Annotated in this window: 52 protein-coding genes and 3 tRNA genes (1 of these 55 cut by a window edge); 20 read left to right on the forward strand and 35 right to left on the reverse strand. The window is 70.3% G+C overall.

Going from position 1 to position 56,359, the window contains the following annotated elements; all coding sequences use genetic code 11:
• Positions 1 to 403, reverse strand: the 5' portion of a protein-coding gene (locus tag AC3RJ7_RS15395) for an RNA polymerase sigma factor (RefSeq protein ID WP_491456726.1). Its footprint begins 170 nt before the window's first position; the window shows 403 of its 573 coding nt (coding positions 1-403); its start codon is at positions 401 to 403; its stop codon lies off the left edge, out of view.
• A gap of 77 nt (positions 404 to 480) precedes the next feature.
• Between AC3RJ7_RS15395 and AC3RJ7_RS15400 the strand changes: the two genes are divergently transcribed.
• Entirely contained in the window at positions 481 to 858 is a 378-nt protein-coding gene (locus AC3RJ7_RS15400) for a YybH family protein (RefSeq protein ID WP_491456727.1), read from the forward strand.
• Positions 859 to 901: 43 nt separating this feature from the next.
• Here the strand turns inward: AC3RJ7_RS15400 and AC3RJ7_RS15405 are convergent, their stop codons facing one another.
• From AC3RJ7_RS15405 to AC3RJ7_RS15415, 3 genes are read right to left on the reverse strand one after another with little or no spacing between them, the layout of a single operon-like run.
• Positions 902 to 1,387 carry a DUF3237 domain-containing protein gene (locus AC3RJ7_RS15405; RefSeq protein ID WP_491456728.1) on the reverse strand — a complete coding sequence of 162 codons (486 nt, stop codon included), beginning with the start codon at positions 1,385 to 1,387 and terminating at the stop codon, positions 902 to 904.
• Entirely contained in the window at positions 1,384 to 1,854 is a 471-nt protein-coding gene (locus AC3RJ7_RS15410; RefSeq protein ID WP_491456729.1) for a MarR family winged helix-turn-helix transcriptional regulator, read from the reverse strand. Before AC3RJ7_RS15410 ends, AC3RJ7_RS15405 begins: the two co-directional genes overlap by 4 nt.
• A gap of 4 nt (positions 1,855 to 1,858) precedes the next feature.
• The gene (locus AC3RJ7_RS15415; protein WP_491456730.1) at positions 1,859 to 3,235 is read right to left on the reverse strand and encodes a flavin-dependent oxidoreductase; all 1,377 of its coding nucleotides are present in this window, start codon (positions 3,233 to 3,235) and stop codon (positions 1,859 to 1,861) included.
• A 125-nt stretch (positions 3,236 to 3,360) separates the two neighbouring features.
• On the opposite strand from AC3RJ7_RS15415, the gene AC3RJ7_RS15420 reads away from it, so the two are divergent.
• Positions 3,361 to 4,137 carry an SOS response-associated peptidase gene (locus AC3RJ7_RS15420; protein ID WP_491456731.1) on the forward strand — a complete coding sequence of 259 codons (777 nt, stop codon included), beginning with the start codon at positions 3,361 to 3,363 and terminating at the stop codon, positions 4,135 to 4,137.
• A gap of 181 nt (positions 4,138 to 4,318) precedes the next feature.
• On the opposite strand, the gene AC3RJ7_RS15425 is transcribed toward AC3RJ7_RS15420, so the two are convergent.
• From AC3RJ7_RS15425 to AC3RJ7_RS15440, 4 genes are read right to left on the reverse strand one after another with little or no spacing between them, the layout of a single operon-like run.
• Positions 4,319 to 5,641 carry a cytosine permease gene (locus AC3RJ7_RS15425; protein ID WP_491456732.1) on the reverse strand — a complete coding sequence of 441 codons (1,323 nt, stop codon included), beginning with the start codon at positions 5,639 to 5,641 and terminating at the stop codon, positions 4,319 to 4,321.
• Positions 5,642 to 5,656: 15 nt separating this feature from the next.
• Positions 5,657 to 7,087 carry a YlbE family protein gene (locus AC3RJ7_RS15430; protein ID WP_491456733.1) on the reverse strand — a complete coding sequence of 477 codons (1,431 nt, stop codon included), beginning with the start codon at positions 7,085 to 7,087 and terminating at the stop codon, positions 5,657 to 5,659.
• Positions 7,084 to 8,631 (reverse strand): acyl-CoA synthetase FdrA, encoded by a 1,548-nt coding sequence (gene fdrA / locus AC3RJ7_RS15435; RefSeq protein WP_491456734.1) that lies wholly within the window; start codon positions 8,629 to 8,631, stop codon positions 7,084 to 7,086. The genes AC3RJ7_RS15430 and fdrA overlap by 4 nt, the downstream gene beginning before the upstream one ends.
• 11 nt (positions 8,632 to 8,642) lie before the next feature.
• Positions 8,643 to 9,659: an oxamate carbamoyltransferase subunit AllH family protein gene (locus AC3RJ7_RS15440; protein WP_491456735.1), complete on the reverse strand. Its 1,017-nt coding sequence runs from the start codon at positions 9,657 to 9,659 to the stop codon at positions 8,643 to 8,645.
• Positions 9,660 to 9,773: 114 nt separating this feature from the next.
• Between AC3RJ7_RS15440 and AC3RJ7_RS15445 the strand changes: the two genes are divergently transcribed.
• Positions 9,774 to 10,703, forward strand: a complete 930-nt coding sequence (locus AC3RJ7_RS15445) for a carbamate kinase (RefSeq protein ID WP_491456736.1) — start codon at positions 9,774 to 9,776, stop codon at positions 10,701 to 10,703.
• A gap of 28 nt (positions 10,704 to 10,731) precedes the next feature.
• Here AC3RJ7_RS15445 and AC3RJ7_RS15450 read toward each other — a convergent pair whose 3' ends face one another.
• Positions 10,732 to 11,406: a GntR family transcriptional regulator gene (locus tag AC3RJ7_RS15450; protein ID WP_491456737.1), complete on the reverse strand. Its 675-nt coding sequence runs from the start codon at positions 11,404 to 11,406 to the stop codon at positions 10,732 to 10,734.
• 91 nt (positions 11,407 to 11,497) lie between these two features.
• Positions 11,498 to 12,007 carry a nucleoside deaminase gene (locus AC3RJ7_RS15455; RefSeq protein ID WP_491456738.1) on the reverse strand — a complete coding sequence of 170 codons (510 nt, stop codon included), beginning with the start codon at positions 12,005 to 12,007 and terminating at the stop codon, positions 11,498 to 11,500.
• 244 nt (positions 12,008 to 12,251) lie between these two features.
• On the opposite strand from AC3RJ7_RS15455, the gene AC3RJ7_RS15460 reads away from it, so the two are divergent.
• Positions 12,252 to 12,848, forward strand: a complete 597-nt coding sequence (locus tag AC3RJ7_RS15460) for a GNAT family N-acetyltransferase (protein ID WP_491456739.1) — start codon at positions 12,252 to 12,254, stop codon at positions 12,846 to 12,848.
• Positions 12,849 to 12,947: 99 nt separating this feature from the next.
• On the opposite strand, the gene AC3RJ7_RS15465 is transcribed toward AC3RJ7_RS15460, so the two are convergent.
• Positions 12,948 to 14,438 carry an SPFH domain-containing protein gene (locus AC3RJ7_RS15465; RefSeq protein ID WP_491456740.1) on the reverse strand — a complete coding sequence of 497 codons (1,491 nt, stop codon included), beginning with the start codon at positions 14,436 to 14,438 and terminating at the stop codon, positions 12,948 to 12,950.
• Between the two features lie 142 nt (positions 14,439 to 14,580).
• The gene (locus AC3RJ7_RS15470; protein WP_491456741.1) at positions 14,581 to 15,090 is read right to left on the reverse strand and encodes a CGNR zinc finger domain-containing protein; all 510 of its coding nucleotides are present in this window, start codon (positions 15,088 to 15,090) and stop codon (positions 14,581 to 14,583) included.
• A gap of 143 nt (positions 15,091 to 15,233) precedes the next feature.
• Here AC3RJ7_RS15470 and AC3RJ7_RS15475 point away from each other — a divergent pair, with 143 nt between their 5' ends.
• Positions 15,234 to 16,067, forward strand: coding sequence for an alpha/beta fold hydrolase (locus AC3RJ7_RS15475; RefSeq protein ID WP_491456742.1), 834 nt, complete (start codon positions 15,234 to 15,236; stop codon positions 16,065 to 16,067).
• A 91-nt stretch (positions 16,068 to 16,158) separates the two neighbouring features.
• Here AC3RJ7_RS15475 and AC3RJ7_RS15480 read toward each other — a convergent pair whose 3' ends face one another.
• Positions 16,159 to 17,265 (reverse strand): hypothetical protein, encoded by a 1,107-nt coding sequence (locus AC3RJ7_RS15480; RefSeq protein ID WP_491456743.1) that lies wholly within the window; start codon positions 17,263 to 17,265, stop codon positions 16,159 to 16,161.
• 137 nt (positions 17,266 to 17,402) lie between these two features.
• Positions 17,403 to 17,489: transfer RNA gene (locus AC3RJ7_RS15485), tRNA-Leu, on the reverse strand.
• A 333-nt stretch (positions 17,490 to 17,822) separates the two neighbouring features.
• Here AC3RJ7_RS15485 and AC3RJ7_RS15490 point away from each other — a divergent pair.
• The 9 genes from AC3RJ7_RS15490 (at position 17,823) to pknB (ending at position 30,074) form a co-directional block, all read left to right on the forward strand.
• Positions 17,823 to 18,608, forward strand: coding sequence for an HAD family hydrolase (locus AC3RJ7_RS15490; RefSeq protein WP_491456744.1), 786 nt, complete (start codon positions 17,823 to 17,825; stop codon positions 18,606 to 18,608).
• Positions 18,605 to 21,124, forward strand: coding sequence for a glycoside hydrolase family 65 protein (locus AC3RJ7_RS15495; RefSeq protein ID WP_491456745.1), 2,520 nt, complete (start codon positions 18,605 to 18,607; stop codon positions 21,122 to 21,124). The genes AC3RJ7_RS15490 and AC3RJ7_RS15495 overlap by 4 nt, the downstream gene beginning before the upstream one ends.
• Before the next feature lie 65 nt (positions 21,125 to 21,189).
• Positions 21,190 to 21,924 carry an FHA domain-containing protein gene (locus AC3RJ7_RS15500; RefSeq protein ID WP_491456746.1) on the forward strand — a complete coding sequence of 245 codons (735 nt, stop codon included), beginning with the start codon at positions 21,190 to 21,192 and terminating at the stop codon, positions 21,922 to 21,924.
• Entirely contained in the window at positions 21,921 to 22,469 is a 549-nt protein-coding gene (locus AC3RJ7_RS15505) for an FHA domain-containing protein FhaB/FipA (protein WP_491456747.1), read from the forward strand. Before AC3RJ7_RS15500 ends, AC3RJ7_RS15505 begins: the two co-directional genes overlap by 4 nt.
• Before the next feature lie 3 nt (positions 22,470 to 22,472).
• Entirely contained in the window at positions 22,473 to 23,705 is a 1,233-nt protein-coding gene (locus tag AC3RJ7_RS15510) for a PP2C family protein-serine/threonine phosphatase (RefSeq protein ID WP_491456748.1), read from the forward strand.
• Positions 23,706 to 23,802: 97 nt separating this feature from the next.
• Complete coding sequence (locus tag AC3RJ7_RS15515; protein WP_491456973.1) at positions 23,803 to 25,134, forward strand: FtsW/RodA/SpoVE family cell cycle protein; 1,332 nt, start codon at positions 23,803 to 23,805, stop codon at positions 25,132 to 25,134.
• Positions 25,134 to 26,588, forward strand: coding sequence for a peptidoglycan D,D-transpeptidase FtsI family protein (locus tag AC3RJ7_RS15520; protein ID WP_491456749.1), 1,455 nt, complete (start codon positions 25,134 to 25,136; stop codon positions 26,586 to 26,588). The genes AC3RJ7_RS15515 and AC3RJ7_RS15520 overlap by 1 nt, the downstream gene beginning before the upstream one ends.
• Entirely contained in the window at positions 26,585 to 28,312 is a 1,728-nt protein-coding gene (locus tag AC3RJ7_RS15525) for a protein kinase domain-containing protein (protein WP_491456750.1), read from the forward strand. The genes AC3RJ7_RS15520 and AC3RJ7_RS15525 overlap by 4 nt, the downstream gene beginning before the upstream one ends.
• A gap of 67 nt (positions 28,313 to 28,379) precedes the next feature.
• Positions 28,380 to 30,074 carry a Stk1 family PASTA domain-containing Ser/Thr kinase gene (gene pknB, locus AC3RJ7_RS15530; protein WP_491456751.1) on the forward strand — a complete coding sequence of 565 codons (1,695 nt, stop codon included), beginning with the start codon at positions 28,380 to 28,382 and terminating at the stop codon, positions 30,072 to 30,074.
• Between the two features lie 63 nt (positions 30,075 to 30,137).
• On the opposite strand, the gene AC3RJ7_RS15535 is transcribed toward pknB, so the two are convergent.
• From AC3RJ7_RS15535 to AC3RJ7_RS15545, 3 genes are read right to left on the reverse strand one after another with little or no spacing between them, the layout of a single operon-like run.
• Positions 30,138 to 30,779, reverse strand: a complete 642-nt coding sequence (locus tag AC3RJ7_RS15535; protein WP_491456752.1) for an anthranilate synthase component II — start codon at positions 30,777 to 30,779, stop codon at positions 30,138 to 30,140.
• On the reverse strand, positions 30,776 to 30,949 hold the full coding sequence (locus AC3RJ7_RS15540) for a hypothetical protein (RefSeq protein ID WP_491456979.1): 174 nt from the start codon (positions 30,947 to 30,949) through the stop codon (positions 30,776 to 30,778). The genes AC3RJ7_RS15535 and AC3RJ7_RS15540 overlap by 4 nt, the downstream gene beginning before the upstream one ends.
• Positions 30,937 to 31,740 carry a class E sortase gene (locus AC3RJ7_RS15545; protein ID WP_491456753.1) on the reverse strand — a complete coding sequence of 268 codons (804 nt, stop codon included), beginning with the start codon at positions 31,738 to 31,740 and terminating at the stop codon, positions 30,937 to 30,939. The genes AC3RJ7_RS15540 and AC3RJ7_RS15545 overlap by 13 nt, the downstream gene beginning before the upstream one ends.
• A 71-nt stretch (positions 31,741 to 31,811) precedes the next feature.
• Here AC3RJ7_RS15545 and AC3RJ7_RS15550 point away from each other — a divergent pair, with 71 nt between their 5' ends.
• Entirely contained in the window at positions 31,812 to 32,054 is a 243-nt protein-coding gene (locus AC3RJ7_RS15550) for a cell division protein CrgA (protein WP_491425019.1), read from the forward strand.
• Positions 32,055 to 32,299: 245 nt separating this feature from the next.
• On the opposite strand, the gene AC3RJ7_RS15555 is transcribed toward AC3RJ7_RS15550, so the two are convergent.
• Together AC3RJ7_RS15555 and AC3RJ7_RS15560 are read right to left on the reverse strand one after the other, a co-directional pair.
• Positions 32,300 to 33,157, reverse strand: a complete 858-nt coding sequence (locus tag AC3RJ7_RS15555; protein WP_491456754.1) for a rhomboid family intramembrane serine protease — start codon at positions 33,155 to 33,157, stop codon at positions 32,300 to 32,302.
• A gap of 7 nt (positions 33,158 to 33,164) precedes the next feature.
• Positions 33,165 to 33,710, reverse strand: a complete 546-nt coding sequence (locus tag AC3RJ7_RS15560) for a peptidylprolyl isomerase (protein WP_491456755.1) — start codon at positions 33,708 to 33,710, stop codon at positions 33,165 to 33,167.
• 134 nt (positions 33,711 to 33,844) lie between these two features.
• Between AC3RJ7_RS15560 and AC3RJ7_RS15565 the strand changes: the two genes are divergently transcribed.
• Entirely contained in the window at positions 33,845 to 34,357 is a 513-nt protein-coding gene (locus tag AC3RJ7_RS15565; RefSeq protein WP_491456756.1) for a hypothetical protein, read from the forward strand.
• Between the two features lie 94 nt (positions 34,358 to 34,451).
• On the opposite strand, the gene AC3RJ7_RS15570 is transcribed toward AC3RJ7_RS15565, so the two are convergent.
• Genes AC3RJ7_RS15570 through AC3RJ7_RS15590 form a run of 5 tightly spaced genes read right to left on the reverse strand, consistent with a single transcriptional unit; the run spans position 34,452 to position 41,435 of the window.
• Positions 34,452 to 36,158 (reverse strand): dipeptide ABC transporter ATP-binding protein, encoded by a 1,707-nt coding sequence (locus AC3RJ7_RS15570; protein ID WP_491456757.1) that lies wholly within the window; start codon positions 36,156 to 36,158, stop codon positions 34,452 to 34,454.
• On the reverse strand, positions 36,155 to 37,021 hold the full coding sequence (locus AC3RJ7_RS15575; RefSeq protein ID WP_491456758.1) for an ABC transporter permease: 867 nt from the start codon (positions 37,019 to 37,021) through the stop codon (positions 36,155 to 36,157). Before AC3RJ7_RS15575 ends, AC3RJ7_RS15570 begins: the two co-directional genes overlap by 4 nt.
• A complete protein-coding gene (locus AC3RJ7_RS15580) occupies positions 37,018 to 38,052 on the reverse strand; it encodes an ABC transporter permease (RefSeq protein WP_491456759.1) in 1,035 nt (344 codons plus the stop codon). The genes AC3RJ7_RS15575 and AC3RJ7_RS15580 overlap by 4 nt, the downstream gene beginning before the upstream one ends.
• On the reverse strand, positions 38,039 to 39,706 hold the full coding sequence (locus tag AC3RJ7_RS15585) for an ABC transporter substrate-binding protein (RefSeq protein ID WP_491456760.1): 1,668 nt from the start codon (positions 39,704 to 39,706) through the stop codon (positions 38,039 to 38,041). Before AC3RJ7_RS15585 ends, AC3RJ7_RS15580 begins: the two co-directional genes overlap by 14 nt.
• Positions 39,707 to 39,725: 19 nt before the next feature.
• On the reverse strand, positions 39,726 to 41,435 hold the full coding sequence (locus AC3RJ7_RS15590; RefSeq protein WP_491456761.1) for an amidohydrolase: 1,710 nt from the start codon (positions 41,433 to 41,435) through the stop codon (positions 39,726 to 39,728).
• 194 nt (positions 41,436 to 41,629) lie between these two features.
• On the opposite strand from AC3RJ7_RS15590, the gene AC3RJ7_RS15595 reads away from it, so the two are divergent.
• From AC3RJ7_RS15595 to AC3RJ7_RS15610, 4 genes are all read left to right on the forward strand, one after another.
• Positions 41,630 to 42,331 (forward strand): TetR/AcrR family transcriptional regulator, encoded by a 702-nt coding sequence (locus AC3RJ7_RS15595; protein ID WP_491456762.1) that lies wholly within the window; start codon positions 41,630 to 41,632, stop codon positions 42,329 to 42,331.
• 496 nt (positions 42,332 to 42,827) lie between these two features.
• Positions 42,828 to 43,073 carry a hypothetical protein gene (locus AC3RJ7_RS15600; protein WP_491456763.1) on the forward strand — a complete coding sequence of 82 codons (246 nt, stop codon included), beginning with the start codon at positions 42,828 to 42,830 and terminating at the stop codon, positions 43,071 to 43,073.
• A gap of 13 nt (positions 43,074 to 43,086) precedes the next feature.
• On the forward strand, positions 43,087 to 43,272 hold the full coding sequence (locus AC3RJ7_RS15605; RefSeq protein ID WP_491456764.1) for a hypothetical protein: 186 nt from the start codon (positions 43,087 to 43,089) through the stop codon (positions 43,270 to 43,272).
• Positions 43,273 to 43,379: 107 nt separating this feature from the next.
• Positions 43,380 to 44,735 carry a carboxylesterase family protein gene (locus AC3RJ7_RS15610; protein WP_491456765.1) on the forward strand — a complete coding sequence of 452 codons (1,356 nt, stop codon included), beginning with the start codon at positions 43,380 to 43,382 and terminating at the stop codon, positions 44,733 to 44,735.
• Between the two features lie 31 nt (positions 44,736 to 44,766).
• On the opposite strand, the gene AC3RJ7_RS15615 is transcribed toward AC3RJ7_RS15610, so the two are convergent.
• The 11 genes from AC3RJ7_RS15615 to dnaA all read right to left on the reverse strand — a co-directional run bounded on the left by AC3RJ7_RS15615 (position 44,767) and on the right by dnaA (position 56,327).
• Positions 44,767 to 45,210 (reverse strand): NUDIX hydrolase, encoded by a 444-nt coding sequence (locus tag AC3RJ7_RS15615; RefSeq protein WP_491456766.1) that lies wholly within the window; start codon positions 45,208 to 45,210, stop codon positions 44,767 to 44,769.
• 39 nt (positions 45,211 to 45,249) lie between these two features.
• Entirely contained in the window at positions 45,250 to 45,639 is a 390-nt protein-coding gene (locus tag AC3RJ7_RS15620) for a hypothetical protein (RefSeq protein ID WP_491456767.1), read from the reverse strand.
• Positions 45,640 to 45,760: 121 nt separating this feature from the next.
• A tRNA-Ala gene (locus AC3RJ7_RS15625) sits at positions 45,761 to 45,833 on the reverse strand.
• Between the two features lie 42 nt (positions 45,834 to 45,875).
• A tRNA-Ile gene (locus AC3RJ7_RS15630) sits at positions 45,876 to 45,949 on the reverse strand.
• Between the two features lie 64 nt (positions 45,950 to 46,013).
• Positions 46,014 to 46,418, reverse strand: a complete 405-nt coding sequence (locus AC3RJ7_RS15635) for a DUF3566 domain-containing protein (protein WP_491456768.1) — start codon at positions 46,416 to 46,418, stop codon at positions 46,014 to 46,016.
• A gap of 6 nt (positions 46,419 to 46,424) precedes the next feature.
• Positions 46,425 to 49,019, reverse strand: a complete 2,595-nt coding sequence (gene gyrA, locus AC3RJ7_RS15640; RefSeq protein ID WP_491456769.1) for a DNA gyrase subunit A — start codon at positions 49,017 to 49,019, stop codon at positions 46,425 to 46,427.
• A gap of 1 nt (position 49,020) precedes the next feature.
• Positions 49,021 to 51,039, reverse strand: a complete 2,019-nt coding sequence (gene gyrB / locus AC3RJ7_RS15645; protein WP_491456770.1) for a DNA topoisomerase (ATP-hydrolyzing) subunit B — start codon at positions 51,037 to 51,039, stop codon at positions 49,021 to 49,023.
• A gap of 123 nt (positions 51,040 to 51,162) precedes the next feature.
• Positions 51,163 to 51,651 carry a DciA family protein gene (locus AC3RJ7_RS15650; protein WP_491456771.1) on the reverse strand — a complete coding sequence of 163 codons (489 nt, stop codon included), beginning with the start codon at positions 51,649 to 51,651 and terminating at the stop codon, positions 51,163 to 51,165.
• Complete coding sequence (recF, locus tag AC3RJ7_RS15655; protein WP_491456772.1) at positions 51,644 to 52,912, reverse strand: DNA replication/repair protein RecF; 1,269 nt, start codon at positions 52,910 to 52,912, stop codon at positions 51,644 to 51,646. The genes AC3RJ7_RS15650 and recF overlap by 8 nt, the downstream gene beginning before the upstream one ends.
• Positions 52,913 to 53,142: 230 nt before the next feature.
• Positions 53,143 to 54,297, reverse strand: a complete 1,155-nt coding sequence (dnaN, locus tag AC3RJ7_RS15660; protein WP_491456773.1) for a DNA polymerase III subunit beta — start codon at positions 54,295 to 54,297, stop codon at positions 53,143 to 53,145.
• Between the two features lie 608 nt (positions 54,298 to 54,905).
• On the reverse strand, positions 54,906 to 56,327 hold the full coding sequence (gene dnaA, locus AC3RJ7_RS15665; RefSeq protein ID WP_491456774.1) for a chromosomal replication initiator protein DnaA: 1,422 nt from the start codon (positions 56,325 to 56,327) through the stop codon (positions 54,906 to 54,908).
• Positions 56,328 to 56,359 lie beyond the last annotated feature (32 nt).

A 56,359-nucleotide genomic window follows, 5' to 3' on the forward strand; every position in this document is an offset into this window, starting at 1 on the left:
AGCGGTCCTCGAGCGCCGCGAGCACGAGCGGAGTCCGAAGGGCCTCCGGCAGCTCGCCGATCGCCCGGAGGGTCACCCGAAGGTCGGTCCGCACCTCGAGCCGTTCGTCGGCCGCGGGCGCGACGGCCTGCGGCTCGTCCTCGAGCCGGTCGTCCGGCCGCCGCCCGCGAAGGTGGTCGACGGCGGTGTTGCGCGCGATCGCGTCGACCCACGCGCAAACCGTGCCCGCACCCGGATCGCGCACGCCGTCGATCGCCTTCCAGGCGCGCAGCAGCACGGTCTGCGCGAGGTCGTCGGCGTCGTCCGGGCGAACGCCGAGGCTGATCGCGCGACGTCGAAGCCGCTCGGGCTCATCGGCGATGAGCTCCAGCAGCGTGCTCGCCTGCGGGGCGGATGAGGGCATCTGTCACATCTCTCGCTCGTCGACGTCTTTCTCGATGACCCGACTCCCGGGTCACCTACTCGAAGAACGGAGCCCCCATGTCTATTCCCGTCGCCACCCTCGACGCGCTGCCCCTCGCATTCGCCGAGCGCTTCAACGCCCAGGACCTCGACGGCCTGCTCGACCTCAACGCACCCGGCGCGGTCTTCGTGCCCGCACCCGGCCAGCCCGTCGAGGGCGACGCGGTGCGGCCCGCGCTCGAGCAGTTCCTCGCGCTGCGGCTGCCCATCGCGATGCGCACGAAGCACGCGTTCATCAGCGGCGACACGGGCCTCGTGATGGCCGAGTGGTCGATCGCGGGCGTCGGCCCCGACGGCTCGGAGGTCTCGCTCTGGGGCGTCACCGCCGATGTCGCCCGTCACGACGAGCAGCACGGCTGGCGCTACGTCATCGACAACCCGTTCGGCACCGTCTGAAGCCTTCCGAAGCCTTCCGAGCCGCGGCCTCGCCGGGCGTCGCTCAGCGCACGAGGAACACGCGAATGCACACGTGGCCCGGTTCGGGCCGGGCGAGCCCGACGAACTGGTGCTCGGCGAGCCACCGGTACGCCGGTGCGTCGGTCTGGAACACCGGGGCGGTGCGGTAGTAGAGCTCCTGCTCGCTCACGCGCTCCCCGGCATCGAGCCGTGCGACGAGGCCCTCGTCGGCGCGATGGTAGCCCCGGTTCACGACGTCGATGACGGCCCCGTCACCGGTGCGCAGCAGGTAGCGGGCGTCGAGCTGGGTCGTGGCCCCGCGGCACACCCACCAGTCGCCGCCGCCGGGCAGCACCTCGCCCTCGAGCCCGGGGCCCGAGACCGTGCCGCCGGTGATCGGGGTGAAGCCGAGCTCCTCGCCGGGACCTCGGCCGATGTGCTGCTCGTCGCCGACCGCGACGCGCAGCTCGAAGACGAACTCCAGCTCGGGCTGCATCGGTCGGGATGCCTCGGTGCCGGTCGCGTTCACGAGCGCCCTCCGTGCGCGACATCCTGCACGACGTCTCGCAGCCGCTCGAGGGCGGGCAGCGCCGCGGCGAGCGCGGCACGGTCGGCCTCGTCGAGCGCGTCGAGCGCGTCGACGAGGATCGCCTCGCTCGCGCGGTCGAAACGGTCGAACAGCGAGAGGGCCCGGGTCGAGGCGCTCACCTCGACCCGGCGCCGGTCGCCGGCCGCGGCCGAGCGCGTGACGAGCCCGGCCGCCTCCATCGTCCTCAGCAGGTTGCTGACGGTGGGGCGACTGAGCCCGAGCTCGGACGCGAGCTCGCCCGGCGCGCGCACGACCCCGCGCGGCAGCGCGCGCAGCACCTCGATCTGCGCGTCGGGCAGGTCGGGCAGGTGCTCGGCCGATCGCGCGGCCTTCAGCAGGCCGCGCCGCAACGGCGAGACGATCGAGCCCAGCCGTGCGAGCTCTTGTGCGGGCGCTCGGTCGGTCATCCGGTCAGTCTCCCATCGGCGGCGCCGACTCGGGGGTGAGCGAGGCCCGCTCGTTGAGCGCGGCCGGGTGGAACCCGGCGGTCCGCTTGTAGCCGTCGGCGATCTCCTGCAGCTCCTCGGCCGCGATGACGTCATGGATGTCGGCGAACCCCTCGGGCGCGCGGTCGTACGCGAGCTGCATGACCTTCTCGGGCCCGAGCTGGCGGGTCATCTCGAGCAGGCGGGCGGTCGCGGGGCGGCGGTCGGCCTCGTACGCCTCGAGCGCGCGGCGCACGGCCGCGGCACGGTCGGCGTCGGCATGGGCGGATGCCTCGGCCGAGGCATCCGCACCGGCCGCCTCGTTCGCCAGGTGGAAGGCGAGGGTCCGCCCGTCGATGATCGCCTGGGAGGCGCCGTTCGACCCGTTCGGGTACATCGCGTGCGCGGCGTCGCCGATGAGGGTCGACCCGCCGAAGGTCCACCGCGGGAGGGCGTCGCGGTCGACCATCGGGTACTCGAGGATCTCGTCGGCGGCGGCGATGACTGCAGGTACGTCGAGCCAGTCGAAGCTCCAGTCGGCGAAGAGCTGCTCGATGGGCCCCGGGTCGACCGCGTGGTTCCAGTCGGCGGTCTCGTCGACGCCCTCGGGGGCGCGACGCTCGGCGATGAAGTTGAGCCGGGTGTCGCCCGCCTCGCCACCGGGGGCGACGAGCGGGTAGGAGACGAACTTCTGCTCGCCGTCGCCCGCCATGATCATCGTGCGGCCGTCGAGGTACGTGGGCACGGTCGCCGTGCCGCGCCAGAGGATGAGGCCGTTCCACACCGGCCCGCCCTCGTCGGGGTAGGCCTGGGCGCGCATCGCCGAGTGGATGCCGTCGGCGCCGATCACGACGTCGGCGGCGACCTCGAACTCCTCGGGCGCACCGTCGGCGCCCTCGCGCACGAACCGCGCGAACTCGGCCCGGCCGGCCACGCGGGCGACGGGCGAGTCGGGGTCGAGGTGCTCGACGCCGACGAGCTTGCAGCCGAGGCGGATGGTGTCGGGCCCGAGCCGGCGCTCGACCTCGCGGGCGAGCAGCAGCTGGAACTCGCCGCGGTGCACCGAGAGCTGCGGCCAGCGGTAACCGGCGTCGAGGCCGCGCGGCTCCGACCAGATCGGCTGCCCGAACCGGTTGTAGTACGAGAGGCGGCTCGGCGGCACGCCGATCGAGGCGACCTCGTCGGCGAGGCCGAGCTCGGTGAGCTCGCGCACGGCGTGCGGCAGCAGGTTGATGCCGACGCCGAGGGGCTTGAGCTCGCGCACGCGCTCGTAGACGGTGATGTCGCGGAAGCCCGCGCGGTGCAGGCTCAGGGCTGCGACGAGCCCGCCGATGCCGGCTCCGGCGATGACGATCTTCAACATGGCCTCCTTGTCATGGGCGCGCCTCGGTCGCAGGGGTGCGGTCTCGTCGGGAGCGTGCGGATAGTTTTGCAACAAAACTCTTTGGACGCAAGCCCCTGCGCGTGTCGGCGGTCGGTGGCAGGCTGGTGGAGAACCCGGGCACCGACGTGATCGGCAACGACCAGGAGGCATCCATGTGCGGCAGATTCGTGGTCTCGCAGAAGGTCGACGACCTCACGGCGGTGTTCGACGCCGAGAACGACTTCGACGACTGGCAGCCGAGCTTCAGCCTCGCCCCGACCGACACGGTGCCGATCGTGCGCGAGCGCGCCGACCGCGAGACCGGCGAGTTCGTGCGCCGGCTCGAGCCCGCCGTGTGGAACTTCCACCCGTCGTTCATGAAAGACGCCAAGCGTCCGCAGTTCAACACCCGCATCGAGACGGTCGCCACCAACGGACTGTGGAAGGGCGCGTTCGCCCAGGGTCGCTGCATCGTTCCGATGCGCGGCTACTTCGAATGGACGGGCGAGCCGGGCAAGAAGCGCGCGCACTACCTGCACGGCGAGGGCGACGTGCTCGCCGCGGCCGGCATCTCGACGGCGCGCAAGCTGCCCGACGGCGAATGGCAGGTCTCGACCTCGATCATCACGAGAGAGGCGAGGGATGCCTCGGGCGAGATCCACGACCGCATGCCCGTGTACCTCCCGCTCGACGAGATCGAGCGCTACCTCGACCCGGCCAAGCTCGACGCGGGCGGCATGCAGGCGATGGTCGACTTCCTCATCGAGGCGTCCGACCGCGTCGCGCCGACGATCACCGAGTACGAGGTCGACCCGCGCGTCAACAACCACCGCGCGATCGACCCGGGCGACCCCACGCTCATCGAACCGCTGAAGGGCGGGACTCCCCCGCTGGTCGAGTAGCGCGCGACGCAGGAGCCTCCCCGCCGGTCGAGTAGCGCGCGACGCAGGAGCCTCCCCGCCGGTCGAGTAGCGCGCGACGCAGGAGCACGCGTATCGAGACCAACCCCGTGAACGCCGAGGGCCCGGGCACCTCGCTTCCACGAGGTGCCCGGGCCCCGAGGCATCCGGTTCGAATCGACGGTCAGGCCGCCGGCACCGCCTGTCGCGCACGCGACATCTCGATCACGAGGTACGCCGCGATGCCGACGACGAGGCCGACGACCGCGTCCGACAGGTACGGGGCCCAGACGTGCGACGCAACCGCGGCGGCCGCGCCGATGCCCCATGCGACGAACGCGGTGCCGCGCACCTTCGTCTCCAGGCGGCCGGCGAGCCGCTTGCCGAGGATGATCTGGTCGGCGATGAGCACGCCGCCGAGCGGTGGCACCAGCACGCCGAGGAACGCGAGCCAGTTCACGAAGTAGTGCCACGCGCCGAGCAGCGCCACGACGACGCCGATCACGCCGAGGATGAGCGTCAGCACGCGCATCTTCGAGCGGGTCAGGTGCGACCAGCCGAGGGCGCCGTTGTAGAGGCAGTGCGTGCAGACCGATCCGAGGTTGATCACGACGAACACGACGACGAGCGCGTTGAGCAGCGGGCTGTTCGCCCCCGTGAGGATGGGCGTGAAGTCGCCGCCGACGACCTCGGCCGAGGCGATCGCGCCGGCCGCGACGAGGATGCCGCCGCTCAGCTGCGCGATGAGGCTCGCGACCGGGAACGCGGTGACCGTGGCGAGCACCGCCTCCTTGCCGTTCTTCGACCAGCGGGTGAAGTCGGCCGTCATCGTGCCCGAGTCGGCGAACGTCGCCATGATCGCGGTGACGGCGACGCCGAACGTCATCGCTCCCCCGCCGACGCCCGCGAAGCTCGTGATCTGCGAGAAGTCGGTCGTCTGCGAGGCGATCGCGATCGCGACGATCACGGCGATGATGAACAGCGGCGCCGCGATCGCGCCGAGCCACGAGAGCGCCTTGATGCCGAGGTAGGTCACCGCGATGAACGCGGCGCCCGCGCTCGCGGCGACGAGGGTCTCGTTCCAGCCGAACGCCTGGTTGAGGCTCGCCCCCGTCGCGCCCGTGTTGAACGCGAACCAGCCGACGACGACCGTGGCGAGGAACCCCGAGGCGATGGCGTACCCGGCGGTGCCGAACGTCTCGGTGGCCTGCAGCGCGAAGCTCTTGCCGGTCTGGCCGGCGCGGTAGCTCAGCAGGCTCACGTAGACGAACATGATGAGGTTCGCCACGAGGATCGCGGCGACGCCCTGCCAGAATCCGAGCAGGGCGACGACGAGGCCGCCCGGGATCGCGTTCGTGAGGATCATCGGGAAGCCGAACCAGACGGCCGAGACCGTCAGCAACGACTTGCGGTGCGACTGCGGCACGGGCGTGTGCTCGAACTCCGACTCGAGCTCGATACCGGTGTGCTGCTCTTCGGTGGTGCCGGTGGTGCCAGGTGTGGTCATCGTCGACGCTTCCGGTCAGTGCTCGCCGTAGCGGGCGGCGAGCGCGGTGATCGCCCGGTCGAAGGCCTCGACCGGCGGGTGGGTGATGCCGGCGCCGATCATGCCGATGCCGGGCTCCTTGTGCGCGATCGCGGTGTTGATCACGGGCAGGATGCCGGTCGCCGCGACCTTGCGCACGTCGATGCCCGTCGGCAGGCCCTGGAAGCCGAGCGACGGGATCGTGACGTTGGGGTTCTGGGTCGTGGTGATCTCGCCCATCTCCCGGGTGTAGGCCACCGCCTCCTCGACCGTGCCGCCGACGAGCGCGACGATCGCGGGCGCCGCGGCCATGGCGAAGCCGCCGAAGCCGAACGTCTCGGTGATCGCGCTGTCGCCGATGTCGAGGCCCGAGTCCTCGGGCTTGTAGCCCGCGAACATGGGGCCGACGACCTGCTGCGCCGGGCCGACGAACCACTCGCCGGGCAGGCCCGCCACGCGGATGCCGTGCTCGACGCCGTTGCGCGCCATGGTCACGACGACCGTCGAGTACTCGACGCCGATCGCCGCGTCGAGGGCGGCCTTCGCGGTCGCCATCCAGGTCGGGCCCGAGAAGTAGTCGGAGCTCGCGATGAAGTCGAAGACCTCCTTCTTCTGCAGGGCCGTGAAGCTCGTCTGCAGGAGGGCGGGCGCGAGCGCCTGGAAGAGCAGCACGGTGCCCGCGTTGTTGCGGTTGTGCGCCTCGTCGCCCATGTGGAGGGCCTGCGCGAGCATGAGGCGCAGGTCGATCGGGCCGCCGATCTCCATGGCCTCCTTCAGCATGGGGCCGAGCACGTCGCGCATCCAGTTGAGGCGGTCGATGACCGACTGGTCGTTCGCCCCCATGCGCAGGATCTTCGCCATCTGCTCGGAGAGGTTCGTGTAGGCGTAGTTGCCGTGCGTCTCGTTGTGCACGATGTGCACGTACATCGACGCCGACGTGACACCGGCCATCGAGCCGACCGACTGGTGCTCGTGGCACGGCGAGAAGGTGATCGCCCCGGATGCCGCGACCGAGGCGGCCTCCTCGAGGTCCTTCGCGAGGCCCTCGAACACGAGCGCACCGGTGACGGCGCCCTTCATCGGGCCCGACATGCGCTCCCACGTGATGGGCGGTCCGGCGTGCAGGATCGTCGTCGGGGTCATGCCGGGCACGACGTCGAGCGCGCGCCCGTAGCCGACGAGCATGGGCTTGGCGTCCTTGATGCGCTGCACCGCCTCGGCGTTCGCGGCCTCGATGCGCTCGGCGATCTCCGCCGGCTCGAGGGCGTCGAGCGCGGCGATGATCTCGGGGCGGCCGCCCCCCGGCGGGGTCCAGTCGAGGGTCGTCACCGCGGCGCCCTGGGCGGCGATGTCGTCCTCGAACATCTGGAGGCCGACGTTGACGACGTCGAGCTTCGCGCCGAAGAGGTCGGAGATGGGGGTGCTCATGCGCGGGTTCCTTCCGTGACGAGGGCGGGGGCTTCGACGAGGGCTCGCGCGTACTGCCCCGTCTCGGTGCTCGATCGGGTCACGGTGACGCCGGCGGCCTCGAGCGCCGCGACCTGCGCGGCGAGGCTCGGCGTGTCGAGGTCGGTGCCGAGCACGTACCCGACGATCTCGAGGTGGCGACCGTCGGCCGCGGCGATCGCCTTGGCCGCCTCGATCGCGGGGACGGTGACGCCCGCCGGGTCCTCGTGGGCGCCGAAGCCGAGTACGAAGTCCATGACGATCGCGGCGACGGTGGGGTCAGCCGCCTCTTCCACGAGGCGGGCGAGGCGCAGCGACGGGTCGATCATCGGGTGCGGGCGGCCGTTCGTGAAGTCGTCGTCGCCGAAGTCGAGGAACGTGTGGCCGCGGCTCGGCTCGCCGGCCGCGAGCACGAACGCGGGGTCCTTCTGGATGTTGCTCCAGACCTCCTCGCCCGCGTCGAGCAGTGCGTACATCGACTCGTCGCACAGCGTGCCGCCTGCGAAGAGGCCGCGCACGTTGCGCTGGCCCTCGCCGAGCTGCGCGCGCACGGCGGCGACGCGGGCCGGGTCGAGGGCGTCGACGGATGCCTCCGGCCGGCCGGCGAGGCGCACGGCCTGGAGCGCGGCATCCTGGCTCGACGCGGCGAAGTGCCCGCCCGCGGCGGTGACCGCCTGCTCGGAACCGCCGATGAAGTAGACGACGACCGGCTTGCCGGCGTCGGCGATCTCGGCGAGCACCTTCTGCTCGACCGAGGGGTGCGGGGGCTTCGAGACGAGCACGATCGCCTCGGTCGCGGGGTCGGCCGCGAGCGCGCGGATGCCGTCGATCATCATGATCCCGCCGACCTCGGCGCTGAGGTCGCGACCGCCGGTGCCGATGAGCTGCGAGATGCCGCCGCCGAGGGCGTGGATGCGAACGCTGACCTCCTGGCTGCCGGTGCCCGAGGCGGCGACGACGCCGATCGAGCCGGAGCGCACCGCGTTGGCGAAGCAGAGGCCGACGTTGTTGATGATCGCCGTGCCGCAGTCGGGGCCCATCATGAGCAGGCCCTTCTCGTGGGCGAGCGTCTTGAGCGCGATCTCGGCCTCGACGGGCACGTTGTCGCTGAAGAGCATGACGTGCAGGCCGTTCTCGAGCGCCTTGCGCGCCTCGCGGGCGGCGTAAGCGCCGTTGACCGCGATGACGGCGAGGTTCGTGTCGGGGTCGGCGTCGACGGCCGCGCCGATGGTGCGGTGGCGGATGTCGGCCGCACCGCCCGTCGGCGCCTTGCGCGTGAGCAGTTCCTCGATCTCGACGACGATCGCGTCGTGGTCGGCGTCGTCATGGCCGTCGACGACGATCATGAGGTCGCCGTTGCCGGCGCCCTCGAGCTCGGTCGTGAGCAGGTCGAGGTTCGACAGCACGCCCTTGTTCATCTCCGTGCCCATGGCGACGAAGGCCTGGTTCACCCCGTCGATGCCGTTCGCCTTCGTCGAGATCGACATCAGCGAGACGGAATCGAAGTAGGTGTTCTTCTTGATCACAGACGTGACACTCAATGGGAACCTCTCAGTTCGCTTTCCAGTCGGAGCCCGGCGGCCACGCCGGACAGGAGATCGGTCCCCGAGGTGTGACCGATACGGATGACGCGCAGTACCGCGGTGCGGGTCGCGAGGGCGGCCGAGCCGCCGGCGTCCGCGGCATCGCCAGCGGGGGCGGATGCCTCGAGCGCCACCCGCACGGCCGTGCCGACGTGGTCGCGCACCCGGCCGAGGGCGGCCTCGCGCACGGTCACGCGCGCGAGCGGGGTCGTGGCATCGGGCGCGGCGTCGAGCCGGTCGAGCACGACGGCCGGCAGTCCGCCGAGGCGCGTCGTCGACCCGGCGGCGATGTAGGCGAGGCCGGCGACGAAGTCGTCGCCCGCAGGCGTGAGGCCGGGGCCGAGGCCGATGAGGTCGGCCAGCGCACCGTCGAGCGCGGCGTCGTCGGTGCGCGGGTCGCGGATCGCGTCGATCAGCCGGCCGGCGCGGTCGGCGAGCGCGGCCGCGGCGGCGACCTCGAAGGGCGTGCGGTTCCCCCGGGGCGCGGCATCGGCTGCGTCGCCGGCGTCGGCTGCGGCATCCGCGTCGTTCGGGCCGGCGGGGAGGCCGCTGGGGCGGCCATCCGCGCGGATGAGCCGCTCGAGGCGGTCGGCCGCGCGCGCGAGCGCCGCGGCGTCGAAGCCGCCGAGGTCGGCCGGCGCGCTCGACCACGGGGCGGGGCCGTCGAATGCGAGCTCGAAGGCGATGCCGGCACCGATGATGCGGGCCCCCGCCGCCGAGAACTCGACCCGGTCGCCCACGCGTACCTGCCCGACGAGTTCGCCGAAGCGGTCGATGCGAGCGGTCCACGGGGCGTCGTCGATCGATCGATGCGCGAGCGCGACGAGCCCGTCGCCCTCGACCGCGACGTTGATCACGCGGCGGAACACCGAGTGCACGCGGCCGGTACGGGGTCGTTCGGCGCTCCACGCCAGGAGCGCGGCGTCGGCGGAGATCGCCGTCGATACGGCGACCGATGGCGCGATCAGCACGTGGCCTCCCTGTCTTCGCCGTGCATCGCCCTCGTCGGGGCGACCGGCGGCGTTCCCACCAGAATGGTATACCATCAGCGAATGTCCAAGAGACCCGATCCGAGGAGGAAGCACATGCGCATCGTGGTTGCGCTCGGCGGAAACGCCCTCGCCCGCCGCGGCGAGCCCATGACCGCCGACCGTCTGCGCGCGAATGTCCGGGCCACGTGCCAGGCACTCGCCGACCTGGCCCGCGAGCACGAGCTCGTCATCACCCACGGGAACGGTCCGCAGGTGGGTCTGCTCGCCCTGCAGAATCTGGCATACCAGGACGTGGCGGCCTACCCGCTCGACATCCTCGGCGCCGAGACGCAGGGCATGATCGGCTACGTCGTGCAGCAGGAGCTCTCGAACGCCCTCGCCGGCGAGCGCGAAGTGGCCGCCGTCGTCACCACGACCGTCGTCGACGAGCACGACCCCGCCTTCGAGCGGCCCACGAAGCTCATCGGCCCGACCTACTCGGCGCAGGACGCGGCCGAGGCCGCCGCCGAGTACCGCTGGACGATCGCGAAGGACGGCCCCGCCTTCCGACGCGTCGTGCCCTCGCCCGACCCCATCAGCATCGTGCAGTCGCCGCTCGTGCGGCAGTTGCTCGAGAGCGGCCGGCTCGTCGTCTGCGTCGGCGGCGGCGGCGTGCCGGTGAAGGTCGACGGCAAGGGCCGTCAGACCGGCATGCAGGCCGTCGTCGACAAGGACCTCGCGAGCGCGGCCCTCGCGGCCGAGCTGCGCGCCGACACGCTCATCATGCTCACCGACGGCGACTACGTCAGCGAGAACTGGGGCACGCCCGAGCAGCGCGACATCCTCACCGCGTCGGCCGACGCGATCTCGGAGCTCGCGTTCGCCGAGGGCTCGATGAAGCCCAAGGTGGATGCCGCGATCCGCGTCGCCCGCGCCGGCGGCCGTGCGCTCATCGGCCCGCTCGACCGGCTCGACGACCTGCTCGCCCGCAAGGTCGGCACCGAGATCGTGCCCTCGCTCGACGAGGGCATCGTCTTCGCCTGACCCTCGCCCGCCGGTCGGGCAGCGCTCGCTACTCGACCGGCGTCGCGCCCAGCAACGGGTCGTCCTCGCGCCAGGTCGGGTCGTCGAGGTACCTGATGTTGCCCATGTGCTCGAGGATGAGCGTGCTCACCCGGCCGACGTCGCGCTGCGCGATCGCCTCGTAGAGCGCCTCGTGCTCGGCCGCGACGCGGTCGAGGTCTTCGTGCTGCACGAGCAGCCACCGGATCCGGCTGCGCAGCAGCCCGTCGATCTCGAACAGGAGCTCGTTGCCGGCGATCGCCGTCACCGTCTCATGGAAGTCGGCGGCCGCGCGCCGGGCGCGCGAGGCGTCGCCCGCCCGTGCCGCCTCGAGCTCGCGATCGAGCACGGCCCGCAGCCGCTCGAGCCCGTCGCGGGTGCGCCGGTTGGCCGCGAGGCGGAACGTCAGCACTTCGAGCGCGGAACGCACCTCGTTGAGGTCGGCGACGTCGGCCGGGGTGAACTCGCGCACGACCGCCCAGGTGCGGGGGCGCGGGGTGACGAGCCCCTCGGCGACGAGCGTCTTCAGCGCCTCTCGCACGGGCACCCGGCTGACGCCGAGCTCCTCGGCGAGGTCGCGCTCGACGAGCTTCGATCCGGGCAGGCGCACGCCGTCGAGGATCTCGTCGCGGATCCGCCGCGTGACCCGCACGGACTCCGGCTCGAAGGTGTCGGGCGCGCTCATGCGCACCATTGTTCCACCGGCGCGGCGCGCGGCCGCGCCGACGTCGGCTGCGGCGCGCCGTCGCCCAGCACCGCGTCGGGCCGAACCCCGTTCAGGCGACGTCATCGGCACCCGCGAAGCGCGCGTGCAGGGCGCGCAGGTCGTCGGCGAGCTCGGGCGCGGGACCCGCGACATCGAGACCCGGGGCGACCTCCCCGATCGGCAGAGCGGCGACCGGCCCGTCGGGCAGGCCCCACGAGCGCCGCCACGCGACGAGCTGCTCGGTGCTGCCCGCGTAGACGATGGGGCCGAGGCCGACCCACGCGTGCGCGGCCGAGCACATCGGGCAGTGCTCCCCCGAGGTGTAGACCGTGCTCGCGGCGCGCTCGGCGGGCGTCAGGTTCTCGGCGGCCCAGCGGGCGATCTCGAATTCGGGATGCCTCGTCTGGTCGCCGCCCGCGACGCGATTGCGGTCCTCGAAGCGAACATTCCCATGGGCGTCGACGAGCAGTGAGCCGAACGGCTCGTCGCCGGCGTCGAGCGCTTCGCGTGCGAGCTCGACGCAGCGCCGCAGGTGCGTCAGGTCGCCGGCGGTGGGCGGTCGCGGGTCTCGTCGCGTCATCCGTTCGTCTCCTCAGCTCGGTGCCGGGCTCGCGCCGGGCGTGTGCTCGCGAGCGTAGCGATCACGCGGAGGACGCGCGATGACGCGACCCGACTGCGTCCCGGGAACCGAACGTCTCCGAACCGCAGCGCCCTCCGAATCCCCTCGGCCGGTCGCGTCCGCGCGATCCTCCGCGCGTTCATAATGGTATACCAATTGCTGCGGCGGGCGACTCCGGCCGAGGCATCCGTGCCACCATGGACTCGTGCAGCTCAGACTCGCCACCGATGCCGACGTCCCCGCCATCTCCGAGACCCTCGCCCTCGCGTTCGCCGACGACCCCGCCTGGGGTCCGATCCTGCGCCTGCCCGACGGCGACCCCGCCGACCTGCGGCGCTTCTGGGCGCCGTTCGTGCACGGCGCCCTGCGGCACGACACCGTGTGGATCGTCGACGACGGCGCCTCGGTCGCGGTGTGGCTGCCGCCGGGCGGCGACGAGATGACCGAGGCGCAGCTCGCCGAGGTGCAGGCCTTCGTCGACGAGCACCTCGACGACGAGCAGCGCCGCGCATTCACCGAGATCTGGCACGCGTTCGAGCACCACCACCCGGCCGAGCCGCCGCACATGTACCTCAGCCTGCTCGCGACCCACCCGTCGCGCCGGGGCGAGGGTCTCGCCCAGCGGATGCTCGCCGAGAACCTGCGGACGTTCGCCGAGCAGGGGCTGCCCGCCTACCTCGAGTCGACGAACCCCGCGAACAACCGGCGCTACGAGCGGGCGGGCTTCCGCGAGGTGGGCTCGTTCACCGCACCGATCGGCGGCGGCCCCGTCGCGACGATGTGGTGCGACCTCCCCGGCTGAGCCGGACCGCCGATCGGGGCGCGGGCCGCGCCCACCCGTGAGCGCGCGCATTCGCGACGGGTGAGCCCGGTCGATCGCACTCACTCGTCGCGAACTCGCTCACTCGGGCGCCGACTCGAGCGAGTCGAGCGAGTCGAGGCGGTCGGCGACCGGTCCGACGGCGGCGAGCTCCGCGCCTGCCGACGCGACGGCCGCGCTCACGGCCGCGCCGTCGCGGTCGGCGACCCGCGCGGCCGCGCCGCCGGCGGCCGCGCCGCCGATGATCGATCCCAGGAGCTCGCGCAGGCCCACGCCCATCGTCGAGCTCAGCATCGCGTCGACCTCGGTGATGCCCGAGACCGCGTTCTTCGTGAGCTGCGAGGCGCCGTCGGTCGAAACCACCGTGAGCTGGTCGATGTTCGACATCGGTGCGGCGAGCTCGCGGGCGATGAGCGGAAGGGCGTCGATGACGCGCATCTGCAGCAGCGCCTCCGACTGCTGGGCGACGGCCTCGGCCGCAGCCTTCGTCGCGGCCGCCTCGGCCGCACCCTTGGCCTTGATCGCGTCGGCCTCGGCGAGACCCTCGGCCTTGAGCGCCTCCGCGGCAGCGGTGCGCGCGACCCGGTCGGCCTCGGCCGCGATGCGGACCGACTCGGCCGCGGCATCCGCCTCGACCTTGACCTTGTAGGCCTGCGCGTCGGCGACGGCCTTGACCTCGGAGTCGAGCTCGGCGGCACGCAGCGCGGCCTTCTTCTGCGCGGTGATCTCCTGCTGGGCGACGACCTCCTGCTGGGCGAGCGCCTCGGCGAGCGGGCGGGCCGCGGCGGCCTCGGCGGTGGCCTTGTCGGTCTCGCGCTGGAGGGCGGCCTTGCGCTGGGCGAGCTCGGCCTCGCGCTCGGCGACGGTCTGCTCGGCGGCGATCACGGCCTCGCGGGCGGCGCGCTGCGCCTCGGCCTCGGCGATCTCGGCCTGCTTGCGAACCTTCGCCTGCTCGGCGCGGCCGAGGTCGTCGATGTAGCCGTTGTTGTCGGAGATGCCCTTGATCTCGAACGAGTCGACGTCGAGGCCCTGGTTCGCGAGCGACTCGCGGGCGACGCCGAGCACCGCGGCCGAGAGCTCGTCGCGGCGGTTGATGATCGTGAGCACGTCGGTCGCACCGATCGACGCGCGCAGCGAGCCCGACAGCACCTCCTGCGCGAAGATGTCGATGTTCTTGTCCTGCCCGAGGAAGCGCTGGGCGGCGGCGCGGATCGCGTCGGCCGAGTCGCCGACCTTCACGATCGCGACGGCGTCGACGTGCACCGTGATGCCGTTGTTCGTCTGCGCCTCGGCGCGGATCTCGATCGCACGCGAACGCAGCGACAGCTTGTGCGCCTTCTGGAAGAAGGGCATGATCCACACGCCCTGGCCATGCACGACGCGCTGGCCCGACTCCTCCTTCTCGGTGCCGTCGACCACGCGGCGGCGCGAGCGCTTGCCGGTGACGACGATCGCCTCGTCGGGCGAGACGTTGCGGTAGAGCACCTTGGCCCAGATCCACAGGACGATGACGGCGACGATGACCAGGGCGATGATGCCGATGATCGGGGCAGCGGCGAAGAACTCGAGCACGGGTGTCCTCTCGGGCGGGTTCGGGTCGGGCCGGCGATGGGGGCCCGGGCTCAAGGATGGCGGCCCGGCGCGCGGGGCGCAATGGGCAGCGCTGCCCGCGTCGAGCGGCCTGTGGATGCCTCGTGCCGGTCGCCCGCTCGGCTCAGGCCCCGGTCGCGGCCCTCGCGTAGTGGCGCCGCGCCTTCTCGCGGTTGCCGCAGGTCTCCATCGAATGCCAGCGACGCGCGTTCGCACGGCTCGTGTCGATGAAGAAGTGCTGGCAGTCGGGCGCGGCGCAGGGGCGGATGCGCGAGCCCGACGGCGACTGCAGCGCCGCCCACTCGCGGATGGCCGCGCCGCCGACGCGGCGGCCGTCGGCGTCGCGATCGCGCCAGACGAGCCCGCCCTCGTCAGCGAGATCGGGCCGCCGGCTCATCGCCGCGAGCCACGGTTCGAGCGCGTCGGGCGAGCGGGTGCCCCGCAGCACCGCGACGAGGGCGGCGCGCACCTCCCGGGCGTCGTCGAGGTCGGATGCCTCGGCGGGGGCGCCGTGCGCGCGCAGCCAGGCCGGCCCCCGCTCGTCGTCGAGTTCGTCGTCGACTCGATCGTCGTAGACGAGTCGCGAGTTCACGAGGTCGAGCAGCAGCCCTGCGGCCGCGATGGGCTCGGTCATATCCGCCTCCTCGGGTTCATTCGATGTTCCCACGATTCTAACTTGCATGGAATAGCAGTGGGGTTATAGCGTTGCATCCAGCAGAACCTAACCGGATCAATTCGGGAATCCAGTTAGACACGAACGGAAGCCAGGAGGGCACCATGTCGTACATCACCGTCGGAACCGAGAACTCGCAGAACATCGACCTCTACTACGAGGACCACGGCTCCGGTCAGCCCGTCGTGCTGATCCACGGATACCCGCTCAGCGGCGCTTCGTGGGAGAAGCAGTCGGCCGCCCTCCTGCAGGCGGGCTACCGGGTGATCACCTACGACCGTCGCGGTTTCGGCAAGTCGAGCCAGCCCACCACGGGCTACGACTACGACACGTTCGCCCACGACCTGAACGTGGTGCTCGAGACCCTCGACCTGCGCGACGTCGTGCTCGTGGGCTTCTCGATGGGCACCGGGGAGCTCGGCCGCTACCTCGGCACCTACGGTGACGAGCGCATCGCGAAGGCGGCGTTCCTGGCCTCGCTCGAGCCGTTCCTGCTGCAGACCGACGACAACCCGACCGGCGTTCCCGCCGACGTCTTCGCCGGCATCGAGCAGGCGGCGAAGGACGACCGGTACGCCTGGTTCGACGACTTCTTCCAGAACTTCTACAACCTCGACGAGACGCTCGGCAGCCGCATCAGCGAAGCCGCCGTCCGCGCGAGCTGGAACACGGCGGCGGGCGCATCCTGGTTCGCCTCCTCGGCCGTCGTGCAATCCTGGCTCACGGACTTCCGCGACGACATCGCGAAGGTCGAGGTGCCGAGCCTCATCCTGCACGGCACGGCCGACCGCATCCTCCCGATCGACGCGACCGCCCGCGAGTTCGCCAAGCGGCTCCCGGCCGCCGACTACGTCGAGATCGAGGGCGCCCCGCACGGTCTCCTCTGGACGCACGGCGAGGAGGTCACCGAGGCGCTGCTCGCCTTCCTCGCGAAGTAGCCCCGAACGCCGGGTCCGCCCCGGAACGACGAAGAGCCCCCGCGACGGCGGGGGCTCTTCCTCTTCATCGGGGTGCTGCCGGGTTCGCCGCTCAGAGCGCCGCGCTGGAGATCGGTCGCAGCTCGACGCCGAGCTCGGCGTGCCAGTCCCGGACGACCTGCTGCTGGGCCGCCGTGCATGCCGTGCCGTACCCGATGTTGACGTCCCAGTACTCGTACGCACCGGTCCAGATGCGATGGTCGAGCTTCCAGCCGTCGAGGAACGTGAGTGCGAAGCAATCGGCCATGACCTCGCCGTCGCCGTCGAACGCGCGGAGCGCCTCGGCGGTGGCCACGGGATTGGTGACCTGCAGCACGTGCGCGAACTCGTGGTAGGCGATACCGGTGCGGAGTTCGTCGTTCATGTAGGGCAGCCCGTTCGCGGCCGCGTCGAAGTGCACGAGGTACGGATCGTCGTCGAAGACGCAGGCGAGCACGTCCTCGTCGCCCTCGTCGTCGCAGAGCTGATCGGCGCCGTCGATGACCGAGCCGACGAAACCGCCCGAGAGGCGGTCGATCACGGACTCGTAGGTCGATCCGGTCGCGTTCGACCCCGCCTGCTTCTGGGCCGCGCTCCAGACCGATTCGAGCTCGGTCGCGGCGCGCTCGACCGCCGCGGTGTCCTTCTGCACCGCGGCCGCATCCCAACGGTGGACCCAGGCCTGCACGGCGAGCCGCCGGTACTCCTCCCACGGCACGACGGATGCGGTGAGCACGCCGTCGAACTTCGCGGTGGTGTCCATCAGGGCGTCCATCGCCTCGCCGAACGTCTCCTTCTCATCGATGAGCTCCCGCTGCTCCTCGAGCTGCTCCTCCTGCTCGGAGATCCGGTCCCGGGCCTCCTCCAGCTGGACGAAGTACCAGGCACCGCCGGCGAGCGCGACCACGAGCGCGACCGCGAGCAGCACGATCGCGACGATCGCACCGCGCGAACGGCGGGCGGGAGCTGCAGCCGCTCCCCCGCCGTCGTCGGGCCCGGCCGGCGCGGCGGGCTCCGCCGACTCGGTCGGCTCGGTCGTCGCAACCGACTCGACGGGCTCCGCCGGCTCGGCCGGCGCCGCCGACTCGACGGGCGCCGCGCGCTCGGTCGGGCGGTCGTCGACGAGTTCCTCGGTCTGACGCGTTGTCGCATCCGACGTGGATTCGGAATCGGTCATCATCACCTCGGGTTGATCGGCGCGAACCCGCGGAACGGGTTCGCCGGGTCGGCCGGCGATCCATTCAACCGACTCGCGGCCGATCCGACGCCCCACAGACCATACGACGAAGGCCCCGGACGAACCGGGGCCTTCATCTGTGGTGCGCGAGGGGGGACTTGAACCCCCACACCCTTGCGAGTACTGGCACCTGAAGCCAGCGCGTCTGCCAATTCCGCCACTCGCGCATGTGTGGTCGCACCGTGGTGCGTCCAGCCACGAGAGCCTAACATCTCGCGGCCCACAACTCCATTCGAGCCGCACGGTCGGGTGCCGCCGCGCGTCGCGCCGGGCTGGGTTCCGATCGGACGCACCGACGAATCGGTGCCGACCCGGGTGTCTCCGCCGCTCCCGGCCGAGGGCGACGCTCGACGCCGGGAGGCCCACCCGGTCCCGACCGGCCGAACCCTTGGCATCCCCTCAGAGTCCCGAACTGGCCTCGCGCCCGTCGCCCGCCCGGGAATAGCATCGGAATCCCGGGTACCGGCGCCCACCGACCGATGTGACGAAAGGAGCGCCCAGTGACCCAGTCCCCACGACCGAGCGACGCCCCGACCTCGCGGCCGACCGACCTCCGAGGCATCCGCGGCTGGCTCTTCGACCTCGACGGCGTGCTCACCCCCACGGCGATCGTGCACATGCACGCGTGGTCGCGCCTCTTCACCCCCTACCTCGAAGCGCACGGCAAGGCGCCGTACACCGACGCCGACTACTTCGCCCACATCGACGGCAAGCCGCGCTACGACGGCGTGCGGAGCCTGCTCGAGAGCCGCGGCATCCATCTCCCCGAGGGCGACCCGGCCGACTCCCCCGAGGCCGACACGGTCTGCGGGCTCGGCAACCGCAAGAACGCCGCCTTCAACGAGACCCTCGCCGACGAGGGCGTCGCCCCGTATCCGGCGAGCGTCGACTTCCTCGACGCGGTCGAGCGTGCCGGATGCCTCGTGGCCGTCGTCTCGAGCTCGAAGAACGCCCCGTCGGTGCTCGAGGCGGCAGGCCTCGCCGACCGGTTCGAGGTCGTCGTCGACGGCGCCGTCGCCGCCCGGGAAGGGCTGCCCGGCAAGCCCGCACCCGACACCTACGAGCGCGCGGCCGAGCTGCTCGGCCTGCCGGTCGCCGAGTGCGCCGTCGTCGAGGATGCCGAGTCCGGCGTCAAGTCGGGTGCCGCAGGCGGCTTCGGACTCGTGGTCGGCGTCGACCGCGGCGTCGGCCGCGACGTGCTCCTGCGCCTGGGCGCCGACATCGTGGTCGACGAACTCGATGAACTGATCCCCGATCTCCAGCCGAACCGGAAGGACGCCGAATGAGGTTCGCCGACGACGACCCCCTGAACCGCAGCCGGTTCCCCATCGACGAGTGGGCGCTCGTCGAGACCGAGTTCGGCGACGCCGACATGGGGCGCACCGAGACCCTCTTCGCCGTGGGCAACGGCTACCTGGGCCTGCGCGGCAACGTCGAAGAGGGCCGCGACGGTCACATGCACGGCACGTTCGTGAACGGATTCCACGAGACGTGGCCCATCCGCCACGCGGAGGAGGCGTTCGGCTTCGCCCGCGTCGGGCAGACGATCGTGAACGCGCCCGACGCGAAGATCATCCGTCTCTACGTCGACGACGAGCCGCTCGTGCTCACCGAGGCCGAGCTGCTCTCGTACGAGCGGCGCCTCGACTTCCGGCTCGGCGCGCTCAGCCGCTCGATCGAGTGGCGCACGCCCGCGGGCAAGCGCGTGCTCATCACGAGCCGCCGCATGACGAGCTTCACCGACCGGCACCTCGCGGTCGTCGACTACGAGGTCGAACTGCTCGACGCCGACGCCGCGGTGACGATCTCGAGCCAGATCCTGAACCGCCAGGACGGCCGCGACGAGTACCGATCGGGCGTCCAGCAGGAGGCGCAGACCCCGGGCGCCTTCGACCCGCGCAAGGCCGAGCAGTTCAACGACCGGGTGCTCCAGCCGCGCGTGAAGCGCGCCGAGGGCGGCCGCTACATGCTCGGCTACCAGTGCACGAACTCCTCGATGACCCTCGCGGTCGGCGCCGAGCACTCGATCACGACCGACAACCCGTTCACCGAGAGCGGCACGATCGGCGACGACCTCGCGAAGCACGTGTACCGGGTGCAGGCCAAGCGGGGCATGCCGATCCGCATCACGAAGACGATCAGCTACCACACGGCCCGCAAGGTGCCCGCGCGCGAACTCGCCGACCGCTGCGACCGCACGCTCGACCGCGGTGCCGAGATCGGCACGGGCGAGCTGTTCGCGCAGCAGCGCGCGTGGCTCGACGACTACTGGGCCCGTTCCGACGTCGAGATCGCCGGCCAGCCGATGCTGCAGCAGGCGACCCGGTGGAACCTGTTCCAGCTCGCCCAGTCGACCGCGCGCACCGACGGCGGCGGGGTCGCGGCCAAGGGCGTCTCGGGGTCGGGCTACGGCGGCCACTACTTCTGGGACTCGGAGATCTACGTGCTCCCGTTCCTCACCTACACGGCGCCGATCGTCGCCCGCAACGTGCTGCGGTTCCGCCAGCGCATGCTCGACGCCGCCCGGGCCCGGGCCCTCGAGCTCAACCAGCGCGGCGCGCTCTTCCCGTGGCGCACGATCAACGGGCTCGAGTCGAGCGCCTACTACGCGGCCGGCACGGCGCAGTACCACATCGACGCCGACATCGCCTACGCCCTCTGCCAGTACGTGGCGGCGACGGGCGACGACGACTTCCTCGGCCGCGGGGCGATCGACATCCTCGTCGAGACCGCGCGCATGTGGGAGGACCTCGGATTCTGGCGATCGAACGCCGACGACGTGTTCCACATCCACGGCGTCACGGGCCCCGACGAGTACACGACGGTCGTGAACGACAACCTCTACACGAACGTGATGGCGCGCGCGAACCTCGCCGCGGCGGCCGGTGCCGTCGACAACCTGCAGGTGAGCGATGCCGCGGCGTACCACCGGCTCGTCGCCCGCCTCGGGGTCACGCCGGCCGAGGTGGCGAGCTGGCGACGTGCGGCGGCGCACATGCACATCCCGTACGACGAGCAGCTCGGCATCCACCCGCAGGACTCGGCCTTCCTCCAGAAAGAGCTGTGGGACCTCGAGAACACGCCCGACGACCGGCGCCCGCTGCTGCTGCACTACCACCCGCTCGTCATCTACCGCTTCCAGGTGCTCAAGCAGGCCGACGTCGTGCTCGCCCTCTACCTGCAGGGCGACCGGTTCACGTCCGAGGCGAAGCGCGCGAACTTCGAGTACTACGACCCGCTGACGACCGGCGACTCGACGTTGTCGGCGGTGGTGCAGTCGATCATCGCGTCCGAGGTCGGCTATCACGAGCTCGCGATGCGGTACTTCCGCTCGGCGCTGTTCGTCGACCTCGCCGACCTGCACCACAACGCGGCCGACGGCGTCCACGTCGCCTCGACCGGCGGGGTGTGGAGCGCGCTCGTGTCCGGCTTCGGCGGGTTCCGCGACCACGGCGGCCGGTTCACGTTCGACCCCCGCCTGCCCGACGACTGGACGAGCCTCGTCTTCCGCCTCACGCTGTTCGGCACGCGCGTGCGCGTGGAACTCACGGCCGAGCAGATCACGTTCACCGTGGAGGAGGGCACCGCGGCCTCGCTCTCGGTGCGCGGCCGCGAGGTCGAGGCGACGGCCGGCACCCCGGTGTCGGTGCTGCTCGAGGGCCAGGGGCCGCGGCTGTTCGGCTCGCCGACGATGCAGGATGTCGCGGGCACGCGCCGGGCCGACGGTACCCTGCTCACGGCGTCGATCCCGACCCTGTCGCTCGACGCCGACGACATCGAAACGGTCATCCCGATCGACTGATCCGGGGTGTTTCCAGCCGCTCGCGCTAACATGACGCGAAGTCAGACACCGGAATCGGGAGACCTGTGGGCCTACTGGACAACTTCGAGAAGGGTCTCGAGCGCGCCGTCAACGGCGCGTTCGCGAAGACCTTCCGTTCGGGGCTGCAGCCGGTCGAGATCACCTCGGCGCTCAAGCGCGAGATCGATACGAAGGCCGCTGTGGTCTCGCGCGACCGCGTGCTCGTGCCGAACAACTTCACGGTGCGGATGTCGCCGGCCGACCACGATCGCATGGCGGCGCTCGGCCCCGCACTCATCGACGAGCTCGTCGACCTCGTGCAGAAGCACGCGGCGAGCCAGCACTTCCAGTTCGCGGGCGGCATCACGATCGCCCTGCGGGCCGACGAGGGCCTGAGCGTCGGCATGGTGCAGGTCGATTCGCAGAACGTGAAGGGCCAGGTCGCCTGGACCCCGGTGCTCGACGTCGACGGCAAGCGCTATCCGATCATCAAGGGCCGCACGGTCATCGGCCGCGGCTCCGAGGCCGATGTCACCCTCGACGACTCCGGCGCTTCTCGTCGACACGCCGAGGTCCAGTGGGACGGCTCGCGTGCCCGCGTGCGCGACCTCGGTTCCACGAACGGCACCCAGCTCGACGGCGCCCCCGTGAAGGAGGCCATCCTGCCCCCCGACTCCGTCATCACCATCGGGCGCTCGCGCATCGTCTTCCGCGTGCTCGCCCAGGCCGCGGGCGGCGGCGCACCCGCCCCGGCGACCCGTCGTCACGACATGGGCGGATTCTGGGGGCCGGCCGAATGAGCGAACTGACCCTCCTCGTCCTCCAGCTCGGATTCCTGCTGCTCCTGTGGGTGTTCATCTTCGCGATCGTCTACGCGTTGCGCAGCGACCTGTTCGGCCAGCGCGTGCGCAAGCTGCAGCCCGACGCCGCCGCAGCGCCCGCGCCGACGGCGAGCTCGTTCCCGAGCTCGCCGGTCCCGACCGGGCCCGCCGCGCCCACCGAGGCGGTCACGACGCCGTCGGGCGGCGGCAACGGCGAGCTCGCCTCGAGCGACAACGCCCGGCGCCTCGTGATCACGAACGGTGCGAAGTCGGGAACCGAGTTCCCGCTCGGCACCGATGAGATCACGATCGGCCGGTCGAGCGACTCGGCGATCATCATCCGCGACGACTACACCTCGACCCACCACGCCCGGCTCATGCTCTGGAACGGCCGGTGGATGATCCAGGACCTCGACTCGACGAACGGCACCTTCCTCAACGGCTCCCGAGTGACCGTGCCCACGCCCATCCCCCTCGGAGCCACCGTCAAGGTCGGCGCGACGACGTTCGAGCTGCGGCGGTAACCGATGCCGGCGGTCAAGGCGAGCGCAGCGGTCTCGCATGTCGGGCGCATCCGCTCGAACAACCAGGACTCCGGCTACGCCGGTCGCCGGTTGTTCCTGGTCGCCGACGGCATGGGCGGCCACGCCGGCGGCGACGTCGCGAGCGCGATCGCCACCCGACGGATCGCCGACGCCGACACCGACTACGACAGTGCTCCCGAGGCCGCCGCCGCCCTCGAGGGCGCCCTGATCGCCGCGAACCGCCGCCTCGCCGAGACCGTGTCGGAGCATTCCGAGCTCACCGGCATGGGCACGACCGTGAGCGCGATGCTGCACCTCGGCGACCGGGTCGTCATCTCGCACATCGGCGACTCGCGAATCTACCTGCTGCGCTCCGGCGAGCTCAGCCAGATCTCGACCGACCACACGTTCGTCCAGCGACTCGTCGACGCCGGCCGCATCACCGCCGAGGAGGCGATGGTGCACCCCCGTCGCTCGGTGCTCATGCGCGTGCTCGGCGACGTCGAGGCGTCGCCCGAGATCGACCAGATGGTCCTCGACACTCGCGAGGGCGACCGCTGGATGCTCTGCTCCGACGGCCTCTCGGGCGTCGTCTCGTTCGACGACATCCACGAGCTCATGTCGACCGAGGCGGGCGCCAAGCAGGTCGCCGACCGCCTCGTCAAGGCGTCGCTCGACGGCGGCGCCCCCGACAACGTCACCGTCGTCGTCGTCGACGTCGGCGAGCCCGCCGCTCCGGCGACGCCGCCGCTCATCGTCGGCTCCGCCGCCGCCCCGCTCGCGTTCGGCGCCGCGGCCGAACCGGTCAAGCCCCGAGGCATCCGCCTCACGCCCTTCCGACCGCACCCCGTGCAGGAGACGCACTTCGAGCCCGACTCGGCGGACTACTTCGACGAGCTCATCGAAGAGGACGAGCGTCGCCGTCGGCGCCGTCGCTGGGTGTGGGGCATCTGGATCGGCCTCCTCGTCGCCGCGATCGTCACGGCGTTCGTGCTCGGCTACCAGTGGACCCAGACGCGCTTCTACGTCGGCGAGTCCAACGGCAGGGTGGCGATCTACCAGGGCATCCAGCAGAACCTCGGGCCGATCTCGCTGCACGAGCTGCACCGGGAGACCGACATCGACGTCTCGGAGCTGCGCACCTACGACCAGCAGCGCGTCGAGCAGACCATCAGCGCCGGCTCGCTCGCCGAGGCGGCCCAGATCGTGGAGCGATTGGAGGCGTCCCTTGACTGACCGCTCCGACCTCCCCCCGCAGGGCATCGTGACGTCCGGCGACGGCGGCACGACGTCGAGGCCGGCCACGCCGCCGAGCGGCGTCCGCCGCATCCGGATGCCTCAGCGCCTGCGCAATCTCGAGTTCTGGCTGCTCGCCGTGGCCTGCGTGATCAACGCCTCGGCCATCGTGCTCGTGCAGCTCGGCGCGCTCGGCCGCATCGACACGCAGCTCGTGCTGCTCGGTGCGGGACTCTCGCTCCTCGTCTTCGGCCTGCACTTCGCGATGCGGTTCGTCGCGCGCGACGCCGACCCGTTCCTCCTGCCCATCGCGACCGTCCTGAACGGCCTCGGCATCGCGATGATCTACCGCATCGACATCGCGAACGACGAGGCGGGCTGGGAGAGCGCGGCGGTGCGCCAGATCGCGTGGAGCGCGATCGCCATCATCTCCGCGATCGTCGTCATCGTCGTGATCCGCAATCACCGGGTGCTGTTCAAGTACATGTACCTGTCGGGGCTCGCGGCGATCGTCCTGCTGCTCCTGCCGCTCATCCCTGGCCTCGGCCGCGAGGTCTACGGCGCTCGCGTGTGGATCGGCATCGGCGACATCGCGACGTTCCAGCCGGGTGAGATCGCGAAGATCGCGCTCGCGGTCTTCTTCGCGGGCTACCTCGTGCGCAACCGCGACTCGCTGTCGATGGTGGGCACCACGTTCCTCGGCATGCGGTTCCCCCGGGCGCGCGACCTCGGCCCGCTGCTCGTCGTCTGGGCGCTGTCGATGGCGGTCATCGTGTTCCAGCGCGACCTCGGCACGGCGCTCCTCTACTTCGGGCTCTTCCTCGTGATGCTCTACGTCGCGACGAGCCGCATCTCGTGGGTCGTGCTCGGCCTCTCGCTGTTCCTCGCGGGCGCGATCATCGCGAGCCAGACCCTCGACTACGTCGGCAACCGCTTCGCGAACTGGCTCGACCCGTTCGCCGACGAGCGGTTCAGCGCGGAGATCGGCGGCAGCTACCAGCTCGTTCAGGGCCTCTTCGGGCTCGCGAACGGGGGGCTCATCGGCACCGGCTGGGGCCAGGGCCGCCCCGACATCACGCCGGTCGCGCAGAGCGACTACATCATGGCGTCGCTCGGTGAGGAGCTCGGCCTGGCCGGGGTCTTCGCGATCCTCTCGCTGTACCTGCTCTTCGTCGCGCGCGGGTTCCGCATCGGGTTCGCGGGCCAGGACGACTTCGGCAAGCTGCTCGGCGTCGGCCTCGCCTTCGTCGTCGCCCTGCAGGTCTTCATCGTCGTCGGCGGCGTGACGCGAGTCATCCCCCTCACCGGCCTCACGACGCCGTTCCTCGCGGCCGGCGGTTCGTCGCTCGTCGCGAACTGGATGATCGTGGCGCTGCTGCTGCGGCTGTCCGATACCGTGCGCAACCACCCGAGGCTGGTGATCGACTGATGAACCGCGAACTCAAGCGGGTCTCGGTGCTCGCCCTCGCCATGTTCCTGACGCTGCTCGTCGCCACGACGATCATCCAGTTCGTGCAGGCCGACGCGCTGGCCGCCGACTCGCGCAACTCGCGCACGCTCTACGAGAGCTACTCGGTCGAGCGCGGCCCGATCCTCGTCAACGGCGACCCGATCGCCTTCTCGGAGCCGTCGAACGACTTCTACCGGTTCCAGCGGGTGTACTCGAACGGCCCGCTGTACGCGCCCGTGACCGGATACATCCCGGTCAACGGCGAGGCGACCGGCCTCGAGCGCTCGCTCAACGACTACCTGAGCGGCCAGTCGTCGAGCCAGTTCTTCGACCAGTTGAACCGCCTCATCTCCGGCCAGGACCCGATGGGCGCCTCGGTCGAGGTCGCGATCGACCCGGTCGCCCAGCAGGCGGCGTGGGACGCGCTCGGCGACTACACGGGCGCCGTCATCGTCACGGAGCCGTCGACCGGCCGCATCCTCGCGATGGTCACGAAGCCCACGTACGACCCCAACGCCCTCGCCGTGCACGACGGGGAGCAGGTGCTCGAGACCTACAACGCGCTCGTCGAAGACCCGAGCGACCCGCTGTACAACCGGGCGACCGGCGGCGACATGAACCCGCCCGGTTCGGTGTTCAAGCTCGTCGTGACGGCGGCCGCACTCGAATCGGGCAGGTACACGCCCGAGTCGACGTTCCCCAACCCCGGCGAGTTCACCCTCCCCGGCTCCTCGTCGGTCGTCCGCAACTCCGGCGGCGGCACGTGCGGCCCCGGCGCGACCGTGACGCTCGCCGACGCACTTCGACTCTCCTGCAACATCCCGTTCGCCGAACTGGGCATCGAGCTCGGCGACAACGCGATCCGCGACCAGGCCCAGAAGTTCGGCTTCGACGACGAGTTCCTCATCCCGACCGCGACCGAGCCGAGCGTGTACCCCCAGGGACTCGACGACGCGCAGACGGCGCTCACCGCGTTCGGCCAGGGCGACGTGCGGGCGACCCCCATGCAGATGGCGATGGTGTCGGCCGCGATCGCGAACGGCGGCATCGTCATGAACCCCAACCTCGTCGACCAGATCACGGCCCCGGACTTCCGTCCGCTGCAGGAGTTCCAGGCGACGGAGTACGGCCGCGCGATCAGCGAGGAGACGGCCCGCACCATGGTGCAGATGATGGTCAACGGCGTCGAGAACGGTGCCGCGAGTAATGCAAGAATAGACGGCGTCAGCGTGGCCGGTAAGACCGGAACAGCGGAGAACGGCGAGGATGACCCGTATACCTTGTGGTTCACCGGCTTTGCCCCCGCCGACGACCCTCAGTATGCGATCACGGTGCTCGTGGAAGACGGTGGGGGGCTGGGCCAGGAGGGGTACGGCAATCTGATTGCCGCACCGATTGCGAAGCAGGTACTAGAGGCGGTGCTGAACAAATGAGACCGAGCGCAGGGCTCACCTTCGGGGGGCGCTACGAACTGCAATCCCGCATTGCGATCGGCGGGATGGGCGAGGTGTGGCAGGCCACCGACCTCGTGATCGGCCGACAGGTCGCGATCAAGATCCTGAAGGACGAGTACCTCGGCGACCCCGGGTTCCTCGAGCGCTTCCGCGCCGAGGCCCGCCACGCCGCGCTCGTGAACCACGAGGGCATCGCCAACGTCTTCGACTACGGAGAAGAAGAGGGCAGCGCCTACCTGGTCATGGAGCTCGTGCCCGGCGAGGCGCTGTCGACCATCCTCGAGCGCGAGCACGTGCTGTCGACCGACAAGGTCCTCGACATCGTCGCGCAGACCGCCGCCGCCCTCCAGGCCGCGCACGCGGCCGGCCTCGTGCACCGCGACATCAAGCCCGGCAACCTGCTCATCACGCCCGACGGGCGCGTGAAGATCACCGACTTCGGCATCGCCCGCATCGCCGACCAGGTGCCGCTCACCGCGACCGGACAGGTCATGGGCACGGTGCAGTACCTGTCGCCCGAGCAGGCGTCGGGCCACCCGGCGTCGCCGACGACCGACATCTACTCGCTCGGCATCGTCGCCTACGAGGCGCTGGCGGGCCGCCGCCCGTTCACGGGCGAGTCGCAGGTCGCCATCGCGATGGCGCAGATCAACGAGACGCCGCCCGACCTGCCCGTCACCGTCTCGGAGCCGGTGCGCAACCTCGTCTACTCGAGCATCGCGAAGAACCCGGCCGACCGTCCCCAGTCGGCGGCGCACCTCGCCCGCGCGGCGACCGCGCTTCGCCGCGGCGACGTGCAGGGCGCTGCGGCGGCCGTCCCCGCGGTGCTCGGCGCCGCGGGCCTGACCGCGGCCACGATGCTCATGCCGCAGGCCGGCGCCACCGCCGCGACGACCGTGCTGCCGACCGCGACCCCCGACGGCGAACCCGGCGAGGGCGACGAAGACGGCGAGAAGAAGAAGCGCAGCCCGTGGACGTGGCCGCTCATCGCGCTCATCGCGCTGCTCGCGATCGTGCTCATCGGCACGATCATCGCGCTCGCGCTCAACTCGGGCCAGAAGGATCCGGTGAAGTCGTCGTCGAAGCCGCCCTCGACGGCACCGACGTCGGCACCGCCGACCTCGGCACCGCCAACGAGCGAGGCCCCGACGACCGCGCAGATCAACGCCGCCGACTTCATCGGCCTGTCGGTCGACGAGGCGCGGGCGAAGCTGTCCGACCTCGACATGGTCGCGAACGCGGTCGAGGGCAACGCGGCGACCGACCCCGACCTCGTCGGCACGGTCTACGACGTCAACCCGACGGGCCCCGTGCCGATCAACAGCGAGATCACGATCACGTACTACGCCGCCGTCGAGCAGCCCGCAGCGCCCACGGCGCCGCGGGTGCCCGCCACGGTCAACGCCGGTGACGACTTCACGGTCTCGTGGAGCCGTGCGCAGTGCCCCGCAGGCCAGACGCTGTCGGGCTACTCGCTGACCATCGACGGCCCGGCCGCGGCGAACCAGCTGCAGTTCGACTCGAACACGACCGAGGCGACGATGACGGCCGACGCCGACGCGGCCGACGGCGCGACGATCGACATCACCTACATGTACTTCTGCGGTCAGACGAGCTCGCCGGTGTCGCCGGCCGGCACGGCGACCGTCGAGGCCGCACCGGTGGTGCCCGAGCCCGGCGGAGACGACGACGGCGGCCAGTGACGCCGGCCCGAGGCATCCAGCACACCGAGAGACGACGGTCCGAAGCGACTGAAGGGAGCCGCACACCGTGAGCGATGAAGGACGCGTCCTCGCCGGACGTTACCGCGTGGGCGCCCTCATCGGCCGTGGCGGCATGTCCGACGTGCACGTCGGCACCGACACGAGGCTCGGTCGCCAGGTCGCCGTCAAGCTGCTGAAGCCCCAGCTCGCGACCGACCCCGCGTTCCGCATGCGGTTCCGTCAGGAGGCGCAGTCGGCGGCGCGCATGGCGCACCCGACGATCGTGCGGGTCTTCGACGCCGGAGAAGAGACCGTCGTCGACGCCTCGGGTCACGAGGTGCAGCTGCCGTTCATCGTCATGGAGTACGTCGAGGGGCGCCTGCTCAAGGACATCATCCACGACGGGCCCCTCGAGCCGACCGCCGCCGTTCGCGTCATCGACGGCGTGCTGACCGCGCTCGAGTACTCGCACCGGGCCGGAGTCGTGCACCGCGACATCAAGCCGGGCAACATCATGATCACCACGACCGGCCAGGTCAAGGTCATGGACTTCGGCATCGCGCGCGCCGTCTCGGACTCGTCGACGACGGTCGCGCAGACGACGGCCATCCTCGGCACCGCCTCGTACTTCTCGCCCGAGCAGGCGAAGGGCGAGACCGTCGACGCGCGCACCGACCTGTACTCGACGGGCGTCGTGCTCTTCGAGCTGCTCACCGGGCGCCCGCCGTTCCGCGGCGACACCCCTGTGGCGGTCGCGTACCAGCACGTGAGCGAGCGCCCGGTGAAGCCGAGCGTCATCAACCCCAAGGTCTCGCCGGCGCTCGACACGGTCGTGATGCGGGCCCTCGCGAAGAACCGCGACCAGCGGTACCAGACGGCGGTCGAGTTCCGCGCCGACGTCGACACCGCGGCATCCGGTCGGGTGCCCGTGCACCGCGAACCCGACCAGGCGACCATGCTCTTCGGTGCACCGACCGCCTCGCTGTCGAGCTCGGAGCTCGCCCTGCGCCAGCTCGCCGAGGATGAGACGATGTCGCGCACCCAGCGCCGCCCCCCGGCGATCTGGATCTGGTCGGGCATCGTCGGCGTCGTCGTGATCGTCATCGCGGTCATGTACTGGGCGTTCAACCTGCAGCCGACCGACGACATCCCGTCGAGTGCGCGCGAGGTGCCGACGCTCACCGGCATGACGTACGAACAGGCGGTGGAGGAGCTGCAGAAGCTCGGGCTGCCCGCGACCGAGGTCCAGCAGACCGACGACGCCGTCCCGGCCGACGAGGTCATCGGCACCGACCCCGCAGCCGGTGAGATCGTCAACGCCGGCCAGGCGATCACGGTCTACGTCTCGACCGGCCGCGAAGCCGTGACGGTGCCCGACACCGTCAACATGCCGCTGGCCGACGCGAAGAAGGCGCTCGAGGACGCGGGGCTGAAACCGGGCAAGGAGACGCGCGTCAACTCGCCGACCGTCCCGGCGGACATCGTCATCTCGACGAGTCCCGCAGGCGGCGAGGCGGTCGAGCAGGGTTCGACGGTCGAGTTCACGCTGTCGAACGGCAAGGTCGAGATGGTCGACGTCATCGGGGTCTCGCTCGACGCCGCGATCGGCCTGCTCACCGCCGACGACCGCCAGCTGAACGTGACGCCGGTGCAGGACACCTCGTGCCCCACGGAGCCGGGTTCGCCCGTGACGAACCAGTCGCTCGCGCCGGGCGAGGTGCCCCAGGGATCTGAGGTCGAGCTGACCTACTGCGCGGGCTGAGCCGACGCCTCGCCGCGAGTCGCGCCCCGCGAGTCGCGCCTTGCGGGGCGCGACCGCATCGCGTCAGGCGCTCGCGCGCACCAGCGGGCTGAGGTGCTCGGCGCGCTCGCGCGCCTCGGGCAGGCCGGCCACGGCGAGCCAGTTGCCGAGCATGCGATAGCCGCCCTCGGTGAGCACCGACTCGGGATGGAACTGGACGCCGAAGATCGGCGCCTCGACGTGGCGCAGTCCCATGATCACGCCGCCCTGGGTGCGGCTCGTGACGACGAGCGACGGCGGCAGCGTGCCGTCGACGACCGCGAGCGAGTGGTACCGGGTCGCGGTGAAGGGCTGCGGGACCCCCTCGTAGAACGAGCTGCCGTCGTGCTCGATGCGGGAGGTCTTGCCGTGCATGAGCTCTTCCGCGTTCGTGACGACGCCGCCGAACGCCTCGGCGATGGCCTGATGCCCCAGGCAGACGCCGAGGATCGGCTGGCCGCTCGCGAGCGCCGCCTCGACCACAGGGATCGAGACGCCCGCGTCCGACGGCTTGCCGGGCCCCGGCGAGACGAGCACGCCGTCGTACTCGGCGATGCGCGCAGCCACGTCGGCGACGTCGATGTCGTCGTTCCGCACGACCTCGGTCTCGGCACCGAGCTCCCGCAGGTAGCCGTTGAGCGTGTAGACGAAGCTGTCGTAGTTGTCGATGACGAGGATGCGGGTCATTCTTCCACCGTGACGTTGATCGGATTGAGGATCGAGTCGACCCAGGGGAACACCCACGTGAAGAGTGCGTAGACGACGGCGGCCGCGAGCAGCAGCAGCAGGATGATGCGCAGCCACACGGGGCCGGGCAGGATGCGCCAGAGCGCGCCGTACATGCTCAGTTCCCCCATTCGGCGACGACCGAGGCGATCTCGGCCGGCGGGTTGTCGGCACCGGGCTGCCACGACTCGAGCACGCCGTAGGCGATGATCCGCTCGGCGGTCGAGTAGAGCGGGTTGCAGCTCGTGAGCGTGATGATGCGGTCGGTCGGCGTCAGTTCAGGGTGGTGCGGGACGGGGGCGAGCACCTGCGTCGTCGCCGGCGTGACGTACTCGAAGTCGCGGAACCGGTACGTGTACCAGCCGTCCTTCGTCTGGACGTAGATCGCGTCGCCGAGCTGCAGCTGCTCGATCTCGTGCATGCCGCCGCCGTACGCGCTGCGGTGCGACGCGATCGCGAAGTTGCCGACCTCTCCCGGCATCTGCGTGCCCGGGTAGTGGCCGATGCCGAGATCGTAGCTGTTGAGGACGTCGAGGCCGTAGCCCTGCGCGACGTTGCGCACCGAGTCGTGCGTGCCCGGGCTGTCGAACCGCGGCACGTACATGACGGCGAAGGCCTCGCCGTTGCCGTACTCGGTCGTGTCGACGACGGGCTCACCCGGGTCGGGCGTCGCCGGCGGCGGCGCGTCGCCGCGTTCGGCCTTCGAGGCCTCGGCCCACTCGGCGCTCTGCTCGCCCGCCGCCTGCGACTGCTGGGAGTTCATGATCGCGTCGTTCCACCACAGCTGCCAGCCGAGGAACAGCAGGATCAGCACGCCCGCGGTGAGCAGCAGTTCGCCGAGCACGCCGATCACGCTGACGCGGCGCCGTTCGCGCGGAGCGCGTCGCGCGGCGCGCCGGCCGTCGGGCTGCGAGTCGGACATACCGGCGATTCTATTCCGCTCGGACGGGAGCGCGCTGCGAGCGTGCAGCCGCCTCGACTAGAATCGCCCGCATGGCACGTACGAAATCATCGAAGCCGGCGCGCGCTGAAGCCGCGGCGAACGGCGAGGAGGCGCCGAACCCCGTGTGGTTCAAGCCCGTCATGTTCGGCTTCATGCTGCTCGGGCTCGCCTGGATCATCGTGTTCTACGTCAGCCAGGGTCGTTACCCGATCGCCGACCTCGGTTCGTGGAACATCCTCATCGGCTTCGGCATCGCCTTCATCGGCTTCCTCATGACCACCCGCTGGCGCTGACGCCGGCTCTCTTCGACCGAGAAGGGCGGATGCCTCGGGCATCCGCCCTTCTGCATGCCCGGCGCGGTCCTCGGCCTGTTTCCCACATGCCGTCCACCAGTCATCCTCAGCCCCATCCACAGGTTTCCCACGGTTATCCACAGATGTGGAGATCCCGGAATCCCGCGCGTCCACTGAAGTGCCGACAATTACACGGGTGTAACTCTCAACAACTGTGGAGAGGTTGTGGATAACTTCGCGGCGGGTCAGGCGAGGGGGAAGAAGAGGTAGCGGGCGCTCAGGAGCAGCAGCACGATGCCGAACGCCACGAGGAGCCAGGTCTGGAGCGCCTGCTGCGACCGCTTGCGCGTCTCCACGAAGATGAAGCCGATCACGGCGCCGCCGATGAGCCCGCCGAGGTGGGCCTGCCAGGCGATGTTGAAGCCCGGCACGAAGCCGATGACGAGGTTGACGCCCAGCAGGATGAACAGCTGCGTCGTCTGGCCGCCGAGGCGGCGCTGGATGACCAGGAACGCGCCCATGAGGCCGAAGATCGCGCCCGAGGCTCCCACGACCGAGGTGTTGGGGTCGGCGAGCCAGACGACGCCGACGGAACCCGCGAGACCCGACAGCAGGTACAGCGCGAGGAAGCGCCATCGGCCGAGCAGACCCTCGAGCAGCTGGCCGAAGATCCACAGCGTGTACATGTTGAGCAGCACGTGGAAGATCAGCGCGGTGGAGTGCACGAACATCGTCGTGAACAACCGCCACGGCTGGAAGGCGATGTCGCTCACCGCGAGCGGCGTGAAGTAGAGCCAGTTCGTCACCCCGAGCCCCGGGATGAGCTGCAGCACGTAGACGACCAACGTGATGCCGATGAGGGAATACGTCACGACCGGCGCCCCGCGGCCGGCCGCGGCGCGAGCGCGCGTGAGCACGGCCGGCTTGGTGCGGGGCGCGCTCGCGCGCTGCTCGCGCATGCACTCGGGGCAGATGACGCCGACGGCGCCCTGCGTCATGCACTCGGGGCAGATGGTGCGACCGCAGCGCTGGCACAGCACGAAGCTCTGCCGATCGGGATGCCGATAGCAGAAGTTCGACCGGTCGGCCGCTGGGTCGCCCACCGCCGGATCAGACCTGCTCGACGGTGATGTTCTCGATCACGACGTCTTCGAGCGGCTTGTCGCGGCCGTCGGTGGCGACGGAGGCGAGCTTGTCGACGACGGCCTGGCTGGCCGGGTCGGTCACCTTGCCGAAGATGGTGTGCTTGCCCTGGAGCCAGGTGGTCGGCCCGACGGTGATGAAGAACTGCGAGCCGTTGGTGCCGCCGCCCGTGATGCGGTCGCGGCCGGCGTTCGCCATGGCGAGCACGTAGGGCTCGGTGAAGTCGAGCTCGGGGTTGATCTCGTCGTCGAACTGGTAGCCGGGGCCGCCGACGCCCTGGCCGAGCGGGTCGCCGCCCTGGATCATGAAGCCGGGGATGATGCGGTGGAAGATGACCCCGTCGTACAGCGGGTCGGTGGTCTTCTGACCGGTTGCGGGGTGCGTCCACTCGATCTCGCCCGTGGCGAGGCCGACGAAGTTCTTGACGGTCTTCGGGGCGTGGTCGCCGTAGAGGTCGACCTTGATGGGGCCGTGGTTGGTGTTGATCGTCGCGACGGCGGTGTGAATCGACATGGTGATCATTCTCGCACGCACCACCCCCTTGCGAATTCGGCTCGCGGCATGAAGGAATGAGACTCCCACCTCGCTTACAGCCGGTTCGGTGGCAAGATGGGAAGCAGTCCGCTGTACTGACGATGGAGGTCGAGATGAGCCTGTCACGCAAGCGCCGGAAGGAACTCAAGCGACTGCGCAGCAGTGCGGAGGAGCTCTGGGGGAACCAGCAGGACGTGCTCGAGCACGCGAATGCCGTCGCTCGCGAGGCCAGCCGACAGCTCGGGCACCTGACCCGCGAAGAGGTCGTGCCCCGGGTTCGCACCGGGTACGAGAGCTACGTGCGCCCCGGCGTCGAGACGGCCGGACGGTACGCGCGCTCGGCCGGCGACAGCGCCCAGCGCGGCCTCGGCACGGCCCTCGGCTCGATCCTCGCGATCGGCGACATCGCGAACGACACCCGAGTGCGCCGTGCGCTCGAGCGGGTGTCGCCGCGGGCGACCGTCGTCGTCGAGGAGAAGAAGGGCCCGGGCATCGGGGGATGGCTCGCGATCGGCGCCGGAGTGGTGGCCGCCGCAGGCGTCGCCTACGCGGTCTGGCAGACCTTCCGCGCCGACGACGAGCTCTGGGTCGCCGACGACGAGCCGGGCCCCACGAGCCAGGCCTGAGCCGCACGGCCTGCCGACACGACGAAACGGCCCCGCTCCTGCGGGGCCGTTTCGCGTTCCGTCGGGCAGGTCGCCGAGGCGACCCGCCGGTGACCTAGGCGGATGCCTCGGCCGCCCGCGACTCGGGCGCCCATTCGGGACGGGGCACCGAGTCGATCAGCAGCTGCGTGTACGGGTGCTGCGGGGCGGAGAGCAGCTCGGCGGTGTCGCCGTGCTCGACGATCTCGCCGTACCGCATGACGACCGTCTCATCGCAGACGCGGCGCACGACGGCGAGGTCGTGGCTGATGAACAGCAGCGTGAGGCCGCGCTCCTCGCGGATGCGGGCGACGAGGTCGAGCACCTGCGCCTGCACCGACACGTCGAGCGCGCTCGTCGCCTCGTCCATCACGAGCACGTCGGGCTCGATCGCGAGGGCCCGCGCGATCGCGACGCGCTGGCGCTGGCCGCCGGAGAGCGTGCGCGGGCGCGCCTGCGCGTGCTGGGCGCCGAGGCCGACCTGTTCGAGCAGCTCCACCACCCGAACCCGGGCCGCGGTCGTCGAGAGGTCGGTGTGCAGCCGCAGGGCGTCCTCGATGGCGCGTCCCGCGGTGATCCGCGGGTCGAGCGAGAGGTACGGGTCCTGGAAGACCATCTGCACGCTGCGGGCGTGCGAGATGCGCTCCTGCCGCGACTTCGGCGCGACGGTGCGGTCGCGGCCGGCGACCCTGATCTCGCCGGTGTCCGGCTCCTCCAGCCCCACGATCATGCGCGCGAGCGTCGACTTTCCGGAGCCCGACTCGCCGACGACCGCGAGGGCGCGACCGCGGGAGACCCGAAGGTCGGTCGCGGCGACGGCGTGCACGGGCGGCTTGCCGCGCAGGTGATAGGTCTTCGAGACGCCGCGCACGTCGAGCATGGGCTCGTCGCCCGTCCCGGCGGCGGCCGAGCGGGGGGCGGATGCCTCGCCGGCGTGCCCCCGCGCGGCGTCGACGTCCGGGGCCGCCGGCGCCGAGGCATCCACGATCTCGAGCATCGGTGCCGCAGGGCCGGTGACCGTCGGGGTCGCCGCGACCAGCCGCCTGGTGTAGTCGGCGGTGGGGGCGCTGAAGATCCGGCGGGCGTCGCCCGTCTCCTCGACGCGGCCCTTGCTCATGACGACGACGCGGTCGCAGATCGAGGCCGCGAGGTGGAGGTCGTGCGTGATGAACAGCATGCCCATGCCGCGGCTCGCGCGCTGCTCGACGAGCACGCGGATGATCTCGGCCTGGGTCGTCACGTCGAGCGCCGTCGTCGGCTCGTCGCAGACGAGGAGCTTCGGGGAGCTCGTGAGCGCCCCGGCGATCATCACCCGCTGGAGCATGCCGCCCGAGAACTCGTGCGGGTACTGCTTGAGGTGGTCCTCGGGTCGGGGCAGGCGCACGGCCGTGAGCAACTCGATCGCGCGCGACCTCGCCTCCGACTCGGACCTGCCCTCGCAGAGGCGCAGCGTCTCGGTCATGTGGTCGCCGATGGTGCGCATCGGGTTGATGCCGGCGCGAGGATCCTGGAAGATCATCGCCGCCGCGTGGCGGCGCACGTCGAGCACGTCGCGCTTGCCCGCGGCGACCAGGTCGTGGCCGTCGACGAGCACGCGACCGCCGAGGGTCGACCCGTCGGGGGTCAGGCCGAGCACCGTGCGCGCCGTGAGCGACTTGCCGGAACCCGACTCGCCCACGAGGCCGACGGTCTCGCCGGCCTCGACGGCGAGCGAGATGCCGTCGAGCAGGCGGGTGCCGTTCGGCAGGTCGAGCGTCAGGTCGGAGATGTCGAGCAGGCTCATGCGGGGATCTCGCCTCCGATGCGGTCGGAGAGCTCTTCTCCGATGATGTTGAAGGCCACGACGACGAGCACGACGCAGATCGCGGGCTCGAGCGCGGGCAGGAAGTGGCCGCCGACGATGCCCGCCTGGGCCTCGTTGATCATCGCGCCCCAGTCGGGCGTCGGCGGCTGCACGCCGAGGCCGAGGAACGACAGGCCGGCGAGCTCGGCGAGCACGTAGCCGAAGTTGAGCGTCGACTGCGCGCCCACGATCGGGGTCACGTTCGGCAGCACCCGGCGCAGTGCGATCCACGGGCCGCTGAAGCCCTGCACGCGGTAGGCCGCGACGTAGGGTCGGGTGCGCTCGGCCTTGATGAGCGCCCTCGTGAGGCGTGCGACGAACGGGGCGTACGCGATGCACATCGCGATCACCGGGGCGATGAGGCCCTTGCCGAAGAGCGCGACCGCCATGATCGCGAGCAGCAGCGACGGGAACGCGAACAGCACGTCGAAGACGCGGCCGAGCACGGCGTCGATCCAGCCGCCGCGCCATCCCGCCAGGAGACCCAGCAGCATGCCGATGACGGTCGAGCCGATGACGACGAGCAGCGGGCCGAGGAGCGCCGTGCGCGCGCCGTAGATGAGCCGGCTGAGCAGGTCGCGGCCGAGGCCGTCGGTGCCGAGCCAGTGCTCGGGGCTCGGCGGCGCGTACACCGCGGCGAAGTCGAGCGCGTCGGGCGGGTACGGCGCGATGAAGGGCGCGAAGATCGCGGCGAGCGTCATCACGGCGACGATGCCGACGGCGATGCCGAAGGTCGCGTTCGCCGGCTTCAGCCGCGGCGCCCGCATCACCTCCACGGCGAGGGTGTTGTTCGAGACGGTCATCGTGCACTTGCTCCTGCCGCGGCTCGCGGGTCGATGAGGGGTTCGGCGATGTCGATGATCGCGTTGACGACCACGAAGGTGGTGACGACGAGCATCACGATCGCCTGGACGACCGGGAAGTCGAGGCGGTCGACCGACGCGACGAGCAGCGAGCCGATGCCGGCGATGCCGAATGCGGCCTCGACGATCGTCGAGGCGACGATGAGACCGGCGACGAGGATGCCGCTCACGGTGAGGATCGGACCGAGCGCGTTGCGGAACACGTGCCGGCGGATGACGGTGCCGCGCTTGAGGCCGCGGCTGGTCGCGACCTCGACGTGCTCGCGGCCGAGCTGCTCGACCATCGACGAGCGGGTGACCTTGCCGACGAGCACGACGAACACGATCGCGAGCGCGATCGAGGGCAGCACGAGGTGGTAGACCGTGTCGGCGAAGCCCTCGCCGGACCCGAAGGTGGGGAACCAGCCGAGCTGCACCGCGAACACGGCGATGAGCACGATCGAACCCACGAACGACGGGATGGCGCTCAGGACCGTCAGACCGATGAGGGTCGCCCGATCGAGCACCCTGCCCCTGTTGAGCGAGGCGACGATGCCCGCGCTGAGGCCGACGATCGCGATGAGGATGCCCGACATCACGACGAGCATGAGCGTGACGGGGAGACGTTCGCCGATCACGGTCGAGACGTCCTGGCGGTACTGGAGCGAACGGCCCCAATCGCCCTGCAGCGCCCCGAACAACCAGTTCAGGTACTGCTGCCACGGCGGGAGGTCGAGGCCGTACTGCTCGGTGACCTGTGCGATGGCCTCGGCGCTCGGCTTGCGGCCGCGCAGGAGGAAGCTCACCGGATCGCCGGGCACGAGGAAGCGCGAGAAGAACACGAGCAACGACGCGAGGAAGAGGGTCAGCGCGAGGCTGCCGAGCTTGCCCGCGATCCGCCGGACCGCGGCGGCCGTGTGGCCGCCGCGACCGGGGCGGGCGGCCGCCGCGCGCTGCGCGGCGACCGCCTTGGTGGAACTATCGAGCGCCAATGGTCGCCGCCCACGGGTAGTAGAGGAACGCGATCGACGGCGAGGCGCCGGTGATGCGGTCGTTCATGTACATCGTCATGGGGCCGGTGAACAGCGGGAGCCACGGGAGCTGCTCGTTCGCGATGTGCTGGAGCTGGCTCGTGAGCTTCGCGCGCTCCTCGGAATCGAACGTGCCGACGGCCTGCGTCGCGATCTCGTCGAACTCGGGGTCGGACCAGTTGCCGTAGTTGCTGAACTCGCCCGTGCGCAGCACACCGTACATCTCGAGCGGGTCGGGGCTCGAGAGGTACCAGACCGTGTAGAACATGTCGATGCCCTCGCGAGCGGTCGGGTCGCTGAACAGCGCCGTGTAGGCGTTCGGCGTGACGGTCTCGATCTTCGCGTCGAGGCCGATCGAGTTGGCGGCCGCGACGGTCGCCTGCGAGATCACGGAGAAGTCGTTGCCGATGGGCGCGGTCGCGAAGACGAGCTCCTCACCGGTCGCGCCGGCCTCCTCGACGAGCTTCTTCGCCGCCTCGAGGTCGTTCGGGTACTCCTCGAGTCCGCTGAACGCCTCCTCGCGGGTGGCATCGGTCGCGCCGGTCCACACGGATTCGGTCGTCAGTGCGTTCGTGACCTCGCCGTAGCCCTTCAGCGCGGCATCCAGGATTCCCTGCCGGTCGAGGGCCATGAGCAGCGCCTGGCGGACGCGCTGGTCGCCGAGCGGGCCGTCGAGGTTCGAGATGATGAGGCTCGACACGGCCGAGGTGAGGCCGAAGTACACGTCGCCGTCGCCCGAGCCGCGCAGCTGGTCGATCGCATCGACCGGGATCATGAAGCCGCCGTCGACGTCACCCGACTTGAGCGCGTTCGTGCGGGCGGTCGCGTCGTTCATGAAGACGATCTGCACCTCGCCCGACTTGGCCGCCAGCGAGTCGTCCCAGTAGTCGTCGTACCGGGTGAGCGTGACCGACTCCCCCGACTTCCACTCGGTGAGCTCGAACGGGCCGGTGCAGTTCACGAGGCCCGTGGAGTTGCCGTAGTCGGCGCCCTTCTCGGCGAGGGTCTTCGCCGACTCGATGACGCCGGCCGAGCCGCCGAGCCCCTGGTTGAACTGCGAGTCGGGGATCGTCGTCGTGACGGTGACCTCCATGTCGCCGGTCTGCTCGATCGAGGCGACGTTCTGGTAGACCGAGTACCACGACGACCCCACGGCGGGGTCGAGGTGGCGCTGCATCGAGGCGACGACGTCGGCGGCGGTGAGCGGGCTGCCGTCGTGGAACGTCACGCCCTCGCGGATCGTGTAGACCCACGTGAGGTCGCTCGTCTGCTCGTACGACTCCGCGAGCCCGGGCGAGAGCGTGTAGTCGGGGTTGAGGCGCAGCAGCGACTCGCACACGTTGGCGAGCACCTGGTTGTCGGCGTAGTCGAACGCGTAGGCGTAGTCGAGCGAGTACGGCTCGGCGTACGACGCCCAGGTGAACGAGTCGATGTCGCCCGACGGCGCGGGCGTCGTGTCGGTGATCTCCCAGTCGGCTGAGCCGGTGGGCCCGTCGTCGGACGGGTCGGTGGTGCAGCCGGTCAGGGCGATGAGCGCCGCGGCCGCGCCGGCGACGAGCGCGACACTGCGCCGTCCGGCTGGGGTTCGAGCGATTCTGGTTCGGTTCGGGGACATCGGGGTGGCCTCCTCGAGGTCAGGCGGTGAGGGTCGGTTCGGTGGACGGGGTGGTGCGCGGCAGGGCGTCGGTCGATCGGGTGTAGACCGGCTCGCCCTCGATCCACGTCGAGGCCACCGTCGTGCGGTGCAGCTCCTCGGCGGGAACGGTGAAGGGATCTGGTTCGAGCACGACGAGGTTCGCGAGGTAGCCCTCGCGGACGTACCCGGTGTCGTGATCGCGGTGGTTCACGTAGGCGGTGCCCGAGGTGTAGGCGGCCATCGCCGTCGCGAGCTCGAGGCGCTGATGGGCGCCGCCGAGCGGTTCCGCATCGACGTCGGGTGCGACGCGCGTCACCGCGATGTGGATCGCGGCCATCGGGTCGGCCGACGAGACCGGCCAGTCGCTGCCGGCGGCGAGGTGGGCGCCGTCGCGCACGAGGTCGCCGAACGGGTACTGGCGCGCCTCCTGGCCGTCCTGCAGGAACGGCAGGGTGAGGTCGTCGATCTGGTCCTCGTGCGTCGCCCACAGCATCTGCAGGTTCGCGACGGCGTCGAGCTCCGCGAAGCGGGGCGTCTCCGCCTCGGCGACGACCTGCAGGTGCGCGAGGTGGTGGCGGGCATCGCTCGGACCGTTCGCGGCGCGCGCGGCGGCGACCGCATCGAGTGCCTCGCGCACCGCGCGATCGCCGAGCGCGTGGAAGTGCACCTGCTGCCCCTGCGCGTCGAGCGCCGTGACGGCGTCGCGCAGCAGCCCGGGGTCGACGAACGAGATGCCGTGGTTGTGCGTGTCGTGACCGTGGCCGTCGCGGTAGGGCGTGAGCATCGCGGCGGTCTGGTTCTCGGCTACGCCGTCGACCATGATCTTGGTGGTGCCGAGCGCGAGCCTCTCGGGCCGGCCGAGGGCGGCGATCTCGTCGCGCCGGCGCACCATCTCGGCGACCTGCTCGAGACCGCCCGAGCGCTCCCACCACTGGGCGCCGACGACGTGCACCTTGAGCTCGCCCTCGTCGAGCGCGCGGCGGTACGCGGTGAGCCCGTCGGGGACGCCGGCGGCCCCGCCGGCGACCATCGCGTCCTGCCAGCCCGTGATGCCGAGCGCGATCAGCTCCTGCTGCGCCCGCAGCAGGCCGCGGTACACGAGCTCGTCGCTCGGTGCCGGCCGCACCTCGGCGAAGAACTCCATCGCGCCCTCGTGGAACGTGCCGGCGGGAGTGCCGTCGGCCTCCCGCTCGATGCGGCCGTCGTCGGGGTCGGACGTGGCGGCGTCGAGGCCGGCGAGGCGGATGGCGGCGGTGTTCGCCCAGGCGCTGTGGTGGTCGCGGCTCATGAGCAGCACCGGGCGATCGGGCAGGATCGCGTCGAGCAGGCCGCGCACGGGCGCGCCGCCGGGGAAGTGGTCCATCGACCAGCCGCCGCCGAGGATCCATGACTCGCCGGGGTTCGCGGCGGCGTAGGCGGCGACGGTCGCGACGGCCTCGTCGGCGTTCTCGGCCTCGGTGAGGTTGCACTGCAGCAGTTCGACACCGCCGCCGACCGGGTGGATGTGCGCGTCCTGGAAGCCGGGCGCGAGGAGCGCCCCGTCGAGCTCGACGATGCGCGTCGCGTCGCCGACGAGGGCGGATGCCTCGGTCTCGGGGACGATCGCGGTGACGCGATCGCCGGTCACGGCGACGGCGTGACCGCGGAGCGGCTCTCCCGTGCCGGTGAAGACGGATCCCCCGGTGAACAGTACGTCGGCAGCAGGCACTTCGCCCCTCGTTCCTCATCGAATGCGTCGGACGAGGTGACGATAGCCCGGCGGTTCCGCCGCTGTCAACACTGTTGACAGCGCCCTTGACCTGATTGTTATGCTGGCCGGGCTGCCACGCTCGCGAGGTCTTCGCGACACAGGGGTCGCGGGCGTGGCAGCATGAAGAGGCACCGCAGCCGAAGGGAGTCCAGATGCCGACGAGCACCACGCGACGGCGCGACACCTCCGGCTCGGCGGGCAAGACCCGCCTCGATCGCGAGACGATCATCGCGGCGGGCCTCGAGCTCGCCGCCACCGCGTCGACCTCGCTCTCGGTGCGGGAGCTCGGCGCCCACCTCGGCGCCGACCCGACGGCCATCTACCGGCACTTCCGGAACAAGGACCAGCTGATGCAGGCCCTGCTCGACGAGCTGACGCGACGCAGCGTCGAGTCGGTCACCGCCGATCGTGACGACTGGCGCGAGCGCCTCCGCCAGATGGCCGCCGCGACGCTCGACCAGTTCTCGAAGCACCCGCCGATCGGCGTCGAGGCGACCGTGCTCACGACCCACGGCACCGGCGAGCTCGACGCGATCGAGCTCATGCTCGACTGCTTCACGATCGCCGGCCTGAGCGGCGACGACCTCGTGCGCCACTACGCCCTGCTCGCGTCGCACGTGCTCTCGAGCGCCGCCGGCATCGCGCGCGCCCGCGGCGAGCAACGCGAGCACGGCGTTCCCGACGACGAACCGAGCCCGTGGTTCGACGGGCCGCTCCTGGCCGATCCGCGCCGCTACCCGCTGATCACCTCGATCAACACGCGGCTGCTCGACCTCGAGGATCGCGAGCTGTTCATGCTCGGCGTCGAGGCCGTCATCCAGTCGGCCGAACGCACCGTCGAAGCCCGCTCCTGACGCCGCTCCCCTCAGGGCCTGCACTGATTTCGAAGAAATCTGAGAAATCGCCTTGCGGTCGGCGTGAATTCCCCGCTAGTGTCTGATCTCGGTGCGAAACGCGCCGGAGACGAAGAGAGGAGTTGATCCCGATGATGAAGTACATCTTCACGCCAGCATTCACGGCCGGCCGCTCGACGATCCTCCTCGCCGCTCCGGCCTGCTAGTTCTCCGCCCCGGGCTTCGCCGATCGTTCTGATCCGCTGACGCCCAGCCACCCTCGAGGTGCGAGCCGCGGCAACCCCGCAGCATCCGTCATGCCCGACCTTCCGTCGGAGCGAGCGAACGGATGCCTCGCCTCCACCTCGACGGCACGCGGCCCAGCCGCGACTCACCCGGTGACCGGACCAGATGTCCGCCGTCGTCGCATCACCCCTCGACGTCGTCGCCGCTTCCGCGGCGACGCACTCCGCACCGACCGGTGCACCATCCAACACCCTTGAATGAAGGACACACCGTGAACACCAGTTCTCTCGCCCTCGGCCAGTCGCAGCGACAGGCCACCGACGTGCGCGTCCAGGCGCACCGACTCAACGAGCGCATCGCCCTGCGCGCCGGGCTCGCGCTCATCGCGTGGAGCCGCCGCCAGAGCGAGCGTCTCTCGCACGAGGCCGTGCTCCTGCGTCAGCAGAACACCCGCCTCGCGCACCGGGTCCGCGGCGGCGACGTCCAGCGCGTCGCCCTCGTCGCCCACCACCTGTGATCGGACACCTCGCATGTCCAGCACGATGATCACCACCACCGACGGCGCCGCCGCCATCGCGGCGGCGCCGTCCCCCCTCGCCCCCTCCCCCGCACGGGATACCTCGGCCGGATCCACCGGCTCCGCGACGCCGGCACGTCGCCGTCGGTTCGACCTCGGTCGGAACGACGACGTCGTGCCGGCGCCGCGCGCCGCCTGACCCCCGGACCCTCCCGGACTGGGGGTTCGGGGGCACCGGACGGGGCGTAGATTCCGTGCCATACGGGTCCGTTCACGACGGACCACGCGTGGAACGGAGCAGGCGACATGCGTCAGGCGACTCGATTCCCGACCCGAACGGCGACCGGTCTCGCGATCGCCGGCCTCGTGGCCGCGATGCTCGCACTGGGCGCCGCACCCGCCGACGCCCGGAGCTCGACCGAGCGATACCCCGTCGCCGATGCCTACGAGTACGTGAACTGGGACTGCGGGTACCCGATCGAGGTCGCAGGTTCGCTCACCGGCAACGTCGTCGAACGCCTCGACAGCCGCACCGGCTTCATCTACGCGACGTCGGTGCTCCACCTGAGCGAACGGTGGACCAACGCCGACGGCGAATGGTTCGACCTCACCGTGGACGAGGCCTTCGTGAACCTTCCGGTGGAAGACCTGGGCGACGGCCGCTACCTCGCCGCCTCGCAGGAGGCCGGGCAGCCGGTGGTCGTCACCGACTCGGACGGCCGGGTGGTCTCGCGCGATCGCGGAGGCATCCGGTTCTCGTACATCCTCGAACCCGCCGTCGACGGCTTCGAGTTCCTCGACGCCCGCGTCGCGGCCCCGCATCCCGCGTTCTTCGAGGACCTGTGCGGGATCGTCGCCCCGCTCGTCGGCACCGACTCCGCTTCGCGGCTCACCGAACATCCGCTCGGCTCGACCGACGCGGGCATGGGTTACGTCGAGTACCTCCCTCCCGACTACGACCCGGCCGCCGCCGGCAGCCCCCTGCTCATCGCGGCGAACGGCTACGGCGAGAACGGCGACGGCTCGGCCGAGCAGCTCGGCCTGCTGTACGGCACCGGCATCCCGCGCTTCATCGCCGTCGGCGGCTGGCCGTCGGAGCGCCCGTTCGTCGTCCTCGCGACCCAGCACATCGATGCGGGGTCGGCGGCCCCCTGCGACGAGTCCGCGCCGTGGCCCGGCTCATGCGCGATGCAGTGGCAGCACGACACGGACCACGTGGCGCCGACCGCGTGCACGACGCCCGGCGAGTTGCACGACTTCATCGCCTACGCGGTCGAGAACTATCACGTCGACCCGTCACGGGTGTACCTGACCGGGCTCTCGTGCGGCGGCTTCGGCGTGTGGGAGTACCTCGCAGCGTACGGCGACGAGCAGATCGCCGCCGCGGTGCCGGTCGCCGGCGAGGGCCGGCCGGCATGGGCGACCGCCGCCTGCGACCTCGGCGAGGTCGGCATCTGGGCGGTGCACGGCGAGCTCGACGACGTCGTCGATCCGCGCGGCAGCATCGAACCGATGACCGCGCTCCAGTCGTGCCCGGGAATCGACCCGGGGCTCGCGAAGCTCAGCGTCTACCCGGACCTCTTCCACGACGGGTGGGACCAGGCGTACAGCGGCAGCCTCGGCGACGACATCTACGGTTGGATGCTCGCGCAGGCGGGGTGATCCCCGGGGCGCGTGCGCACCGGGCGTTCGCTCACGCAGCAGGCGGGACGCCGTCGGCCGGTTCCGCCTCGTTCAGGCGGAGGGCGATGTCGACGAGGCTCACGCGCTTGAGGTGCACGACCTCATCGAGCGGCACCCACCGCGCCTCGTCGCTCGAGCCGCCGACCTCGTTGCGCAGTTCTCCGCCCGTGACGCTCCCCCGGTAGATCACGCGCATCGCATAGAGCGGCGCCGCGCCCGTGCGGCGCTTCGCCGCGGGGATGATCATCGTGTCGATGCCGAGCTGACGATCGATGGATGCCTCGTAGCCGGTCTCCTCCGCGACCTCCCGCCGAGCGGCGACGACCGGATGCTCGTCGCCCTCGATCCCGCCGCCCGGCAGCGTCCAGCCCGAGCGACCGTGCTCGTTCCAGTGCGAGAGCAGGATCTCGCCGTCGCGGATGATCACGGCGTACGCGGCGATGCGGATATCCATTCCGCAACACTACCCGCGCGCGCTGCGGGTCGAACCGGGTCAGCCCTGGATCATCGAGTCGTTCTGCACCGAGTCGTACGCGGAACGACCGATCGACGGGTCGCCCCCGAGCGCCTGGGCCTTCGCGACCTCGGGGGTCACGCTGGCCTGCGAGACGTTGCCGCGGTCGTCGATGTACTCCTGCTCGATGCTGCGCTTCGCCCGCTCGCGCTCCGCGAGCCCGCGGCCGCGCGCGATGACGTACACGAGGGCCGTGACGAACGGCACGAAGACGAGGAAGATCAGCCAGACGGCCTTCGCCCAGCCGGCGAGCTTCGGGTCGCGGAAGAGGTCGAGCACGATCGTCAGCAGGACGGCGAGATACGCGACGAAGACGAAGACGCCGAAGAGGCCGCTGAAGATGTTCCAGAAGTTCGTCCACATGTCCATCGTGGTGGGCCTTTCGCTGTGATCGAGGTACGCCGGGATCGCCGGTGCGTATGGCTCAAGATTAGCGGAACGGACCCGTTCGACGGAGCGGAAAGATCACGCGCTTCGAACGAAATGAGGGTGGAGCCTAGGAGAATCGAACTCCTGACATCCTGCTTGCAAAGCAGGCGCTCTACCAACTGAGCTAAGGCCCCTCGGCAGGTGCCCGAGGGCACCTGCGATGTGGAGTTTTGGAGTGGGGATACGAGGACTTGAACCTCGGACCTCTTCGTTATCAGCGAAGCGCTCTAACCGCCTGAGCTATATCCCCGAATTTCGGCCGAAGGACAGACTACCCGACTCCGGGCGAAAGTCCGAATCGAGCCGAACTCGGCTCAATTGTTGGTGAAGCCGACCAGGATTCCGCCCGTGATCTTGACGCTCAGGTTGTACAGCACGGCGAGGATCGCGCCGAGCGCGGTCGTCACCACGAGGTTCAGGAGCGAGGCCACGATCGCGAAGCCCATCACGTTGCCGAGCGACAGCACCGACGACAGGTCGCCGCCCGTGCCCGCCACGTCCTTCACGAGCTCGTTGAGCTTGTTGAAGACGTCGGTCGAGTTCAGCACCGTCCAGATGAGGAACGTCGCCACGATCGAGACGACGGCCAGGCACACCGCGACCAGGAACGACAGCTTCACCGCCGACCAGAAGTCGATGTAGACGAGCCGCAGGCGCACCTGCTTGGCCGGCGGGCGCTTGCTCGACTTCCGGGCCAGCTTCTCGGCGACGCTACTCATAGACGATTACTCCTCTCCCGCGGGCTCGGCCGCATCGGACTCGGCGGCCTCCTCCACGAGATTCCGTTCGGAATTCTTCGCGATGGCGATGATCCGGTCGTCCACCGCGAATTTCGCGAAGACGACGCCCATCGTATCCCTGCCCTTGGCGGGGACCTCGGCGACATCGGAGCGTACCACCTTGCCGCTGGCAAGAACCACCAGCACCTCGTCGTCGCTTCCGACGATGAGGGCGCCGGCCAGGTCGCCCCGGTCTTCGCTCAGCTTGGCCACCTTGATGCCCAGGCCGCCGCGGTTCTGCAGGCGATACTGGTCGACCGCGGTGCGCTTGGCGTAGCCGCCCTCGGTGACGACGAACACGTACCGACCGCCCTCGGCCTCCGCCGAGGCATCCGCGGCGTTCTCAGCGTCTTCACCGGATTCGGGGCCGGAACCGGGCACGACGTTCGCCGCGAGCAGGGCGTCGCCCTCTCGGAACGCCATGCCCTTCACGCCCGACGTGGAGCGGCCCATGGGGCGGAGCGCCTCGTCGGTCGCCTCGAAGCGGAGCGACATGCCCTTCTTCGAGACGAGCAGGACCTCGTCGTGCTCGTCGGCCAGCATGGCCGAGACGAGTTCGTCGCCGTCGCGGAGGTTGATCGCGATGACGCCGCGCGAGCGGTTCGTGTCGTAGGCCGTGAGCTCGGTCTTCTTGACCAGGCCGCCGCGGGTCGCGAGCACGAGGTACTTCGCGGCCTCGTAGTCGCGGATGTCGAGGATCTCGGCGATCTCCTCGTCGGGCTGCATCTCGAGCAGGTTGGCGACGTGCTGGCCCTTCGCGTCGCGGCCGGCCTCCTGGATCTCGTACGCCTTCGCGCGGTAGACCCGGCCCATGTTCGTGAAGAACAGCAGCCAGTGGTGCGTCGTCGTGACGAAGAAGTGGTCGACCACGTCGTCGGCGCGCAGCTGCGCACCCTTCACGCCCTTGCCGCCGCGGTGCTGCGAGCGGTAGTTGTCGCTGCGCGTGCGCTTGACGTAGCCGCCGCGCGTGACCGTGACCACCATCTCCTCCTCGGGGATGAGGTCTTCGACCGACATGTCGCCGTCGAAGCCCGGCACGATGTGCGTGCGGCGCTCGTCGCCGTACTTGTCGACGATCTCGGCGAGCTCCTCCGAGACGATCGTGCGCTGGCGCGCCGGCGTCGCGAGGATGTCGTTGTAGTCGGCGATCTTCGCCTCGAGCTCGTTCGCCTCGTCGATGATCTTCTGGCGCTCGAGGGCGGCGAGCCGGCGCAGCTGCATCGCGAGGATGGCGTCGGCCTGCAGGTCGTCGATGTCGAGCAGCTCTTTCAGGCCGTCGCGCGCGATGTCGACCGTGGCCGACGCCCGGATGAGGGCGATGACCTCGTCGAGGGCGTCGAGCGCCTTGAGGTAGCCGCGCAGGATGTGCATGCGCGCCTCGGCCTCGCGCAGCAGGTACTGCGTGCGCCGGACGATGACCTCGATCTGGTGGTCGACCCAGTGCGCGACGAACCCGTCGATCGAGAGCGTGCGGGGCACGCCGTCGACGATCGCGAGCATGTTCGCGCCGAAGTTCTCCTGCAGCTGCGTGTGCTTGTACAGGTTGTTCAGCACGACCTTCGCGACCGCGTCGCGCTTCAGCACGATCACGAGGCGCTGGCCGGTGCGGCCCGAGGTCTCGTCGCGGATGTCGGCGATGCCCGAGATCTTGCCGTCCTTCACGAGGTCGGCGATCTTGATGGCGAGGTTGTCGGGGTTGACCTGGTACGGCAGCTCGGTGACGACGAGGCACGTGCGACCGTGGATCTCCTCCACCTCGACGACCGCCCGCATCGTGATCGAGCCGCGACCCGTGCGATACGCGTCGGTGATGCCCTTCACGCCGAGGATCTGGGCGCCAGTCGGGAAGTCGGGTCCCTTGATGCGCTGCAGCAGCGCCTCCTGCAGCTCCTCGCGGGATGCCTCGGGGTGCTCCAGGTACCACTGGGCACCCGACGCGACCTCGCGGAGGTTGTGCGGCGGGATGTTCGTCGCCATGCCCACGGCGATGCCGACGGAGCCGTTGACGAGGAGGTTCGGGAAGCGCGCCGGCAGGATCGACGGCTCCTGGGTTCGGCCGTCGTAGTTGTCCTGGAAGTCGACGGTCTCCTTGTCGATGTCGCGCACCATCTCGAGCGCGAGCGGAGCCATCTTCGTCTCGGTGTATCGCGGGGCTGCGGCGCCGTCGTTGCCGGGCGAACCGAAGTTGCCCTGCCCGAGCGCGAGCGGGTAGCGCAGGCTCCACGGCTGGACGAGGCGCACGAGCGCGTCGTAGATCGCCGTGTCGCCGTGCGGGTGGAACTGGCCCATGACGTCGCCGACGACGCGGGCGCACTTCGAGAACGCCTTGTCGGGGCGGTAGCCGCCGTCGTACATCGCGTAGATCACGCGGCGGTGCACGGGCTTCAGCCCGTCGCGGACGTCGGGCAGGGCGCGGCCCACGATCACGCTCATCGCGTAGTCGAGGTACGACCGCTGCATCTCGAGCTGCAGGTCGACCTGGTCGATCCTGCCGTGGATGCCGGGGCCCTCGCCGTTGTCGCCGATACCGGGCTCGATCACATCAGATGTCAAGGAAACGCACGTCCTTCGCGTTCTTCTGGATGAAGTTCCGGCGGCTCTCGACGTCCTCGCCCATCAGGGTCGAGAAGATCTCGTCGGCGGCGGCCGCGTCGTCCATGGTGACCTGCAGCAGCGTGCGGGTCTCGGGGTTCATCGTGGTCTCCCAGAGCTCCTGGTAGCTCATCTCGCCGAGACCCTTGTAGCGCTGGATGCCGTTGTCCTTCGGGATGCGCCAACCCTTCGCCTGGCCGTCGACGAGCAGCGCGTCGCGCTCGCGGTCGGAGTAGACGAACTGGTGGTCGGCGTTCGACCACTTGAGGCGGTACAGCGGCGGCTGCGCGAGGTACACGTAGCCGAGCTCGATGAGCGGCCGCATGTAGCGGAACAGCAGCGTGAGCAGCAGCGTCGTGATGTGCTGGCCGTCGACGTCGGCGTCGGCCATGAGCACGATCTTGTGGTACCGGGCCTTCTCGGTGTTGAAGTCCTCGCCGATGCCGGCGCCGAACGCCGTGATCATCGCCTGCACCTCGTTGTTCGCGAGCGCGCGGTCGAGGCGGGCCTTCTCCACGTTCAGGATCTTGCCGCGCAGCGGCAGGATGGCCTGGGTCTCGGGGTTGCGGCCCTGCACGGCCGAGCCGCCGGCCGAGTCGCCCTCGACGATGAAGATCTCGCTGATCGAGGGGTCCTTCGAGGAGCAGTCCTTCAGCTTGCCGGGCATTCCACCCGACTCGAGCAGGCCCTTGCGGCGGGTCGCCTCGCGCGCCTTGCGCGCCGCGATGCGGGCGGTCGCCGCCTGGATCGCCTTGCGGATGATGTCGCGCGCCTGCGTGGGGTTGCGCTCGAACCAGTCGCCGAGCTGGTCGGCCGTGACCTTCTGCACGAACGACTTCGCCTCGGTGTTGCCGAGCTTCGTCTTCGTCTGGCCCTCGAACTGCGGTTCGCCGAGCTTGACCGAGATGACGGCCGTCAGGCCCTCGCGCACGTCGTCGCCGGAGAGGTTGTCGTCCTTCTCCTTGAGGATGTTCTTCTCGCGGGCGTAGCGGTTCACGAGCGTCGTGAGCGCCGCACGGAACCCCTCTTCGTGCGTGCCGCCCTCGTGCGTGTTGATGGTGTTCGCGTACGTGTGCACGGACTCGGTGTACGCCGTCGTCCACTGCATCGCGACCTCGAGCGCGATCTTGCGGTCGGTGTCCTCCGCCTCGAACGAGATGATCTCGTCGTTGACGAGTTCGGCGCGCTTCGACTTGTTGAGGAACTCCACGTAGTCGGTGATGCCGCGCTCGTAGAGGAAGGTGTCGGTGCGCGGACCGCCGGACGTGGCGTCCGTGTCGGCCTCGGCGGTGTCGTCGGGGTCGACGACGTCGTGGCCGGCGCGCTCGTCGGTGAGCGTGATGCGCAGCCCCTTGTTGAGGAACGCCATCTGCTGGAAGCGCGTGCGCAGCGTCTCGTAGTCGAACTCGACGGTCTCGAAGATGTCGGCGCTCGGCCAGAACGTCGTCGTCGTGCCGGTCTCGTCGCTCGCTTCGTCCTTCGAGAGCGGAGCCTCGGGGACGCCGACGTTGAACGCCTGCCGCCAGACGTGCCCCTGGCGCTTGACCTCGACCTCGAGTCGCGACGAGAGGGCGTTGACGACCGAGGAGCCGACGCCGTGCAGGCCGCCCGAGACCGCGTACCCGCCGCCGCCGAACTTGCCGCCGGCGTGCAGCACGGTGAGCACGACCTCGACGGTCGACCGGCCCTCAGTCGGGTGGATGTCGACGGGGATGCCGCGACCGTCGTCGACGACGCGGATGCCGCCGTCTGGCAGGATCGTCACGTCGATCTCGGTCGCATAGCCCGCGAGCGCCTCGTCGACGGAGTTGTCGACGATCTCGTAGACGAGGTGGTGGAGCCCTCGGGGCCCGGTCGATCCGATGTACATGCCGGGCCGCTTGCGTACCGCTTCGAGGCCCTCGAGAACCTGGATCGCGTCTGCGCCGTATTCGGGCGCGCTCTGGGCCTTCGTCGGTTCCGCTGTCATGGGTGAATCGGGCTCCAAACCGTCGTTCTGGCGACAGTCGATCCTATCAAACGGAGCCTTGCGTCCGGCCTCCGACGGGCCCTCTCCGGGGATAACTCGGGTCGGGCGACCGTTTTCGTCTCGTCAGCCGTAGGTATCGCGAGGACCGCGGCCTGGAACCGATCTGGGACCCTTTTTCCAGGTGGGGGCGTCGGGCCCCTGAAAGCGGATGGTCTCGACCCCCGCCCCGGGGAACCGGGAGACGATCTCGGTGACGAGCTGGGTGCGCATGAGGCGGAGCTGCGTCGCCCAGGCGGTCGACTCGCACTTGACCTGCAGCACGCCGCCCTCGATCGCGATCGCCTCGGAGTGGCGGGCCGTCTCGTCGCCGACGATGTCGGCCCACGACGCGAGCACGTCGTGCTGGGAGAGCGGGCCCGTCCAGCCGAGCTGGGAACTCAGCCCGTCGAGGGTCGCGGCGAGCGGCTTCGGGTCGCGGCCGGGGGTGAACGGCTGGCTGCCGGATGCCTCGCGCGTGCGCACCTTCGCGCGGCCGGGTCGCACTCGGGGCTCGCCGCCGAAGATCTCGCGGAAGTGGCGGTAGACGCGGGCGGCTTCGGAGACGTCAGTCATCGGCGGCCTCCTCTCCGTCTTCGGCGGTCGTCTCGGTCTCGGTCTCGGTCTCGGTCTCCACGATGCGACCGGCCTCGATGTGCACGATACGCGCCGTGAGCGGCGCCGGCACGTCTTCGAGGACGGCGGCGGTGACGAGCACCTGTTCGAACCCGCCGATCGCCTCGGCCAGCCGTTGCCGCCGAAGGCGGTCGAGTTCGGCGAACACGTCGTCGAGCACGAGCACGGGGTCGCCCGTGGCCGAATCGCGGCGCAGGAGCTCGGCCGACGCCAGCCGGATCGCGAGGGCGAACGACCACGACTCCCCGTGGCTCGCGTAGCCCTTCGCGGGAAGCCCGTTGAGCAGCAGGAGCACGTCGTCGCGATGCGGCCCGACGAGGGTCACCCCGCGCTCGAGCTCCTTGCCGCGGAGCGCGCGGAGCGCGGCGGCGAACCGTTCGGCCGTCGTGCTCGCCGATCGGGGTTCCTCCGACGGGTCGCGATGCGCGGAATCGCTGCGCACCGGCGGTTCCTCACCGGCCGGCGATGCCTCGAGACCCGCGCCCTCCGCGTCGACGTCGCCGCCGTCGATCGAGAGCACCGACCGGAGTTCGGGCCGGTGGTCGGCGCCGACGATCGAGCGGTACGCTGCGGCGACGGGTTCGCCGAGCTCGGCGACGAGCGCGACCCGCTGGTCGATGAGCTCGGTGCCGAGCTCGACCAGCCGTTCGTCCCAGATGTCGAGGGTGGTGAGCTTGTCGGCGGCCAGACCGCGCGCCCGCGCGCTCTTCAACAGGGAGTTCCGCTGCTTGAGCACCCGCTCGTAGTCGGACATGACGCCCGCGAGGCGCGGCGCGCGCTGCACGAGCAGCTCGTCGAGCATGCGCCGGCGCACACCCGGTTCGCCGCGGACGATCGCGAGGTCTTCGGGCGCGAACAGCACGCTGTGGGCGTAGCGCGGGAGCTCACGCGTCTTCACCGGCGAACGGTTGAGCTGCGCGCGGTTCGCCCCTTGCCGGTTGAGCTGCAGTTCGACGAGCAGACGCCGATCGCCGTGGGCGAGCTGCGCGCGCACGATGGCCGCGTCGGCGCCGGCCCGGATGAGCGCCTGGTCGCTCGACACGCGATGCGAGCCGAGCGTCGCGAGGTAGCCGATCGACTCGACGAGATTCGTCTTGCCCTGGCCGTTGCGCCCCACGAGCACCGTCGCACCGGGACCGAGCTCGAGTTCCGCGCGGGCGTAGTTCCGGTAGTCGGTCAACGAGAGGCGCGCGACGTGCACGGGCACCACTCCTCTCGATCGACCACGACAACGCTACCGGCGGCTGCCGACACCGCCGCGAGGCATCCGCGATGCTGCAGCAGCGCACCGCGCCGCCAACGACACCGTTTCAGGAATGAGTCCGCTATTCAGGACGGAATCGACGATTTCGTCCTGAATGGCTTCCGAGATCCTGAAACGGTGGTGTCGTCGCGCGACGAGCGACCCGAGAACGCCGGGGATGCCCGGGCTCAGCGCAGCAGCAGGTTGGGCTGCAGCAGGTAGCGGTAGCTGTCGGAGCCGGCCTGCTCGCGCGAGGTCTGGCTCGTGATGAGCACCGGTCCGGGCTTGTTCGGGTTCTCGGTCTTCGTGAACGAGATGCGCACGAACTCGGAATGGACGGCGCCGAGCCCGTCGAGCAGGAACTGGGGCTTCAACGACACGACGGTGTCGTCGCCCGTGAGGATCGCATCGATCGACTCGGACGCCTGCGCCTGCTCGGAGCCGATCGCCTCGAGCGTGAGTCCGTCCGCCGAGAAGCTGTAGCGCAGTGCGGCCTCGCGCTCGAGCACGAGGGCGACACGACGGGTCGCCTCGATGAGGTCGGCCGTGTTCATGACCGCGTAGTTGTCGACCGTGTCGGGGAACAGCCGGCGCACGGGCGGGAAGTTGCCCTTGATGAGCAGCGACGTCACGGTCTTCTTGTCGGCGCTGAACGCGATGAGCTCGCGGTCGTCGCGGCTCGTGATCGCCACCGAGATGTTGCCCGAGTGCCCGAAGGTCTTGCCGACCTCCTGCAGCGTGCGCGCGGGGACGAGCGCGGTCACCGGTTCGGCGTCGCCGCCGGCGACGCCGCCTCCGTCCCAGTCGATCTCGCGTACCGCGACGCGGTAGCGGTCGGTCGCGACGAGGCCGAGGCTGTTCTCGCGCACCTCGAGCTGCACACCGGTGATGACGGGCGTGACGTCGTCGCGCGAGGCGGCGACGGCGACCTGTGCGACGGCGGCAGCGAACTCCTCGGCGGGGACGAGGCCCGACTGCTCGCCGATCTCGGGGATCGACGGGTACTCCTCGACGGGCATCGACAGGAGGGTGAAGCTCGCGGAGCCGCAGCTCACCGAGATGCGACTCTCTTCGGTGGCCACGCGCACGGGCGCGTTCGGCAGGCGGCCGGCGATCTCGGCGAGGAGGCGACCGGAGACGAGCACGGTGCCGGGCTCCTCGACGTCGGCCTGGATCTCGGTCTGGGAGGACACCTCGTAGTCGAAGGAGGAGAGCACGAGGCCGTCGGCGTTCGCCTGGATCAGCACGCCCGAGAGGATCGGCAGCGTGGTGCGCTGCGGCAGCAGCTTGACGGCGAAGGAAACGGCCTCACTGAAGACGTCGCGATTGACCTGGAACTTCACGGTTCTCCCGTCGTGGATGTCGCTTGGTGGCTCCCATGCTATCCGCAGAGCCGATCGCGGTGCCGGTGAATCGGGCCCGCCGGGTGATCGTTCCACCGTGTTCGACGTCGCGATCGACCGTCCGGACCCCTCGCTCGACGCCCGCCGACCTCGAGGTTGTGGGAATCGACCCTTAACCATCTCTCTCTTAACGGTGTTAACCGTTGTGGAAACTGTGGATGGTGTTCGGAGACCCGCGGAACGATGCCGATCCGAGGCCGTCGCATCTGTGCACACCGTGTGGATTCGAGCGCGGACGCCTCGAGCGCGCCCGGATCGCCGAACGGTGTTCTGCACAGGGCGCAGAACGGTGTCAACAGTCGCGTCGCGGTTGCTCGTTAACAATCCACAGGTTCTCCACAACTGTGGGAAGCGTTCGGAGATGGTCTGCAGAGGGCGTGCAGAGGTGGATTCCGGACGCCATTCGCCGGTCGAGTGGCGCCGACGCGCATCGCCGACGCGCAGCGGCGACGCGCATCGAAACCAGGTCGGCCGCGTTCGACGCCGGGCACCGGGTTCCGATACGCGTGCTCCTTGTCGCGCGGTACTCGACCGAAGGGAGAATCGACTCAGCGGTAGCGGGTCGTCTGCTTGATGCGCGCGGTCAGCTCGGTGACCTGGTTGTAGATCGAACGCCGCTCCTTCATGAGCTCCGAGATCTTCTTGTTCGCGTACATCACCGTGGTGTGGTCGCGGTTGCCGAACAGCTGACCGATCTTCGGCAGCGACAGGTTCGTGAGCTCGCGGCACAGGTACATCGCGATCTGGCGCGCGGTCGCGACGGCCTGCGAACGACTCGAACCGTAGAGGTCGTCGACCGTGAGCTTGAAGTACTCGGCGGTCGCCGTGATGATGTCGACCGGCGCGACCACGTTGTCCGAGTCATCCGTGATGAGGTCTTTGAGCACGGTCTGCACGAGCGGCATGTCGACCGGCGTGCGGTTGAGGCTCGCGAACGCCGTGACGCGGATGAGGGTGCCCTCGAGCTCGCGGATGTTCGACGAGACCTTCGACGCCATGTACTCGAGGATGTCGTCGGGGACCTGGAGACGCTCGGACTGCGCCTTCTTCCGCAGGATCGCGATGCGGGTCTCGAGGTCGGGCGCCTGGACGTCCGTGATGAGGCCCCACTCGAACCGGCTGCGCATCCGGTCCTCGAAGCCGGTGAGGTGCTTCGGCGGCACATCGCTCGTGATCACGACCTGCTTGTTGTGGTCGTGCAGCGTGTTGAAGGTGTGGAAGAACGCCTCCTGGGTCTCCGCCTTGCCCTGGAGGAACTGGATGTCGTCGATCAGCAGGATGTCGATGTTGCGGTACCGCTGCTGGAAGAGGGAACCGCGGTTGTTGGCGATCGAGTTGATGAAGTCGTTCGTGAACTCCTCGGAGGAGACGTACCGCACTCGGATGCCGGGATAGAGGCTCATCGCGTAGTGGCCGATGGCGTGCAGGAGGTGCGTCTTGCCGAGCCCCGAGTCGCCGTAGATGAAGAGGGGGTTGTAGGCCTTCGCCGGCGCCTCGGCCACGGCGACCGCTGCGGCATGGGCGAAGCGGTTCGACTGGCCGATGACGAAGCTGTCGAACGAGTACTTCGGGTTGAGCCGGGTGTCGCGCGGCGAGACGGGGCTGGTGTTCTCGAACACCGACTGCGGCGAGGCGGGAAGTTCGACCGGGTCGGGTTCGGTCGCGTAGCCGGCCTGCTGCTCGGCGGCCGCCCTCGCCTCTTCGAGTTCGGGGTTCACGACCACGTAGAACGAGGTCACCGGCGACGGCGCCTCGACCGCGCTCATCGCCGAGAGGAGCGAGACGCGCATGCGCTGGTTCAGCATGCTCGCGGTGAAGTCGTTGGGCACCTCGAGGTAGAAGGTGCCGGCCGCGATGCCCTTCGGTTCGACCAGGTTGAGGAAACCCTGGAGCATCGGAGTGATCGCTTCGTCGTCGGAAAGTCGATCGAGGATCGTCGCCCACGTCTCGGAAATGGGCTGTTCGGTCATCGTTCCCCGCAATCAAGTTTCGGTGCTCTCGT

This window comes from Agromyces solani (assembly GCF_058349925.1).

Coding starts and splice junctions, on each gene's coding strand:
- AC3RJ7_RS15520 (WP_491456749.1), top strand. CDS start 25,134: ATGAACCGCGAACTCAAGCGGGTCTCGGTGCTCGCCCTCGCCATGTTC.
- AC3RJ7_RS15560 (WP_491456755.1), bottom strand. CDS start 33,710: ATGTCGATTCACACCGCCGTCGCGACGATCAACACCAACCACGGCCCC.
- AC3RJ7_RS15495 (WP_491456745.1), top strand. CDS start 18,605: ATGAGGTTCGCCGACGACGACCCCCTGAACCGCAGCCGGTTCCCCATC.
- AC3RJ7_RS15635 (WP_491456768.1), bottom strand. CDS start 46,418: ATGAGTAGCGTCGCCGAGAAGCTGGCCCGGAAGTCGAGCAAGCGCCCG.
- AC3RJ7_RS15605 (WP_491456764.1), top strand. CDS start 43,087: ATGTCCAGCACGATGATCACCACCACCGACGGCGCCGCCGCCATCGCG.
- AC3RJ7_RS15455 (WP_491456738.1), bottom strand. CDS start 12,007: ATGACGCGACGAGACCCGCGACCGCCCACCGCCGGCGACCTGACGCAC.
- AC3RJ7_RS15445 (WP_491456736.1), top strand. CDS start 9,774: ATGCGCATCGTGGTTGCGCTCGGCGGAAACGCCCTCGCCCGCCGCGGC.
- AC3RJ7_RS15400 (WP_491456727.1), top strand. CDS start 481: ATGTCTATTCCCGTCGCCACCCTCGACGCGCTGCCCCTCGCATTCGCC.
- AC3RJ7_RS15430 (WP_491456733.1), bottom strand. CDS start 7,087: ATGAGCACCCCCATCTCCGACCTCTTCGGCGCGAAGCTCGACGTCGTC.
- AC3RJ7_RS15550 (WP_491425019.1), top strand. CDS start 31,812: ATGGCACGTACGAAATCATCGAAGCCGGCGCGCGCTGAAGCCGCGGCG.
- AC3RJ7_RS15540 (WP_491456979.1), bottom strand. CDS start 30,949: ATGGGGGAACTGAGCATGTACGGCGCGCTCTGGCGCATCCTGCCCGGC.
- AC3RJ7_RS15505 (WP_491456747.1), top strand. CDS start 21,921: ATGAGCGAACTGACCCTCCTCGTCCTCCAGCTCGGATTCCTGCTGCTC.
- AC3RJ7_RS15450 (WP_491456737.1), bottom strand. CDS start 11,406: ATGAGCGCGCCCGACACCTTCGAGCCGGAGTCCGTGCGGGTCACGCGG.
- AC3RJ7_RS15510 (WP_491456748.1), top strand. CDS start 22,473: ATGCCGGCGGTCAAGGCGAGCGCAGCGGTCTCGCATGTCGGGCGCATC.
- AC3RJ7_RS15595 (WP_491456762.1), top strand. CDS start 41,630: ATGCCGACGAGCACCACGCGACGGCGCGACACCTCCGGCTCGGCGGGC.
- AC3RJ7_RS15410 (WP_491456729.1), bottom strand. CDS start 1,854: ATGACCGACCGAGCGCCCGCACAAGAGCTCGCACGGCTGGGCTCGATC.
- AC3RJ7_RS15470 (WP_491456741.1), bottom strand. CDS start 15,090: ATGACCGAGCCCATCGCGGCCGCAGGGCTGCTGCTCGACCTCGTGAAC.
- AC3RJ7_RS15425 (WP_491456732.1), bottom strand. CDS start 5,641: ATGACCACACCTGGCACCACCGGCACCACCGAAGAGCAGCACACCGGT.
- gyrB (WP_491456770.1), bottom strand. CDS start 51,039: ATGACAGCGGAACCGACGAAGGCCCAGAGCGCGCCCGAATACGGCGCA.
- AC3RJ7_RS15525 (WP_491456750.1), top strand. CDS start 26,585: ATGAGACCGAGCGCAGGGCTCACCTTCGGGGGGCGCTACGAACTGCAA.
- AC3RJ7_RS15415 (WP_491456730.1), bottom strand. CDS start 3,235: ATGTTGAAGATCGTCATCGCCGGAGCCGGCATCGGCGGGCTCGTCGCA.
- AC3RJ7_RS15615 (WP_491456766.1), bottom strand. CDS start 45,210: ATGGATATCCGCATCGCCGCGTACGCCGTGATCATCCGCGACGGCGAG.
- AC3RJ7_RS15475 (WP_491456742.1), top strand. CDS start 15,234: ATGTCGTACATCACCGTCGGAACCGAGAACTCGCAGAACATCGACCTC.
- AC3RJ7_RS15570 (WP_491456757.1), bottom strand. CDS start 36,158: ATGAGCCTGCTCGACATCTCCGACCTGACGCTCGACCTGCCGAACGGC.
- AC3RJ7_RS15610 (WP_491456765.1), top strand. CDS start 43,380: ATGCGTCAGGCGACTCGATTCCCGACCCGAACGGCGACCGGTCTCGCG.
- AC3RJ7_RS15515 (WP_491456973.1), top strand. CDS start 23,803: ATGCCTCAGCGCCTGCGCAATCTCGAGTTCTGGCTGCTCGCCGTGGCC.
- AC3RJ7_RS15545 (WP_491456753.1), bottom strand. CDS start 31,740: ATGTCCGACTCGCAGCCCGACGGCCGGCGCGCCGCGCGACGCGCTCCG.
- AC3RJ7_RS15575 (WP_491456758.1), bottom strand. CDS start 37,021: ATGACCGTCTCGAACAACACCCTCGCCGTGGAGGTGATGCGGGCGCCG.
- AC3RJ7_RS15585 (WP_491456760.1), bottom strand. CDS start 39,706: ATGTCCCCGAACCGAACCAGAATCGCTCGAACCCCAGCCGGACGGCGC.
- AC3RJ7_RS15650 (WP_491456771.1), bottom strand. CDS start 51,651: ATGACTGACGTCTCCGAAGCCGCCCGCGTCTACCGCCACTTCCGCGAG.
- dnaA (WP_491456774.1), bottom strand. CDS start 56,327: ATGACCGAACAGCCCATTTCCGAGACGTGGGCGACGATCCTCGATCGA.
- AC3RJ7_RS15535 (WP_491456752.1), bottom strand. CDS start 30,779: ATGACCCGCATCCTCGTCATCGACAACTACGACAGCTTCGTCTACACG.
- AC3RJ7_RS15620 (WP_491456767.1), bottom strand. CDS start 45,639: ATGGACATGTGGACGAACTTCTGGAACATCTTCAGCGGCCTCTTCGGC.
- AC3RJ7_RS15480 (WP_491456743.1), bottom strand. CDS start 17,265: ATGATGACCGATTCCGAATCCACGTCGGATGCGACAACGCGTCAGACC.
- AC3RJ7_RS15565 (WP_491456756.1), top strand. CDS start 33,845: ATGAGCCTGTCACGCAAGCGCCGGAAGGAACTCAAGCGACTGCGCAGC.